59 protein-coding genes, 1 tRNA gene and 5 pseudogenes (2 of these 65 running past the window's edge) are annotated in these 55228 nt (G+C 59.2%); 43 read left to right on the top strand and 22 right to left on the bottom strand.

What is annotated here, in order from left to right; translation table 11 throughout:
* The 6 genes in view from ACYZTL_RS05760 to ACYZTL_RS05735 are tightly spaced (at most 43 nt apart) and all read left to right on the top strand, a layout consistent with a single transcriptional unit that may run on beyond the window.
* Nucleotides 1–179 carry the end of a sugar ABC transporter ATP-binding protein gene (locus ACYZTL_RS05760; RefSeq protein WP_461950967.1) on the top strand. The gene continues 1375 nt to the left of window position 1, outside the view, so only the last 179 of its 1554 coding nucleotides appear in the window; the start codon falls outside the window, past its left edge; its stop codon occupies nt 177–179.
* Nucleotides 176–1153, top strand: a complete 978-nt coding sequence (locus ACYZTL_RS05755) for an ABC transporter permease (RefSeq protein ID WP_008028232.1) — start codon at nt 176–178, stop codon at nt 1151–1153. The genes ACYZTL_RS05760 and ACYZTL_RS05755 overlap by 4 nt, the downstream gene beginning before the upstream one ends.
* Nucleotides 1154–1156: 3 nt before the next feature.
* Nucleotides 1157–2176, top strand: a complete 1020-nt coding sequence (locus ACYZTL_RS05750) for a LacI family DNA-binding transcriptional regulator (protein ID WP_461950966.1) — start codon at nt 1157–1159, stop codon at nt 2174–2176.
* Nucleotides 2177–2200: 24 nt separating this feature from the next.
* Nucleotides 2201–3118, top strand: a complete 918-nt coding sequence (gene rbsK / locus ACYZTL_RS05745; RefSeq protein ID WP_461950965.1) for a ribokinase — start codon at nt 2201–2203, stop codon at nt 3116–3118.
* Nucleotides 3115–3519: a D-ribose pyranase gene (gene rbsD, locus ACYZTL_RS05740; protein ID WP_461950964.1), complete on the top strand. Its 405-nt coding sequence runs from the start codon at nt 3115–3117 to the stop codon at nt 3517–3519. Before rbsK ends, rbsD begins: the two co-directional genes overlap by 4 nt.
* 43 nt (nt 3520–3562) lie before the next feature.
* Entirely contained in the window at nt 3563–4591 is a 1029-nt protein-coding gene (locus ACYZTL_RS05735) for a nucleoside hydrolase (protein WP_461950963.1), read from the top strand.
* 32 nt (nt 4592–4623) lie between these two features.
* Here the strand turns inward: ACYZTL_RS05735 and ACYZTL_RS05730 are convergent, their stop codons facing one another.
* Nucleotides 4624–4836, bottom strand: a complete 213-nt coding sequence (locus ACYZTL_RS05730; RefSeq protein WP_461950962.1) for a hypothetical protein — start codon at nt 4834–4836, stop codon at nt 4624–4626.
* Between the two features lie 134 nt (nt 4837–4970).
* On the opposite strand from ACYZTL_RS05730, the gene ACYZTL_RS05725 reads away from it, so the two are divergent.
* Together ACYZTL_RS05725 and ACYZTL_RS05720 are read left to right on the top strand one after the other, a co-directional pair.
* On the top strand, nt 4971–5276 hold the full coding sequence (locus ACYZTL_RS05725; protein WP_084318055.1) for a hypothetical protein: 306 nt from the start codon (nt 4971–4973) through the stop codon (nt 5274–5276).
* A 165-nt stretch (nt 5277–5441) separates the two neighbouring features.
* Nucleotides 5442–5762: an I78 family peptidase inhibitor gene (locus ACYZTL_RS05720; RefSeq protein WP_461950961.1), complete on the top strand. Its 321-nt coding sequence runs from the start codon at nt 5442–5444 to the stop codon at nt 5760–5762.
* A 72-nt stretch (nt 5763–5834) separates the two neighbouring features.
* Here the strand turns inward: ACYZTL_RS05720 and ACYZTL_RS05715 are convergent, their stop codons facing one another.
* Both ACYZTL_RS05715 and ACYZTL_RS05710 read right to left on the bottom strand, forming a co-directional pair.
* Nucleotides 5835–6047, bottom strand: a complete 213-nt coding sequence (locus ACYZTL_RS05715; protein ID WP_003179963.1) for a cold-shock protein — start codon at nt 6045–6047, stop codon at nt 5835–5837.
* 292 nt (nt 6048–6339) lie between these two features.
* On the bottom strand, nt 6340–6642 hold the full coding sequence (locus tag ACYZTL_RS05710; RefSeq protein ID WP_461950960.1) for a hypothetical protein: 303 nt from the start codon (nt 6640–6642) through the stop codon (nt 6340–6342).
* Nucleotides 6643–7014: 372 nt separating this feature from the next.
* Between ACYZTL_RS05710 and thrS the strand changes: the two genes are divergently transcribed.
* The 10 genes from thrS (at nt 7015) to ACYZTL_RS05660 (ending at nt 15934) form a co-directional block, all read left to right on the top strand.
* A complete protein-coding gene (thrS, locus tag ACYZTL_RS05705) occupies nt 7015–8937 on the top strand; it encodes a threonine--tRNA ligase (protein WP_008023971.1) in 1923 nt (640 codons plus the stop codon).
* Nucleotides 8937–9488 carry a translation initiation factor IF-3 gene (gene infC / locus ACYZTL_RS05700; protein WP_172435341.1) on the top strand — a complete coding sequence of 184 codons (552 nt, stop codon included), beginning with the start codon at nt 8937–8939 and terminating at the stop codon, nt 9486–9488. The genes thrS and infC overlap by 1 nt, the downstream gene beginning before the upstream one ends.
* A 60-nt stretch (nt 9489–9548) precedes the next feature.
* Entirely contained in the window at nt 9549–9743 is a 195-nt protein-coding gene (gene rpmI / locus ACYZTL_RS05695) for a 50S ribosomal protein L35 (RefSeq protein ID WP_002553160.1), read from the top strand.
* Nucleotides 9744–9771: 28 nt separating this feature from the next.
* Complete coding sequence (gene rplT / locus ACYZTL_RS05690) at nt 9772–10128, top strand: 50S ribosomal protein L20 (protein ID WP_007905879.1); 357 nt, start codon at nt 9772–9774, stop codon at nt 10126–10128.
* 109 nt (nt 10129–10237) lie between these two features.
* Complete coding sequence (pheS, locus tag ACYZTL_RS05685; RefSeq protein WP_314532327.1) at nt 10238–11254, top strand: phenylalanine--tRNA ligase subunit alpha; 1017 nt, start codon at nt 10238–10240, stop codon at nt 11252–11254.
* A gap of 26 nt (nt 11255–11280) precedes the next feature.
* A complete protein-coding gene (gene pheT / locus ACYZTL_RS05680; RefSeq protein WP_461950959.1) occupies nt 11281–13662 on the top strand; it encodes a phenylalanine--tRNA ligase subunit beta in 2382 nt (793 codons plus the stop codon).
* Between the two features lie 3 nt (nt 13663–13665).
* Nucleotides 13666–13968, top strand: a complete 303-nt coding sequence (gene ihfA / locus ACYZTL_RS05675; RefSeq protein ID WP_002553164.1) for an integration host factor subunit alpha — start codon at nt 13666–13668, stop codon at nt 13966–13968.
* Nucleotides 13949–14305, top strand: a complete 357-nt coding sequence (locus tag ACYZTL_RS05670) for a MerR family transcriptional regulator (protein ID WP_003179985.1) — start codon at nt 13949–13951, stop codon at nt 14303–14305. Before ihfA ends, ACYZTL_RS05670 begins: the two co-directional genes overlap by 20 nt.
* A gap of 89 nt (nt 14306–14394) precedes the next feature.
* Nucleotides 14395–14471: transfer RNA gene (locus tag ACYZTL_RS05665), tRNA-Pro, on the top strand.
* A gap of 419 nt (nt 14472–14890) precedes the next feature.
* Nucleotides 14891–15934 (top strand): NAD-dependent epimerase/dehydratase family protein, encoded by a 1044-nt coding sequence (locus ACYZTL_RS05660; protein ID WP_461954270.1) that lies wholly within the window; start codon nt 14891–14893, stop codon nt 15932–15934.
* Between the two features lie 13 nt (nt 15935–15947).
* Here ACYZTL_RS05660 and ACYZTL_RS05655 read toward each other — a convergent pair.
* Both ACYZTL_RS05655 and ACYZTL_RS05650 read right to left on the bottom strand, forming a co-directional pair.
* A pseudogene (locus ACYZTL_RS05655) lies at nt 15948–16256 on the bottom strand (MerR family transcriptional regulator); the annotation flags it as partial.
* A 225-nt stretch (nt 16257–16481) separates the two neighbouring features.
* Entirely contained in the window at nt 16482–16688 is a 207-nt protein-coding gene (locus tag ACYZTL_RS05650; RefSeq protein WP_461950958.1) for a hypothetical protein, read from the bottom strand.
* Nucleotides 16689–16924: 236 nt separating this feature from the next.
* Here ACYZTL_RS05650 and ACYZTL_RS05645 point away from each other — a divergent pair, with 236 nt between their 5' ends.
* Nucleotides 16925–17119: a hypothetical protein gene (locus ACYZTL_RS05645; RefSeq protein WP_461950957.1), complete on the top strand. Its 195-nt coding sequence runs from the start codon at nt 16925–16927 to the stop codon at nt 17117–17119.
* A 54-nt stretch (nt 17120–17173) separates the two neighbouring features.
* Here ACYZTL_RS05645 and ACYZTL_RS05640 read toward each other — a convergent pair whose 3' ends face one another.
* From ACYZTL_RS05640 to ACYZTL_RS05615, 6 genes are all read right to left on the bottom strand, one after another.
* Complete coding sequence (locus ACYZTL_RS05640) at nt 17174–17512, bottom strand: DUF6124 family protein (protein ID WP_461950956.1); 339 nt, start codon at nt 17510–17512, stop codon at nt 17174–17176.
* 347 nt (nt 17513–17859) lie between these two features.
* Nucleotides 17860–20043, bottom strand: coding sequence for a lipase family protein (locus tag ACYZTL_RS05635; RefSeq protein ID WP_461950955.1), 2184 nt, complete (start codon nt 20041–20043; stop codon nt 17860–17862).
* 12 nt (nt 20044–20055) lie between these two features.
* Entirely contained in the window at nt 20056–20850 is a 795-nt protein-coding gene (locus tag ACYZTL_RS05630) for a hypothetical protein (RefSeq protein ID WP_461950954.1), read from the bottom strand.
* A gap of 13 nt (nt 20851–20863) precedes the next feature.
* Nucleotides 20864–21637, bottom strand: a complete 774-nt coding sequence (locus tag ACYZTL_RS05625; RefSeq protein WP_461950953.1) for a hypothetical protein — start codon at nt 21635–21637, stop codon at nt 20864–20866.
* On the bottom strand, nt 21634–22488 hold the full coding sequence (locus tag ACYZTL_RS05620; RefSeq protein ID WP_461950952.1) for a DUF4123 domain-containing protein: 855 nt from the start codon (nt 22486–22488) through the stop codon (nt 21634–21636). Before ACYZTL_RS05620 ends, ACYZTL_RS05625 begins: the two co-directional genes overlap by 4 nt.
* A complete protein-coding gene (locus tag ACYZTL_RS05615; RefSeq protein WP_461954269.1) occupies nt 22485–24554 on the bottom strand; it encodes a type VI secretion system Vgr family protein in 2070 nt (689 codons plus the stop codon). The genes ACYZTL_RS05620 and ACYZTL_RS05615 overlap by 4 nt, the downstream gene beginning before the upstream one ends.
* Nucleotides 24555–24982: 428 nt before the next feature.
* Here ACYZTL_RS05615 and ACYZTL_RS05610 point away from each other — a divergent pair, with 428 nt between their 5' ends.
* Nucleotides 24983–25198 carry a TOBE domain-containing protein gene (locus ACYZTL_RS05610; protein ID WP_008032823.1) on the top strand — a complete coding sequence of 72 codons (216 nt, stop codon included), beginning with the start codon at nt 24983–24985 and terminating at the stop codon, nt 25196–25198.
* Nucleotides 25199–25205: 7 nt separating this feature from the next.
* On the opposite strand, the pseudogene ACYZTL_RS05605 reads toward ACYZTL_RS05610, so the two are convergent.
* Nucleotides 25206–25493 (bottom strand): annotated as a pseudogene (locus ACYZTL_RS05605) (type 2 periplasmic-binding domain-containing protein); the annotation flags it as partial.
* A gap of 1 nt (nt 25494) precedes the next feature.
* Here ACYZTL_RS05605 and ACYZTL_RS05600 point away from each other — a divergent pair.
* A pseudogene (locus tag ACYZTL_RS05600) lies at nt 25495–25755 on the top strand (PLP-dependent transferase); the annotation flags it as partial.
* A gap of 66 nt (nt 25756–25821) precedes the next feature.
* Entirely contained in the window at nt 25822–27048 is a 1227-nt protein-coding gene (locus ACYZTL_RS05595) for an RtcB family protein (protein WP_461950951.1), read from the top strand.
* A 94-nt stretch (nt 27049–27142) separates the two neighbouring features.
* Here the strand turns inward: ACYZTL_RS05595 and ACYZTL_RS05590 are convergent, their stop codons facing one another.
* From ACYZTL_RS05590 to ACYZTL_RS05580, 3 genes are all read right to left on the bottom strand, one after another.
* Nucleotides 27143–27556 carry a VOC family protein gene (locus tag ACYZTL_RS05590; protein ID WP_461950950.1) on the bottom strand — a complete coding sequence of 138 codons (414 nt, stop codon included), beginning with the start codon at nt 27554–27556 and terminating at the stop codon, nt 27143–27145.
* A gap of 193 nt (nt 27557–27749) precedes the next feature.
* Nucleotides 27750–28352 (bottom strand): TetR/AcrR family transcriptional regulator, encoded by a 603-nt coding sequence (locus tag ACYZTL_RS05585; protein WP_461950949.1) that lies wholly within the window; start codon nt 28350–28352, stop codon nt 27750–27752.
* Nucleotides 28339–29190, bottom strand: a complete 852-nt coding sequence (locus tag ACYZTL_RS05580; RefSeq protein WP_461950948.1) for a 3-hydroxybutyryl-CoA dehydrogenase — start codon at nt 29188–29190, stop codon at nt 28339–28341. Before ACYZTL_RS05580 ends, ACYZTL_RS05585 begins: the two co-directional genes overlap by 14 nt.
* 167 nt (nt 29191–29357) lie before the next feature.
* On the opposite strand from ACYZTL_RS05580, the gene ACYZTL_RS05575 reads away from it, so the two are divergent.
* The 3 genes from ACYZTL_RS05575 to ACYZTL_RS05565 all read left to right on the top strand — a co-directional run bounded on the left by ACYZTL_RS05575 (nt 29358) and on the right by ACYZTL_RS05565 (nt 33130).
* Nucleotides 29358–30386, top strand: a complete 1029-nt coding sequence (locus ACYZTL_RS05575; protein WP_461950947.1) for an AraC family transcriptional regulator — start codon at nt 29358–29360, stop codon at nt 30384–30386.
* 170 nt (nt 30387–30556) lie between these two features.
* A complete protein-coding gene (locus ACYZTL_RS05570) occupies nt 30557–31153 on the top strand; it encodes a DUF6338 family protein (RefSeq protein WP_461954268.1) in 597 nt (198 codons plus the stop codon).
* Between the two features lie 162 nt (nt 31154–31315).
* Nucleotides 31316–33130 (top strand): ABC transporter ATP-binding protein, encoded by a 1815-nt coding sequence (locus tag ACYZTL_RS05565; protein ID WP_461950946.1) that lies wholly within the window; start codon nt 31316–31318, stop codon nt 33128–33130.
* Between the two features lie 3 nt (nt 33131–33133).
* Here ACYZTL_RS05565 and ACYZTL_RS05560 read toward each other — a convergent pair.
* The 4 genes and pseudogenes from ACYZTL_RS05560 to gspG all read right to left on the bottom strand — a co-directional run.
* Nucleotides 33134–33349: pseudogene (locus tag ACYZTL_RS05560) on the bottom strand (alpha/beta hydrolase); the annotation flags it as partial.
* A gap of 195 nt (nt 33350–33544) precedes the next feature.
* Entirely contained in the window at nt 33545–34117 is a 573-nt protein-coding gene (locus ACYZTL_RS05555; RefSeq protein WP_461950945.1) for a hypothetical protein, read from the bottom strand.
* A gap of 149 nt (nt 34118–34266) precedes the next feature.
* Complete coding sequence (locus ACYZTL_RS05550) at nt 34267–35454, bottom strand: type II secretion system F family protein (protein WP_461950944.1); 1188 nt, start codon at nt 35452–35454, stop codon at nt 34267–34269.
* Nucleotides 35455–35466: 12 nt separating this feature from the next.
* Nucleotides 35467–35916, bottom strand: a complete 450-nt coding sequence (gene gspG / locus ACYZTL_RS05545; protein WP_461950943.1) for a type II secretion system major pseudopilin GspG — start codon at nt 35914–35916, stop codon at nt 35467–35469.
* A 194-nt stretch (nt 35917–36110) separates the two neighbouring features.
* Between gspG and ACYZTL_RS05540 the strand changes: the two genes are divergently transcribed.
* The 18 genes and pseudogenes from ACYZTL_RS05540 (at nt 36111) to ACYZTL_RS05455 (ending at nt 52358) form a co-directional block, all read left to right on the top strand.
* Nucleotides 36111–36719 (top strand): lytic transglycosylase domain-containing protein, encoded by a 609-nt coding sequence (locus ACYZTL_RS05540; protein WP_461950942.1) that lies wholly within the window; start codon nt 36111–36113, stop codon nt 36717–36719.
* Between the two features lie 325 nt (nt 36720–37044).
* Nucleotides 37045–37255: pseudogene (locus ACYZTL_RS05535) on the top strand (hypothetical protein); the annotation flags it as partial.
* Between the two features lie 141 nt (nt 37256–37396).
* A complete protein-coding gene (locus ACYZTL_RS05530) occupies nt 37397–39349 on the top strand; it encodes a YncE family protein (protein WP_461950941.1) in 1953 nt (650 codons plus the stop codon).
* Between the two features lie 13 nt (nt 39350–39362).
* Nucleotides 39363–40019, top strand: coding sequence for an SCO family protein (locus ACYZTL_RS05525; protein WP_461950940.1), 657 nt, complete (start codon nt 39363–39365; stop codon nt 40017–40019).
* Nucleotides 40016–40636: an SCO family protein gene (locus tag ACYZTL_RS05520; RefSeq protein ID WP_461950939.1), complete on the top strand. Its 621-nt coding sequence runs from the start codon at nt 40016–40018 to the stop codon at nt 40634–40636. The genes ACYZTL_RS05525 and ACYZTL_RS05520 overlap by 4 nt, the downstream gene beginning before the upstream one ends.
* Nucleotides 40637–40645: 9 nt before the next feature.
* Nucleotides 40646–42196 (top strand): cytochrome c/ABC transporter substrate-binding protein, encoded by a 1551-nt coding sequence (locus ACYZTL_RS05515; RefSeq protein ID WP_461950938.1) that lies wholly within the window; start codon nt 40646–40648, stop codon nt 42194–42196.
* A gap of 15 nt (nt 42197–42211) precedes the next feature.
* Complete coding sequence (locus tag ACYZTL_RS05510) at nt 42212–42694, top strand: peptidylprolyl isomerase (protein WP_461950937.1); 483 nt, start codon at nt 42212–42214, stop codon at nt 42692–42694.
* Between the two features lie 224 nt (nt 42695–42918).
* Entirely contained in the window at nt 42919–43452 is a 534-nt protein-coding gene (locus ACYZTL_RS05505) for a response regulator (RefSeq protein ID WP_461950936.1), read from the top strand.
* Between the two features lie 84 nt (nt 43453–43536).
* A complete protein-coding gene (locus ACYZTL_RS05500) occupies nt 43537–45243 on the top strand; it encodes a GspE/PulE family protein (RefSeq protein WP_461950935.1) in 1707 nt (568 codons plus the stop codon).
* Nucleotides 45224–46027 carry a hypothetical protein gene (locus ACYZTL_RS05495; RefSeq protein ID WP_461950934.1) on the top strand — a complete coding sequence of 268 codons (804 nt, stop codon included), beginning with the start codon at nt 45224–45226 and terminating at the stop codon, nt 46025–46027. Before ACYZTL_RS05500 ends, ACYZTL_RS05495 begins: the two co-directional genes overlap by 20 nt.
* 1 nt (nt 46028) lies before the next feature.
* The gene (locus ACYZTL_RS05490) at nt 46029–46574 is read left to right on the top strand and encodes a PilN domain-containing protein (protein WP_461950933.1); all 546 of its coding nucleotides are present in this window, start codon (nt 46029–46031) and stop codon (nt 46572–46574) included.
* Complete coding sequence (locus tag ACYZTL_RS05485; protein WP_461950932.1) at nt 46561–47109, top strand: GspMb/PilO family protein; 549 nt, start codon at nt 46561–46563, stop codon at nt 47107–47109. The genes ACYZTL_RS05490 and ACYZTL_RS05485 overlap by 14 nt, the downstream gene beginning before the upstream one ends.
* Nucleotides 47109–47627, top strand: a complete 519-nt coding sequence (locus ACYZTL_RS05480) for a hypothetical protein (protein ID WP_461950931.1) — start codon at nt 47109–47111, stop codon at nt 47625–47627. The genes ACYZTL_RS05485 and ACYZTL_RS05480 overlap by 1 nt, the downstream gene beginning before the upstream one ends.
* Nucleotides 47624–49462, top strand: a complete 1839-nt coding sequence (locus ACYZTL_RS05475; protein ID WP_461950930.1) for a secretin N-terminal domain-containing protein — start codon at nt 47624–47626, stop codon at nt 49460–49462. Before ACYZTL_RS05480 ends, ACYZTL_RS05475 begins: the two co-directional genes overlap by 4 nt.
* Nucleotides 49463–49464: 2 nt before the next feature.
* Nucleotides 49465–49938 carry a type II secretion system protein gene (locus tag ACYZTL_RS05470; protein WP_461950929.1) on the top strand — a complete coding sequence of 158 codons (474 nt, stop codon included), beginning with the start codon at nt 49465–49467 and terminating at the stop codon, nt 49936–49938.
* Nucleotides 49939–49942: 4 nt separating this feature from the next.
* The gene (locus tag ACYZTL_RS05465) at nt 49943–50317 is read left to right on the top strand and encodes a type II secretion system protein (RefSeq protein WP_461950928.1); all 375 of its coding nucleotides are present in this window, start codon (nt 49943–49945) and stop codon (nt 50315–50317) included.
* A gap of 136 nt (nt 50318–50453) precedes the next feature.
* Entirely contained in the window at nt 50454–50972 is a 519-nt protein-coding gene (locus tag ACYZTL_RS05460) for a type II secretion system protein (RefSeq protein WP_461950927.1), read from the top strand.
* Nucleotides 50973–52040: 1068 nt separating this feature from the next.
* Nucleotides 52041–52358 (top strand): DUF6124 family protein, encoded by a 318-nt coding sequence (locus ACYZTL_RS05455; protein ID WP_461950926.1) that lies wholly within the window; start codon nt 52041–52043, stop codon nt 52356–52358.
* 285 nt (nt 52359–52643) lie between these two features.
* Here ACYZTL_RS05455 and ACYZTL_RS05450 read toward each other — a convergent pair whose 3' ends face one another.
* The 3 genes in view from ACYZTL_RS05450 to ACYZTL_RS05440 are tightly spaced (at most 35 nt apart) and all read right to left on the bottom strand, a layout consistent with a single transcriptional unit that may run on beyond the window.
* Nucleotides 52644–52766, bottom strand: coding sequence for a hypothetical protein (locus ACYZTL_RS05450; RefSeq protein WP_461950925.1), 123 nt, complete (start codon nt 52764–52766; stop codon nt 52644–52646).
* Nucleotides 52767–52796: 30 nt separating this feature from the next.
* A complete protein-coding gene (locus ACYZTL_RS05445) occupies nt 52797–55043 on the bottom strand; it encodes an Ig-like domain-containing protein (protein WP_461950924.1) in 2247 nt (748 codons plus the stop codon).
* Between the two features lie 35 nt (nt 55044–55078).
* A protein-coding gene (locus ACYZTL_RS05440; protein WP_461950923.1) for a hypothetical protein crosses the window boundary here: on the bottom strand, nt 55079–55228 show its end. The gene runs 1197 nt beyond the window's last position; the window shows 150 of its 1347 coding nt (coding positions 1198–1347); its start codon lies off the right edge, out of view — the gene reads right to left on this strand; it ends in the stop codon at nt 55079–55081.

The following is a 55228-nucleotide window of genomic DNA, read 5'->3' as shown; positions in this document are numbered from 1 at the left end:
GCGATCTGCGCGAACTGATGCTGATCTGCGACCGCATCGGCGTGCTGTCGGCGGGGCGCCTGATCGAGACATTCGAGCGCGACAGCTGGACCCAGGATGACTTGCTTGCCGCCGCTTTTGCTGGCTACCAAAAACGTGATGCGTTGCTCAATGAAGCAGCGCCTAGGGATCTTCAATGAAAACTGCAACGTCTGCCGGTAAACGTAGTGGCAATTTTTACGGCCTCGGCACCTATCTGGGCCTGGCCGGTGCCTTGCTGGCGATGGTCGCGCTGTTCTCGGTCCTGAGCAGCCATTTCCTGTCTTACGACACCTTCAGCACCCTGGCCAACCAGATTCCGGACTTGATGGTGCTGGCGGTCGGCATGACGTTCGTGTTGATCATCGGCGGCATCGATCTGTCGGTGGGCTCGGTGCTGGCACTCGCCGCGTCGACGGTCAGCGTGGCGATTCTCGGCTGGGGCTGGAGCGTACTGCCGGCAGCATTGCTCGGCATGGCGGCGGCAGCGCTGGCCGGAACCATCACCGGTTCGATCACCGTGGCGTGGCGGATTCCGTCGTTCATCGTGTCCCTCGGCGTGCTGGAAATGGCGCGCGGCGTGGCGTATCAGATGACCGGTTCGCGCACGGCCTACATCGGTGATGCCTTTGCCTGGCTGTCCAACCCGATCGCCTTCGGCATTTCGCCGTCATTCATCATTGCCTTGCTGATCATCTTCATTGCTCAGGCCGTGCTGACCCGCACGGTGTTCGGCCGCTACCTGATCGGCATCGGCACCAACGAAGAAGCCGTGCGTCTGGCAGGGATCAATCCAAAGCCCTACAAGATCCTGGTGTTCAGTCTGATGGGGCTGCTGGCCGGTATCGCCGCGCTGTTCCAGATTTCTCGCCTGGAAGCGGCGGATCCGAATGCCGGTTCCGGTCTGGAGCTGCAAGTGATTGCCGCGGTGGTGATCGGCGGAACCAGCCTGATGGGCGGGCGCGGTTCGGTCATCAGCACCTTTTTCGGGGTCCTGATCATTTCCGTATTGGCGGCCGGTCTGGCGCAGATCGGCGCGACCGAACCGACCAAACGCATCATCACCGGCGCGGTCATCGTGGTGGCGGTGGTGCTTGATACCTATCGCAGTCAGCGCGCAAGCCGGCGGACCTGAATCATGGCAACGATCAAGGATGTGGCAGCGCTCGCGGGGATTTCCTACACCACGGTTTCCCATGTGGTGAACAAGACTCGTCCGGTCAGTGAGGAAGTGCGGATCAAGGTCGAGGCCGCGATCAAAAGTCTCGACTACGTGCCCAGCGCTGTGGCCCGCTCATTGAAGGCCAAGACTACGGCGACCATCGGCCTGCTGGTGCCCAACAGCCTTAACCCGTACTTCGCCGAACTGGCTCGCGGCATCGAGGATTACTGCGAGCGTAATGGCTACTGCGTAATCCTCTGCAACTCCGACGACAACCCGGACAAGCAGCGCAGCTACCTGCGCGTGTTGCTGGAAAAGCGCATCGACGGGTTGATCGTGGCATCGGCTGGTGGTGATGCCGGACTGGCAGAAGGTCTGGCGGGTGTGCGCACGCCGATGGTTATCGTCGACCGCGGACTGGAAGGCGTGAATGCCGATATGGTGCGCATCGATCATGAGTACGGCGCTTATCTGGCGACCCGGCACCTTCTGGAGTTGGGGCATCGGGACATCGCCACCATTGGCGGGCCGGCAAGTACCAGCGTGGCGCAGATGCGTCTGGCGGGTTATTGCCGCGCGCTGAAAGAGGCGGGCGTCGAAGTGCCTCGCGAGCGCATGCTGGAAAGCGATTTCACCAGCACCGGCGGCTACAGCGCCGCCGCAATCCTGTTGGAAAAGAACCCGCCGAGCGCCATTTTTGCCGGCAACGACATGATCGGCATCGGCGTGCTGCGAGCCGCCGCCGAGCGCAATATTCGTGTGCCGAGCGAGCTGTCGGTGATCGGCTTCGACGATATCCAGATGAGCCGTTATGTCTATCCGGCGCTGACCACCGTGGGCCAGTCGATCCTGCAACTCGGCGAGATGGCGGCCAGCGTGCTTTTGCGCAGGATCGCCACACCGGATATGGCCACCGATCAACGGATCGTGACACCCAGTATTGTCTTGCGGGAATCGACTGCGCCGCTGGCCGGTGTGTTCGCCGAATACCGTTGAAATTGCATTTATGAGTAGTGATGTATGCCAGCAAAAGTAGTGGTGATAGGCAGCCTGAACATGGACCTGGTGACTCGCGCGTCGCGGTTGCCCCGTGGCGGTGAAACGCTGATCGGCGAGTCGTTTACCACGGTCTCCGGCGGCAAGGGTGCCAATCAGGCGGTCGCTGCGGCGCGGCTGGGTGCGCAGGTGTCGATGGTTGGTTGCGTGGGTACTGACGCCTATGGCGAGGAATTGCGCGGGGCGCTGTTGGCCGACCGGATCGATTGTCAGGCGGTCAGCACCGTCGACGGTGCCAGCGGCGTGGCGTTGATCGTGGTCGATGACAACAGCCAGAATGCGATCGTCATCGTCGCCGGTGCCAATGGAGCGCTGACGCCGGAAGTGATTGATCGTTTCGACGCGGTGTTGCAGGCGGCGGACGTGATCATCTGTCAGCTGGAAGTGCCGGATGCTACGGTCGGGCATGCACTCAAGCGTGCTCGTGAGCTGGGCAAAACCGTGATTCTCAACCCGGCACCCGCCAGTCGTCCGCTGCCGGCAGACTGGTATGCGGCCATTGATTACCTGATCCCGAATGAGAGCGAAGCCTCGGCACTGAGCGGTTTGCCGGTGGATTCGCTGGCAACTGCTGAAACCGCAGCGACCCGGCTGATTGCGATGGGGGCGGGCAAGGTCATCATCACCCTGGGTGCCCAGGGCTCGCTGTTTGCCAATGGCAAAAGCTTCGAACACTTTCCGGCACCGAAGGTAAAAGCTGTCGATACCACGGCGGCTGGCGACACCTTTGTCGGTGGTTTCGCCGCCGCGCTGGCGGCCGGTAAAAACGAGGACGAAGCGATCCGTTTCGGCCAGGTGGCCGCCGCGCTGTCGGTGACCCGTGCTGGCGCGCAGCCCTCGATTCCTGATTTGTCCGATGTACAGGCCTTTAAAACACCATGAAGAAAACACCTCTGCTCAACGTCGCGTTGTCGCGACTGATCGCTTCCCTGGGCCACGGTGACATGGTCGTGATTGGCGATGCCGGTCTGCCGGTGCCGCCGGGCGTCGAGCTGATCGATCTGGCCCTTACCCACGGCATTCCGGATTTCATCAGCACTTTAAAAGTCGTACTCAGCGAAATGCAGGTCGAAAGCCACGTATTGGCCCAGGAGATCCTGGACAAGCAGCCGTCGTCGCTGGTCACGCTGGACGAACTGAATGCCGAAGGCGCGCTGGGTCAGCGTGAGCTGCTCAGTCATGAGCAATTCAAGGTCTTGAGCCGACAGGCACGGGCGATTGTTCGTACAGGCGAATGTCAGCCGTACTGCAACATCGTGCTGGTGGCCGGGGTAACGTTCTGATTCGCCGCTGTCTCTCTGCTTTCCCACGCACAAGGAGTGCGCCATGCACCGCTATGCTCAGAAACTGCACCAACTGTTCCGGAGTCTGCTGCTTTTGTCTCTGATTACCGCAACAAGCGCCCAGGCGGCGGAAAAGATCGACTTGATCATCGACACCGACCCCGGTGCCGATGACGTGGTGGCCTTGCTGTTTGCCCTGGCATCACCGGAAGAATTGAGCGTCCGGGCGCTGACCACCGTCGCCGGCAACGTGCGTCTGGACAAGACATCGCGTAATGCGCGGCTGGCCCGCGAGTGGGCAGGGCGCGAAGAGGTGCCGGTGTATGCCGGTGCGCCAAAGCCGCTGATGCGCACACCGATCTATGCCGAGAACATTCATGGCAAGGAAGGCCTGTCGGGTGTCACCGTGCATGAGCCGAAGCAAGGCCTGGCCAAGGGCAATGCGGTCAATTACCTGATTGATACCTTGAAAGCCGCCAAGCCTCACAGCATCACCATCGCCATGCTCGGTCCGCAGACCAACCTGGCCCTGGCACTGATTCAGGAGCCTGAAATCGTTCAGGGCATCAAGGAAGTGGTGGTCATGGGCGGTGCGCACTTCAACGGTGGCAACATCACCCCGGTGGCCGAGTTCAATCTGTTCGCTGACCCGCAGGCCGCGGAAGTGGTGTTGAAAAGTGGCGTCAAACTGACCTATCTACCGTTGGACGTGACCCACAAGATCCTCACCAGCGAAGCACGGCTGAAGCAGATCGCTGCACTGAACAACAACGCCAGCAAGCTGGTGGGCGATATTCTCAACGAATACGTCAAAGGCGACATGGAACACTACGGTCTTCCGGGTGGCCCGGTGCACGACGCTACGGTCATTGCCTACCTGCTCAAGCCGGAGCTGTTCACTGGCCGTTCGGTCAACGTGGTGGTTGATAGTCGCGAAGGTCCGACCTTCGGTCAAACCGTCGTCGACTGGTATGACGGCCTGAACGCGCCGAAGAACGCTTTCTGGGTTGAAAGCGGCGACGCCCAAGGCTTCTTCGACCTGCTGACCCAGCGTCTGGCGCGCCTGAAGTAAATTTCACACCCGCAGGTGCCAGCCTGCGGGTTTCACTCCCTTTCGTTGTATTCAGCGCCCTTGTAATCGGGCGGGTACTTCTCGAACACCTGCGCGATGAAGGACTGCGCTGCTTCAGTCCCCAGTTCCTTGACCAATAGATCGATACCAATGATTGCCAACTCTTCCGGGCTGCCCGGGCTGTAGGAGCTATGACCTAGCGGCCATTTGGCTTTGATGTCGGCGTCGATGCTTACGGTGGTCATGATGGCGCTCTTGAATTCGGAAAAGTCTGAGGGTGAGTTAACCATTTTTGCCGGACATTTGGCACTCCGACTTAGGCATGAGAGGAGGGCTATGCGACACTTGGCGTTTGATGAGTTTTTTCAAGGACAGCGCTGTGCAGATCGATTTGAACACTCCTGACGGCTTGACCCTTGAAGCGGTTCGCCAGCTACTGGCCAGCGCCAGCGATGATGAGCACACTCAGTTGCGGGTCACCAAGGGCGGCATCGCTTACATTTCATCGGGCGTCGTGGGCGGCACCGACATAGACGGTCTACTGTTTCGTCTGGAGACGTGGGCCAAGGGCTCCGGGTATGTGGGATTGGTCGCGGCCAGTGACGAGGTCTGGGTCATGCAGATTTTCAATGCGCTGAAAGAGAACTGGCCGACACCACCGTTCGACTACATCGACATTTATTGAGTGCTGTTCATATTCAGTCACGATTAAGGGATGAACGGCTGGGAATGCTCAGGCAAACTCGCCGATTGTCCGGATCGAGGGTAGGGTGAAAGCGCTGCCTGTGAAACCAAGCGCCAGATTGGCGGTCGCACGATCTCAGCTTAACTACTGAAAAAAGGAGGCTTCATGCCTTGGAAGCTCGCGTCATTGGGTACTTTGTTGGTCGCTAGTCTGCTGGCAGGTTGCAGCAGTACGTCCACCGAATCGGCAACAGACCCTGTTACGACGACTGATACCGGTCACAGCCGCTGTGAAGCAAAGGCTGCCGAATTCACCATTGGCAAAAAGGCTTCGCCCGAACTGCTGGAACAGGCGCGCCTTCGCGCCGGCGCGCAAATTGCCCGTATCCTCCAGCCAAACGATATGGTCACCCTGGAGTACCGCTCCGATCGCCTGAACCTGAACACCGATAACAACCTGGTGATCACGCGCATCAACTGCGGCTGATACTGTCGGGCTTTTGCTTCACCCATAAAAAACCCCGTCACATGGACGGGGTTTTTTTAGTGCGCCTGGAAATTACTCTGGGCGAACTTGAGCAGCTTGCATACCCTTTTGGCCTTTCTCAGCCACGAAGGAAACGGTCTGGCCTTCTTTCAGGCTTTTGAAACCGTCGCTTTCGATAGCTTTAAAGTGTACGAACAGGTCGTCACCGCCACCTTGAGGAGTGATGAAGCCGAAGCCTTTTTCATCGTTGAACCATTTAACGGTGCCGGTTTGGCGATTAGACATGGTGTATCTCCAAGAAACATATATTTTCAGTAGTACTGTGCTGCTCAGGCCAACTGGGCACACCGGGGTATCATAGTCGAAATGTTCGCTTTGGGAGCCCCCCGGACGTGCTGTTTGCCCTACAGTTGCACTTTCTTTGTTGCTTGATTTGGCTGAAAGCCCCGTTTTAAAAGGCTTTCGGCCGAAAGTAAAGACGATAAAAAAAGCTGTAAAACCTGCATGAATTGTACGAAAAATAGCTTTTCAGGGGCTTTTCATCGGCCGTTGAGGTCTTCAAAGCGTCCTTTCGGGCTTATTTTTTCGCCTTGTTGTCGGCCTTGCACGACGAAATCTGGGTCAGTGCTTTTTGTTTCAGTGCGTCACTTGCGGTGTTGTCCATTAAGGACTGAATGTCGCTGGCCGGGTACGACTTGATCGCATCGGCGCCGCAAGCGCAATGGGCTTTTGCCGCCGCCGGGCCAATCTGCGGAGTAGCTGCCTGGGTGCACTGAGCCATGTATTTATCGCGCTCGCCCTTCGGCCAATCGGCATGGGCGGCCAGTGGCAGCAGCAGGGCGATGGGTGCGACTACTGCGAACAAACGATTCAGACGCATGCTGGGATGCTCCTTGTGGGTCAATGTCTTGTTATCTGAGGGGTAAAGCAGGGTTCAAGTTCAGCACTCTGGCATAAAAACACCTGATTTGCCCCCGCGGAAAACCCGGCACCGCGATGACCGTTCATCTGTGCTAGCATGCCTCGCTCGGGTATTTGCAAGCTCCGGATGACCTTCAGTCCCGGTGGCGGCAATGTCCGAATAATCCTGATTTGAATCCCAGTCACTCTGGTTCGGTTTTCCGGTTGGCCGCAAGGCTCCTGCCGCTGTAAGGCAGGCGTTCGTCATTGAATGGCCTGGACCGGATCTTGTACTGGCTCATCCCAACCCACGTGACCTTTGGTAGGGGTCACCACTAGGAGAGGAGGCGCCATGCCAACTATTACTCTTCCCGACGGCAGTCAACGTTCATTCGATCACCCGGTTTCCGTAGCCGAGGTCGCCGCATCCATTGGTGCCGGTCTGGCCAAGGCCACCGTGGCCGGCAAGGTCGATGGCAAGCTGGTCGACGCCAGTGACATCATCAGCGCCGACGCTACGCTGCAAATCATTACGCCAAAGGATGAAGAGGGGCTGGAGATCATTCGCCACTCTTGCGCCCACCTGGTCGGCCACGCGGTCAAGCAGCTGTACCCGACCGCCAAAATGGTCATCGGCCCGGTCATCGACGAAGGCTTCTATTACGACATCGCCTTCGAGCGTCCTTTCACTCCGGACGACCTGGCCGCTATCGAACAGCGCATGCAGCAGCTGATCGAAAAAGATTACGACGTGATCAAGAAAGTCACTCCGCGCGCCGAAGTGATCGAAGTGTTCAAGGCTCGCGGCGAAGACTACAAGCTACGCCTGGTCGAAGACATGCCGAACGAGCAGGCCATGGGCCTGTATTATCACGAAGAATACGTCGACATGTGCCGCGGTCCGCACGTGCCGAACACCCGTTTCCTGAAATCCTTCAAGCTGACCAAGTTGTCCGGCGCCTACTGGCGTGGCGATGCCAAGAACGAGCAATTGCAGCGCGTTTACGGCACCGCATGGGCTGACAAAAAGCAGCTGGCGGCTTACATCCAGCGCATCGAAGAAGCTGAAAAGCGCGATCACCGCAAGATCGGCAAGCGCCTTGGTCTGTTCCACACCCAGGAAGAGTCGCCGGGCATGGTGTTCTGGCACCCGAACGGCTGGACTTTGTATCAGGTGCTCGAGCAATACATGCGCAAGGTTCAGCGCGACAACGGCTACCTGGAGATCAAGACTCCACAAGTCGTTGACCGCAGCCTGTGGGAGAAATCCGGGCACTGGGCCAACTACGCCGACAACATGTTCACCACTCAGTCGGAAAACCGCGACTACGCCATCAAGCCAATGAACTGCCCTTGCCACGTGCAAGTGTTCAATCAGGGCCTGAAAAGCTACCGCGAGTTGCCGATGCGTCTGGCCGAATTCGGTGCCTGCCACCGTAACGAGCCATCGGGTGCGCTGCACGGCATCATGCGCGTGCGTGCGTTCACTCAGGATGATGCCCACATCTTCTGTACTGAAGAGCAGATGCAGGCCGAATCCGCCGCGTTTATCAAGCTGACCATGGACGTTTATGCCGACTTCGGTTTCAAAGACGTCGAAATGAAGCTGTCCACTCGTCCGGAAAAACGCGTCGGTTCCGACGAGTTGTGGGATCGCGCCGAAGCTGCATTGGCTGCAGCCCTTGATAGCGCTGGCTTGCCGTACGATCTGCAGCCGGGCGAGGGTGCGTTCTACGGTCCGAAGATCGAGTTCTCGCTGAAAGATTGCCTCGGCCGCGTCTGGCAGTGTGGTACTCTGCAGCTCGATTTTAACCTGCCTGTCCGTCTGGGAGCTGAATACGTCTCCGAAGACAACAGTCGCAAGCACCCGGTGATGTTGCATCGGGCGATCTTGGGTTCGTTCGAGCGTTTCGTCGGAATCCTGATCGAGCACTACGAGGGTGCATTCCCCGCGTGGCTTGCACCGACTCAGGCAGTGATCATGAATATCACTGATAAACAGGCCGATTTTGCCGCTGAGGTTGAAAAAACCCTCAACGAAAGCGGATTTCGTGCCAAGTCTGACTTGAGAAATGAAAAGATCGGCTTTAAAATCCGCGAGCATACTTTGCTCAAGGTTCCCTATCTCTTGGTTATCGGAGATCGGGAAGTCGAGATGCAGACTGTCGCTGTGCGTACTCGTGAAGGTGCTGACCTGGGCTCGATGCCCGTCGCCCAGTTCGCTGAGTTTCTCGCGCAAGCGGTTTCCCGGCGTGGTCGCCCAGATTCGGAGTAATTATTATTAAGCGTGAAATGAGACAAGATAAACGAGCTGCACCGAAAGCCCCGATCAACGAGAATATCTCGGCACGCGAGGTTCGGTTAATTGGGGCTGAAGGTGAACAGCTTGGGATTGTGTCAATTGAAGACGCGCTTCTTAAGGCTGAAGAGGCCAAACTGGATCTGGTGGAGATTTCCGCCGATGCAGTACCCCCTGTTTGCAAACTGATGGACTACGGCAAATCGATCTTCGAGAAGAAGAAGCAGATTGCCGCGGCCAAGAAAAACCAGAAGCAGATTCAGGTTAAAGAAATCAAGTTTCGTCCAGGGACGGAGGAAGGGGATTACCAGGTAAAACTGCGCAACCTGGTACGTTTCCTGAGTGATGGGGACAGGGCCAAGGTATCCTTGCGATTCCGCGGCCGTGAGATGGCCCACCAGGAGCTGGGGATGGAACTCCTCAAGCGAGTTGAAGGTGACTTGCTCGAGTACGGTTCGGTCGAACAGCATCCTAAGATGGAAGGACGCCAGCTGATCATGGTCATCGCCCCGAAAAAGAAGAAGTAATCAACAGGGCACGGCAGGCCTTCTGATTATGTTTATCAACTGAATGCGGAGTATCCGAACATGCCAAAAATGAAAACGAAAAGTGGTGCTGCTAAGCGGTTTCTGAAAACTGCTAACGGTATCAAGCACAAGCACGCTTTCAAGAGCCACATCCTGACTAAAATGTCGACCAAGCGTAAGCGTCAACTGCGCGGTAGCAGCTTGCTGCATCCGTCTGACGTGGCAAAAGTCGAGCGCATGCTGCGCCTTCGTTAATTTTAGTCAAGAATAGAGGAAGTAACTCATGGCTCGTGTAAAGCGTGGCGTCATTGCCCGTAAACGTCACAAAAAAATTCTGAAACTTGCTAAAGGCTACTACGGCGCTCGCTCGCGCGTATTCCGTGTTGCCAAGCAAGCGGTAATCAAGGCAGGCCAATACGCCTACCGTGACCGTCGTCAGAAAAAACGTCAGTTCCGCGCTCTGTGGATCGCTCGTATCAACGCTGGTGCACGTATCAACGGTCTGTCCTACAGCCGTTTCATCGCCGGCCTGAAAAAAGCGTCCATCGAGATCGACCGTAAGGTTCTGGCTGATCTGGCAGTGAACGAAAAAGCGGCGTTTGCTGCGATTGTCGAGAAAGCTAAAGCCACCTTGGCTTAAGTACCCCCGACAGTCACCCGGCCTCACCTCTGTGGGGTCAGGTGTTAAACGTCATAAATAGGGGAAGAGCCTTCAAGCTCTTCCCCTATTTTGTATCTGGAGTCTGTACATGGAAAACCTGGATGCGCTCGTCTCTCAAGCACTAGAGGCTGTGCAAAGCGCTGAAGATATCAATGCCCTGGAGCAAATCCGGGTTCACTACCTTGGCAAAAAAGGTGAATTGACTCAGGTGATGAAGACCCTGGGGAATTTGCCGGCAGAAGAGCGTCCGCAAGTCGGCGCCCTGATCAACATTGCCAAGGAGCGTGTCACAGAGGTTCTCAATGCCCGCAAGGCACTGTTTGAAGAGGCCGACCTGGCCGCCAAACTGTCTGCCGAGTCCATTGACGTGACCCTGCCTGGCCGCGGCCAGACCTCGGGTGGTTTGCATCCGGTTACTCGCACTCTGGAACGTATCGAACAGTTCTTCACCCACATCGGCTACGGCATTGCCGAAGGCCCTGAGGTCGAAGACGATTATCACAACTTCGAAGCGCTCAACATCCCAGGCCATCACCCGGCCCGGTCGATGCATGACACCTTCTATTTCAATGCCAACATGTTGCTGCGCACCCATACCTCGCCGGTACAGGTCCGCACCATGGAATCGAAACAGCCGCCGATCCGCATCGTCTGCCCGGGCCGTGTGTACCGTAGCGACTCCGATATCACTCACTCGCCGATGTTCCACCAGGTCGAAGGCCTGCTGGTCGACCGCGATATCAACTTCGCCGACCTGAAAGGGACCATCGAAGAGTTCCTGCGCGTGTTCTTCGAAAAAGAACTGGCCGTGCGTTTCCGTCCTTCGTACTTTCCGTTCACCGAGCCATCCGCTGAAGTCGATATGGAATGCGTGATGTGCAGCGGTAAAGGCTGCCGTGTCTGCAAGCAGACTGGCTGGCTGGAAGTCATGGGCTGCGGCATGGTTCACCCGAACGTGTTGCGTATGTCCGGGATCGACCCGGAAGAGTTTTCGGGCTTTGCCTTCGGCATGGGCGTTGAGCGTCTGGCCATGCTGCGTTACGGCGTGAACGACTTGCGTCTGTTCTTCGACAACGACTTGCGGTTCCTCGCGCAATTTCGCTAGTCGTAACGAATTCTTAGGAGAGCAGGATGAAATTCAGTGAACAATGGCTGCGTGGCTGGGTAAGCCCGCAGGTAAGTCGCGATGAGCTGGTTGCTCGTCTGTCGATGGCCGGTCTTGAGGTCGATAGCGTTACGCCGGCCGCCGGTGAATTCAGTGGCGTGGTGGTGGGTGAGGTGCTGAGCACCGAGCAGCACCCGGACGCTGACAAGTTGCGTGTTTGCCAGGTCAGCAATGGCTCGGAGACTTTTCAGGTCGTGTGCGGTGCGCCAAACGTGCGTCCGGGCCTGAAGATCCCGTTTGCCATGATCGGTGCCGAACTGCCGGGCGACTTCAAAATCAAGAAAGCCAAGCTGCGTGGCGTTGAGTCCAACGGCATGCTGTGCTCGCAAACCGAGCTGCAAGTCGGCGAAGGCAACGATGGCCTGATGGAATTGCCGGCCGATGCGCCGGTCGGTCAGGACATTCGTGAATACCTGAGCCTGGACGACGCCAGCATCGAGGTCGACCTGACCCCGAACCGCGGCGACTGCCTGTCCCTGGCCGGTCTGGCACGTGAAGTCGGCGCGCTGTACGACGCCAAAGTCACCCGCCCGGTCATCGCCTCCGTTCCAGCCGTGCACGACGAAGTGCGTTCGGTTGAAGTGCTGGCACCAGCCGCTTGCCCACGTTACCTGGGACGTGTGATCCGTAACGTTGACTTGTCCAAGCCTACGCCGCTGTGGATGGTCGAGCGTCTGCGTCGTGCCGATGTGCGCAGCATCGACGCTGCCGTCGACATCACCAACTACGTGATGCTGGAGCTGGGTCAACCGCTGCATGCCTTCGATCTCGCAGAAATCAACGGCGGCATTCGCGTGCGCATGGCCGAAGAAGGCGAGAAGCTGGTGCTGCTCGATGGTCAGGAAGTCAGCCTGCGTAGCGATACCCTGGTGATCGCCGACCACACCCGCGCCCTGGCAATCGCCGGCGTCATGGGTGGCGAGCACAGCGGCGTCAACACCGCGACCACTCGCGACATTTTCCTTGAAAGTGCGTTCTTCGATCAGATTGCCGTTGCTGGCAAGGCTCGTTCCTACGGCCTGCACACCGACGCCTCGCACCGCTACGAGCGTGGCGTGGACTGGCAGCTGGCCCGTGAAGCCATGGAGCGCGCCACCGGCCTGCTGCTGGAAATCACTGGCGGCGAAGCCGGCCCGATCATCGAAACCGTCAGCGAACAGCACCTACCGAAGATCGCGCCGGTCACCTTGCGTGCCCAGCGCATCACCCAGATGCTGGGCATGGAAATGGATTCGGCCGAAGTGGAGCGACTGCTCAGCGGCTTGGGTCTGAAGATTTCTGCCGATGGGGCAGGGCAGTGGCGCGTTGAAGTGCCAAGCCATCGTTTCGATATCAGCCTTGAAGTTGATCTGATCGAAGAGCTGGCCCGTCTGTACGGTTACAACCGTCTGCCGGTTCGCTACCCGCAAGCCCGTCTGGCGCCTCAAGCCAAGGCTGAAGCGCGTAGCGATCTGCCTGAACTGCGTCGCTTGCTGGTGGCTCGTGGCTATCAGGAAGCGATTACCTACAGCTTCATCGACCCGAAACAATTCGAGTTGTTTAATCCGGGTGTCGAGCCGCTGCTGTTGGCCAACCCGATCTCGAACGACATGGCGGCCATGCGCTCGTCCCTGTGGCCAGGTCTGGTCAAGGCGCTTCAGCACAACCTGAATCGTCAACAGGATCGCGTCCGTCTGTTCGAAAGCGGCCTGCGTTTCGTTGGTCAGCTGGATGGCTTGAAGCAAGAGCCGATGCTGGCCGGCGTTGTTTGCGGTAGCCGTTTGCCGGAAGGCTGGGCGCAAGGTCGCGATGTCGTGGATTTCTTCGACGTCAAAGCTGACGTGGAAGCGGTGCTGGGCTTCGCCGGTGCACTGGATTCGTTCACGTTCGTGCCGGGTAAACACCCTGCGCTGCACCCGGGTCAAACCGCACGTATTGAACGTGAAGGTCGTCTGGTAGGTTTCGTTGGTGCGATTCACCCTGAATTGTCGAAAACTCTCGGTCTCGATCGTCCAGTCTTCGTATTCGAGCTGGTTCTGGCCGAAGTGGCGTTGGGTAAAATGCCTAAATTCCAGGAGTTATCGCGCTTTCCTGAAGTGCGTCGTGACCTGGCACTGATAGCCGATACCGGCGTTGCAGCCAGTGCCGTGCTGGACGTAATCCGTGAAAATGCAGGCGAATGGCTCACAGACCTCAGGCTATTTGACGTGTATCAGGGTAAAGGCATTGATCCTGATAGAAAAAGCCTTGCAGTTGGCTTGACCTGGCAGCATCCATCGCGCACTCTTAATGACGATGAGGTGAATACCACGACGCAAAACATCCTCACCTCGCTCGAACAAAGGTTGAACGCCACGTTAAGGAAGTGACGTATGGGGGCTCTGACGAAAGCTGAAATGGCGGAACGTCTGTATGAAGAGCTGGGCCTGAATAAACGGGAAGCCAAGGAATTGGTCGAACTGTTTTTTGAAGAAATCAGGCACGCTCTTGAAGACAACGAACAAGTCAAATTGTCCGGTTTCGGCAATTTCGACCTTCGGGACAAACGCCAGCGGCCTGGCCGCAATCCGAAAACGGGTGAAGAAATCCCGATCACGGCTCGCCGTGTGGTCACCTTTCGTCCAGGGCAGAAGTTGAAGGCCCGAGTTGAGGCTTATGCTGGAACCAAGTCATAACGACGAGCTACCCGTCATCCCAGGCAAACGCTACTTCACCATTGGTGAAGTCAGCGAGCTGTGTGCGGTAAAACCGCACGTGCTGCGCTATTGGGAGCAGGAGTTTCCTCAACTCAACCCCGTCAAACGACGCGGAAACCGCCGGTATTATCAGCGACAAGACGTGCTGATGATCCGGCAGATCCGCGCACTTCTTTACGATCAAGGGTTCACCATCGGCGGCGCTCGCTTGCGTTTGTCCGGCGATGAAGCCAAAGACGACACCACACAATACAAACAGATGATTCGTCAGATGATTGCCGAATTGGAAGATGTGCTGGTGGTGCTCAAGAAATAAATTCATGCGTTTGAATACTTCCAGTTTTCAAAAGCTTGCGATATATTCTTGAGCGTTCTTCGAGATGAAGAACAAGTTTCACGCCTAGTCGGGGCGTAGCGCAGTCCGGTAGCGCACTAGCATGGGGTGCTAGGGGTCGAGTGTTCGAATCACTCCGTCCCGACCATATAATTCAAGGGGTTGCGAGATTTTATCTCGCAACCCCTTTTTATTTTTGGTCGTTTTTACCCCTACAAATCAACTGGCTCTGGGTGGAATCCTCACGGCTTTTTTGTGACCCAACGCCAGCTTAGGCGCTCTATGGCCCGGTCACCGAGGAGCTTGCCTGATGAGCCAGTCCACTACCCAACGCATCGATGCCGGGAAAACGCCGAAGTCTGGTAAGCGGTGTGCGATCAGCAGGACCTGGTCGGCAACTCCGGCGTTGTCTGGCTCGACGACCACAATTCGCGGCCTGATTAGCTCAAAATCCGGCCCCCGCGACTTCTACGTGCCAGGACACGCTTGACTCTGCCCCGCGGGACAGACTTTATGATTCTCTTGATCCTGAACAGAATGGTTTCTCTTCCAGAAAAAGGAGTTTCAGTGAGCACGTTATGTCTGGTCACGGGCGCCAATGGGCACTTGGGCAATACTTTGGTCAGAGCATTGCTCAGTCAGGGCTACAGAGTCCGAGCCGGAGTGCGTGACATCGGTAACACGGCGCCCTTCGCGGGGCTTGATTGCGAACTGGTCTATGCCGAATTGCTGGACGGGCCTGCACTGCTCAAGGCATTGGACGGTGTCGACGTGCTGTTTCAAGTGGCGGCGGTTTTCAAGCATTGGGCCAAAAGCCCGGAAACCGAGATTGTCGAACCCAATGTGCGGGGGACACGTAGCGTGTTGGAGGCCGCTGCACGGGCGGGCGTCAAGCGTGTCGTCTATGTCAGTTCCGTCGCCGCGATTGGTCATGACGGCAGTGCTCTGGATGAAGCGCATTGGAATGACGAGGCTGAAAATGCCTACTACAAATCCAAGATTCTCTCCGAGCAAATGGCCTGGCGGACCGCTAACGACCTGGGGCTCTGGATGGTGTCGGTACTGCCCTCTGCGATGGTGGGGCCAAACGCGACCCAATTGACCGATACCATGGGGTTTCTGGAGTCAGTCAAACAGCGTCAGGTCCCGCTGGACCCAGGGTTTCATTTCAATTTCGTGGATGTGCGCGACGTGGCAGAGGGTTTGATTCTGGCCGCTGAAAAGGGCCGGGCAGGGCAGCGCTATATTCTTGCGAATGAGCGCTCATCGTCGCTCACCAACCTGGTCGAGGTCATCAATGCGCTTTCGCCGGGTTATCGCCAGCCACCGCGAGCCCCGCATTGGCTATTGGTCTGCCTTGCCTGGATGCAGGAACGGGCCGCGCAACTGACGGGCAAGCCTGCCCGGTTACTGCTCAGCCAGGTGCGCCTGTTCCATAACGTTCGGCAGGAGTACAGCATCGTCAAGGCGAAGACTGAACTGGGGTTCAACCCGCGACCGCCCGAAGAGGCGCTGATGTCAGCTTTTGTTTATCTGGGCAGGCAATCGACTCAGCCTTATGAAGAACTGACGTTGGTGCAGGACCGAACAATGAGTTCATCTCGCCTTTGAGCTCGATCAAATGAAGGTCCAGCGCCTGTAGCTCAGCGATTTTTTCTTTGACTTGCTGGCGCTTGGCATTGACGGCTTCGATTGCCAGCGCCAAAGGAAAGGCTTTGAGCTTGTTTTTGGCGCTGATCAGGGGACTCATCTCTGCCAGTTTGAAACCGGCAATTTGTGCCCTGCGAATGAGGTGGACGATTTCCAGATGGTGAGCGTTGTAGGTCCGGTATCGACCGTCGCGTTCCGGCTCGTTTATCAAGCCCATCTGTTCATACAGTCGAATGGCTTTTGGTGTGCAGCCGGTCAATTCGGCGAGTCGTCCAATGAACATGCTTAAATTCCTTTTTTTTAACGCGTCAAATGCCTCGTACGTTTGATCGCCTGTAAGCCCGTATCCGTCACAACAGCCAGCAACAAAAGTTTGGCGTGAATCCGCGCCCGTTGTACCTGCTACAGCTCATCCGCCACCGTGTCTGATCGGCACGGCGGGGATGTTGAACTGTTTACGTTGCCAATCAGCGCTCATCACCGCAGCGACTGGCGTTGGCCATTTCAGTCAGAGCGCGTAGCCAGCAGCCTGCCCAGGATGATTGTCCTGCACGCCCGCGATCAGATGCAGTGGCATGTGCGGTTGCTCATCCACGGATGAAACCTCAAAACCACCCACTACCAGCGGCTGTCGCTCACACATTTCGGTCGACTCTCCCGCCAGTTTTTTCGCCATTTTCGCGTGGTTCGCTGCGATTTCATTGAGAGTTGACACGTTACATCTCCGGGTGACGGACCCAGCGTATCGCTGGCGTCCGTAAGTATTGATTGATTGGCCGCCACGTCAGAATTCCGTCGTTCCGGGCTGCTACGGCCAGCGTTTGCAAAGCCTGAGCCAGACGTTGTCACAATTTCTTGACGGGGTGTTTTCAGGCGACGAATGGCGGTCGGTTGCGGGTTATGAATCGGGCGTAAACTGGGGGAGCTACTTCATCCAAAGGAGCCGCAAATATGATTGCCGACCGAACGACCGCACTGACGTCCGCGGACAAAACTGTCTGGGATCAATATTTCTGCGCTGCGCTGATTGCGGAAAGCAATCTGACGGCGCCGGTTGTAGGAGGGGCCACTCATGAAGACAGGCAGAATCTGTTGATTGAAAGAGCCAAGGCGCTCGCTGACAAGATGATGGATAACCGCCCATAAATGAAAAAGCCCGACCTTTTCAGGTTGGGCTTTTTCATGGGCGTCCAGGCGCGGCTATTTCGGGCTGTCGAGTCGATCCAGCGCCCGGTTTACGTCGAGTTCAGCCAGCATGATGATCTGAGCAATGCCCAACAGGGTATTGAGACTCGGCCCGTGCGCCAGGTCCATGGTCATGACATGCGCTGATGCCAGTGATACGCAAGCGTGTCCCAAAAGGTCTTCGGTGTTGATGTGCGGATCGAGGATGTACATCGTGCTCGGCGTGCGCGGGGTGGCTCGGATGTCGGCATGGGAAGGGATGCGGTCGGGGTCTGCGTGAAGTTTTTCTGAATCGGAATTTTTGAAGGGGGAGGCGGGGTCTGTTTCTGGCGGATTGGGTGTTGGCTTGATCATTGATGAAACTCCTAATTGAAATTAAGGAGCCTTCTCCCCTCGCTACCAAACGAGGGGTGGCGGCCATGCGCGGGTTGGTAGACCGGTAATTAGGAACCCGGCGCTCCCGAAGGAGCCCTGCGCATGGCCACCATAAAATAGAGACTTGATAGGTCTGCAAACGGTGCGCTACACGCCTAACTAATCCGGGCTACCAAACCCGATCGCTGATTTTCAGCGACCGACAAACGATAGAGCCCAGGCCCAAGGCGCACAAGCCGGCGGATTCTGGCGTAACCGTAGGCAATGACGCAAGGCGCCGTAGCTTTCGTGAAGTAACCGGTGAGGGTTTTTAAACACGCAGGTGTTTAACTGTACGAATCGATATCCAGCGTGTGCGGCGCCCCGATGGTGTGCCCGTAGATCGAACTCATCAGCGCGTCCCCATCAGGGTCCTCCGGCGCCATGGCCAACGGGTCCTTGATTTTGTTCTCAGGATGCGCCAGCCAGCGCGCCACGTTAGCCTCCAGTTGCTCAGGCTGTTCTGACAGCGACCCGTAAAGCGCGTGTGCCGTAACCCTCTCTTCACGCACGCGTTTCAAGCGATCGACTGTGATTGCAATTCTGCTTTTTTCCAGGCCGAGTGCTCGGATGTTGTTCTCCTGGGTGCGCGCGTAAGCCTCCGAACGCGCCGGTAGCTCACGTTCTATCTCACGCAACTGTGTGGTGATGCGTGCCAGCGAACCCGCGACCCAATCAAACTCAAGCTCCGTCACCCGCGAACGCTTCTTCTCGTGCGCTGCCTGCCACCGCAGCAGAACCGCCCAACACGCCGGAACATACCCGCCGGTCATCAAATGATCCAGGACGTGGAAAATCTGCAGCAATGGCGGCCGATGCGGCAACCCGTTTTTCTGTTGATGCGCCAAACTGCACGCCGCATGTTGGGTGATGGTGTCGCAGCCGGGTTCCCACAGGATCGCGGACTTTTTCCCATCACTAAATTCCACCGGCATGAAGTGCTGCAACTTGCCATGGTGATCGTAAGGCTCGCCCGTCCAGTTAGTGATGCCCGCAAAAAACAACGACAATCCGGCGGGCACGTTTACAAACGTCAAGGCCAAACCCGTCGCGAAGACACCATTCTTGGTGTCCGTCCACCTGCCCGGCACGCTCGGCACCGGGTCGTTGTGGTTGACGACGCGGTGATGCACAAGGTCCTTCGCGCCGGCGACGAAGTTGACATCGCCGGCGCGGGGAGCGCCGTAGGTGTAGAGTTGGATGGCGTAGCCCTCAGGATTGCGACGCAGCATCTCCGAGAGTAGCAATGCAACGGCGCCCCCCAAGCTGTGGCCGCAGATCAGCAATTTTTGCCCTGAATAGAACTTATCCAAGTAATTCACAATGAAGTCGTGAGCTGTTTTTGCGGACTCGTAGAAACCGCGGTGCACCTTGCTTTCAGTATCTTCAAATGGCACTTGGAAGGCATCGGCATCGCGCAGGGCATCCGCTCTAAGTTCGGAAGTGCCACGCACAGAAATCAGGATAAGTTCGTCATTGTGGGTAATGAACGCTTGGGTATCAGTCGATTTCGCCCCCTGTTTTCTGTCATCGAGAAAGTGAACTTTCGCAGGATTTTCCTGATTGTCTTTCAGACCAGGTTTGTTGACGGCATACAGGTCTGGATCGAATGGCACGATTTCCAGACGCTTGGAGTACGGCACATCCTCATACAGAGGGTGGAAAGCTTTGGTCTGCGCCGCATCGACACGCCACAGTTCATCAGACTTTGCCAATGCATCGCCGAACCAGTTTCCTACGCTGGGTTGTATCGGGAAGGTGACGGTCTGCGATTCCACAGGGTGTTTTTCGGGCTGCTGGCCAAATGGGCAATAACTTAAGGTTGCCATCAACGCCAATTGGTAAAGGTTCAATGCGCAGAATTCGGGGCTGGTAGATAGCATCGGCCGCAGTGCCCGCATAGGGCGCACTTCCAATACGTTGTGTTTTTGCGGTACCAGAGCGACGCCAAATTCGCCATATTTGCCCATGAGCTTCGCCGTGCCCTTACGGTGGGGATAATGGCGATAAACCTCCGGGGGCAAATGCGCGACATCTATGACTAGATGCCGCACTTCCACTTGGAAGAATGCGTCGGCGCATTTTTGTGCAGGGTTCGCTTTGGTGCGGGTTGAATTTTGATTTCGATAACGGGTTCCTTCGGCTCGTACCTGAAGTTCGGTTATCTCGAGCGGGTAGTGTGGTCGTTTTCTGAGATCTTTATAGGGTTGATTAGCACCTTGGTATTTCTCATCAAATATCAGTGAAACAGGCCCTCCAAAGTGGTCATCGACCTTAGCGGCACCGGTAGCGTCAAGAGATCCCGTGTATTTCTTTCCCTCTGAGTCAGTGACAACGTAGGTCAACCCTGCGTAAGGCTCGCCCGAGCCGCTCTCATCGACCAACTGAAAACTACTCCACTTACCTTGAGCCGGGCAGGCAAGCACGCGATTGCTTAACCGTGACTCCATCTCTTTTTCCAATGATGTCATGCCAAAATCTCCTTATTCCGTGCAATCGGGGTAAACAGTGCAGACGCGCCCGTCCACCATTTTGAAAGTGCTGAAATCGGTGTAATTACCGTCGCAATAAGCGCGTTCGTCTTCGAAGCCTTTCCCTAGGCAACGCTTCCAGCCACCGGGCACTTCGACCCAGGTGTCGCCCCAGCCCGGCTTTTCTTCCTTGGTCAACGTGATCTTCATTTTGACGGTCTTGCCCGGAAGCTGATCCAGAGTAAAAGCCGAAAACGGATGACCCCGGTCCAACGTTCCATGTGCATCAGCTGCTTTGCAGTCGAGGATTTTTCTGAGGATGCGAGGCTTGCCTAATGTCCGAAATAGCCACTGACATTGACCGTAAAAGGTACTTTCTCCCGCTTCATTGAAGGTGGTTCTGTACTGTTCCTCCACTTCGTCCCGAATGACTACGGTGGCGCCGTCTCCGCTGAAATCCCGTCGTGTTTTGCCATAAGAAGAATTGATTGCCAGATCAATTTTCCAGATCACCAACGGGCAGCCACTGACCATCCGATAGATGGCAATTTCAGAATTCGGCGTGTAACTTTCACGCCACTTCATGTTGTACCCGACGGCCGTATTCCTTCCCCCCGGCACGGTGCAGGTTTCACCTTTGGCGGGCACATACTCGGCGATGGCCTTGTAGGCAAAGTTGGGCGGTAAATCTGCGGTGAAGGTAAATGTGTCCGGCTGACTCTTGATACAGCCGGTGATTAATGTGATGCAGAAACTTAATGTGGAAAAATTCAGCAGAAACTTCTGCGGCGAAGAAAAGATTGGCATGTCATTAATGTCCTTATTCCGTACAGCCGGGATAAATGGTGCAGATGCGGCCATCCGGCCAAGTGAAGGTGCTGAAGTCGGTGTGGTTGCCGTTGCAATAGGCTCGTTGATCTTCAAAGCCTGTCCCCATGCAACGCTTCCATCCACGGGGCACTTCGACCCATGTGTCACCCCAACCAGGCCTTTCCTCTGCGGCCAATGTGATCTTCATTTTTACGGTTTTGCCTTTCAGTTGATCGAGGCTGTATCCCGAAACTGGGTGGCCACGTTGCAGCTCGCCTCGGGCGTTAGCTGCTTTGCAATCGAGAATTTTGACAATGCGTCGCTGCGCACCTGAAGTGCGAAACAGCCACTGACAATGACCGTAAAAAGTGCTTTCACCCGATTCGCTGAACGTGCCTTTGTATTGTTCCTCCAGATCATCGCGGACGATGACCATTGCGCTGTCCCCACCGAAATCCCCCCGATGTGTCCAATACGAAGAGTTGATATCCAGCTTGATGCGCCTGATGACCAGCGGACAGCCGCTGACTGTCCGATACATGGCAATTTCAGAATTCGGCGTGTAACTTTCACGCCACTTCATGTTGTACCCGACTGCAGTATTTCTTCCCCCCGGCACGGTGCAGGTTTCACCTTTGGCGGGCACATACTCGGCGATGGCCTTATAAGCAAAGTTGGGTGGTAAATCGGCGGTGAAGGTGAATGTGTCCGGTTGCCCAGTAGAGCAACCCGAGACCAATGCAATGCAACAACCCACAACTGCAATACCTGCTATCCGCTTCATAACGGCGTATCCCCCTGCCAAAACCCCACCAACTGCCGCACCCGTTCAAAGTGCTCCTTCGGGCTCTCATCCCCCCGCACCTCCCACTGCGGCGACAACGCAAACCCCGGCGCCTGCAAACTCTGAATCAACAAAAATTCCAACTGCTCCGGCTCTACCCAACCCCACGCATCCGCCAGGGCCAAACGCTCGCGCAACCACACATCAGGGTCATGCACTTCGGCGAGGTTGGCGTACGCCTCAACATGCTCGGCCAACAAGTAACGATGGGCGTTGAGTCGGCGAATTTCCGAGGCCTGCGGTTGGGGCAGGGGAGTGCGCAACCAGAGTGGGTTGTCCGGCACGGGATGCTTGCCGGGGGCAGGGTTGTGAGCTGTTTTCCAGGCTGTGCCGTCCCAGTAGCAGACGCTGATCGCCGGCCCGAGGAAGGCCGGATACTCTTCAGGCGGTAGATGTGTAAGCGCGCGGCTCAACACTCGATTGTCGTGAAAGCGATACAGCGCCTGATAGGGTCGCTTCCCGACAATCAACCGCTGTTGCCAGTGATTGACCAACCCGCGCAAGTCACCTTGTTTCACGCTCGCGAGCCAGCCCCAGTTGCGTTCGGGATGATCCAGCAGGTCGTCGAGGCGTCTGTCGCCGGACTGTTCCAGCGTGAAAATAAACGGGCCGGCATCGGCCAGGTTCGCGAGGGTTGTGGCGTTGTAGACGCTCAGGTACTGGTCATGTCCGCTGGACTTCAGCAGCAGTTGACGGGTTTCGCGTTCGTTCTGCGAGTCCAGCACCAGGCACAGTTCATGGCCGGAGCGGCGCTGTTCGTTCATCCATTGGCGGGGGAGTGTGTTGATCATGCGGCGGCTCCTTCCGTTGGGCAGACGCCATCTCGGCAGGCTTCGCAGATCGGGCAGAAGTCCGCCGCCAACGCGTTGCTTGCCGCCATCAGTGCGGGCTGGGAAGACGCGAGCATGGGCGGCAGTTCAGGTGGCACAGACAAGCCATCAACTGACCGAGGCGCAGCGACCGAGGCGGCTGGGACGTGCATCGGAGCTCCACCGATCTGGAAGGCGCTGCTGCCGAATATTCCGCCGCCGCCTACCTGTAAATGCTCGCCTCCGGCTTCGATCGAGAACTTGGTCACGGCCTTCAGAATGATCAGATCGGCTTCAATAACAATGGCCCGGCGAGCACTAAAGGCCAGTGTTTGATCAACATGGGTGTGACTGTTGCCCGCAACTTGCAGGTAATCGTTCGCCTTGAGTTGTATGTACCGGTCACCGCTGGTGGTTCGATGTTCCGTGGCTTGCAGCACGGTAACGCTGTCTCCCTTGACGGTGGTGCGCTGCTCGTTGCCGACCTCCAGACGGCTGTCGTTTTCTATCCGCTGTTCCATGTCCCGCTGGGCGCGCAGGTAAATCAATTCCTGACCGGCACGGTCTTCAACGTGCAGTTCGCTGAACCCCGTGCTGTCCGGCGAACTGCGGGAGCGGAATACGCTACGGGTTTTGTTTGCAGGTAATTCGTAGGGCACCGGGTTGGCGCTATTAGGGAGGCAGCCGATGATTTCGGGGTGATCGGGGTCGCCGTCCTGAAAACTGACTTGTACCTCCATGCCGACTCTCGCCAAGGAGACGCCGCCAAAGGCATTGCCGGCCAGGAGGGAGGAGACCCGCAGCCAGCAACTGCTGTTATCGTCGTTGCGACCTTCGCGATCCCAGAAGAACTGCACCTTGACCCGACCGTACTCATCGCAGTGGATTTCCTCGCCTTTCGGGCCGGTGACCACAGCACTCTGAACGCCGGCGATGCGTGGTTTGTCATGGGTCAGCGGCGAGTGGTAGATCACATCCCAAGGCGTGGCGAGGAACTGGTTGCGATAACCCTGAAAGCCGTTTTCAACGCCGGTGCCGGTGTAGGCCGCGTACTGTTGCAGGACTTGCGGCTGCTCGCCGTCATGCTTGATTTCGGTCAGTAACCACAGGTCGTTCCATTCTTCGTCCGGATGTTCGGACAGTGGCAGGAAGTGCCCGGAGAGCAGCATCGGTTGATCGCTTTTACCCCGCGCCACACGGCACTCGGCGCCGTGACGTTCCTGTGCGCGTCGGCTCAACAACTTGCCGCGATCGCGCTGGGTAAAGCGACCGGGGTACTGGTAATCCTCCAGATCCGGCTGAGTCCTGGAAACGTCGGACCTGCTTTCGGCCTCCAGCAAAATCCGCGCTTTTTTGAAGTCGTAATCGCGGCGAGTCGTGCGGCTGGTGCCGGCTTTCACTTGCACGTCAAAGTGGTTGATCACCGGCGTTTCGGCGACCATGCCATTGTCGTGTTTATAGCGTGTCGGACGGTCGAGCCTGGGAAACACAGTCTGGTCGTCACCAAACACCATCACATGTTTTTCGCGGCTGTGCTGGAAGTGGAAGTGCAGCCCTTCCTCCTGGCAGAGGCGTTCTATGAACGCTCTATCGGACTCGTCGTACTGAACGCAGTACTCACGATCCGGATAAACGATGCCGAGCTGAAACTGGTGGAGTTCACGATGGATGCCGTGGCTTTCCAGCACCTGCGCAATGATTTGCGGGACGGTCATTTGCTGAAAAATGCGGCAATTGATGCGGTGGTCCAGGTACGCCAGTCGAGGCACCAGCGTTACGCTGTAGCGGGTCAGGCCATTGCCGAGACTGCCTTTGCTCGCGCAATGAATTTGCCCGTGAATGCCGTCGCTAGCGTCGTTGAAGGCGAGAAAGGCCAGTTTGTTCAACAGGTCGTGCTGGTTCAGGTCCAGCCTGTCGCTGACCAGCTCGATCTCAAAGGCGTAAGGCTGGCTGATGAGTTCCTTGCCGGTGAACCTGAGTACCTGAAGGTCATGTGGAAAGTCGTCGATCGTGAGGCTGAAACGGGCGTGGGGATTTGCGTTGAGCATCCAGGGTTCCTTTTCCTGTGGCGTGGCACAGGCTTCGGGACGTTGATGCAACGCTTGCATATGACCTTCCATGGTCAACACAACAAAACGCCCCGGAGCCGGGTCAGTGCAACTTATCAGGGGTTAACAGGAATTGACGTGAGACGCCTTCGAAATTGAGTATTTCAGAGTTTTCCGACTCCGATTCCGACTTAATCCGTAGGAACCCGGCTTGTCGGATCGTCGCGATAGCGCCCGCAAAATCGCCATCGCCGGCAAGCCGGGCTCCTACAGGGTTTGCGTGAGTCGTCCGGCGGGTGCGAGGTCTTATATTTCTAAAAGGAATAAATAGATAATTATATATTCCTTTTAATGTCGTTCTTTGAGGTGCACTTTGAACGCCTGCCCATCCGTTCGGATGCGTTCGACCTCACACAGGAAGCTTCAACATGACCATCAAAGCGATCAACGTCCGCAACCAGTTCAAGGGCGTCATCAAGGAAATTGTCGAAGGCGAAGTGGTCTCGGAAATCGATGTACAAACCGCTTCCGGAATCGTCACCTCGGTGATCACCACCCGTTCGGTGCGTGATCTTGAGTTAAGGGTGGGGAGCGAGGTGATCGCTTTCGTCAAATCAACCGAAGTGTCGATCGCGAAGCTCTGAAAGGCCTTCAGGAAAAGGACAGCCCCTGGCTCGCGCGAATCAGGTCATAGGCTTTGCGCGCAATCAGGTTGGCGGTGTTGGGCCGGATCCACAGGTAGTAGGTGACGTCCGGCAGTCGCGGCAACCCGTTGTTTTCACCCAATACGCGCATGTCCGGGCCGAGCATTTCCATGCTTCGGGGGGCGACCCCCAGCCCTGCGCGCGTCGCGGCTTTGATGCCGATCAGGTTCGACGCAAGGTAGGCCTGACGCCATGGAATGTTCGTGCGTTCCAGGGCTTCCAGCGCATAGCGGCGCTCCGGCAGCAATGGCTTGCTGTCCTTTGAGCTGAACGAGGTGGATGCCGCTTATGTCGAGCGCTTCATCGATGCGTTGCGGTTGTTCGGGCTTGGTGCTTCCTGGGGCGGTTACGAAAGTCTGATCACCGTGGCCGACACCAAGGATCGCCAGAGTGCGGCGGATCGTTCATTGAATCCGGTGTTGCGCTTGCATATCGGGCTGGAGGATGTTGAGGCGTTGATTGAGGATCTGCAGCGTGGTTTCACTGCGATACTATGAAGACTCAACGGACGGCTCAGTCTTCAGAACAGCGCCGAATCATCGGCCACTGGAAAGAACCGAATCATGCAAGACCGTACCTATCAACTGCTGGAAGTCGCCAACGGCAAACCGATCAAGCTCTGGACCGAAGGCGTTCCGGTAGAAAACGAAGCCAGGCAGCAATTGATCAACACCGCGAAGATGCCGTTCATCTTCAAACACCTGGCGGTGATGCCCGACGTGCACCTGGGCAAGGGCTCGACCATCGGCAGTGTGATTCCTACCGTGGGCGCGATCATCCCGGCCGCAGTCGGGGTGGATATTGGCTGCGGCATGATCGCCGCGCGCACGTCGCTGACCGCCGCTGACTTGCCGGACAACCTGCATGGTTTACGCTGTGCGATCGAGAAAGCGGTGCCCCATGGACGCACCGTTGGTCGTGGCGTCCGGGATAAAGGTGCCTGGGACAGCGCTCCCAAACAGGTCGATCATGCCTGGGCTGCATTGAACCCACGGTTCAAGGCGATCACCGACAAGTACCCTAAACTCGCCAACACCAACAATCGCGGGCACTTGGGCACGTTGGGGAGCGGTAACCACTTCATTGAGGTGTGCCTGGATCAAGCCAACCGGGTCTGGTTCATGTTGCACAGCGGTTCACGCGGGGTTGGCAACGCCATTGGCAACCTGTTCATTCAACTGGCTCAGGCCGACATGCGCCAGCACATCGCCAATTTGCCCGACCGTGACCTGGCCTACTTCGAAGAAGGCAGCCGGCATTTTGATGATTACGTTGAAGCCGTCGGTTGGGCCCAGGATTTCGCCAGGCAGAACCGTGCGTTGATGATGCAGTCGGTGATTCAGGCGACACGCAAAGTGATCGGCAAGCCGTTCGAAGTCGCCCTGGAGGCGGTGAACTGCCACCACAACTACGTGCAGAAAGAGCGGCATTTTGGTCAGGATATTCTGGTCACCCGCAAAGGCGCGGTGTCGGCGCAGAAGGGTGAGTTGGGGATCATTCCAGGATCGATGGGCGCGAAAAGCTTTATCGTTCGCGGGCTCGGCAACGAGCAATCGTTCTGCTCCTGTAGTCACGGCGCTGGCCGCACCATGAGCCGTACCAAAGCGAAAAGCCTGTTCACCGTCGAAGATCAGATCCGCGCCACCGCCCACGTCGAGTGCCGTAAAGATGCGGCGGTGATCGATGAGATACCGATGGCCTACAAAGACATCGACCACGTGATGCACGCCCAGCGCGAGCTGGTAGAAGTGCTGCATACCTTGCGTCAGGTGGTGTGCGTGAAGGGTTAGGCGCAGCCGCTACCGGTATTTGATCGCGATCCTCGGTCCGGGAGTTTCCAGAGCGCCCAACCTTTTCAGGTTGGGCGTTTGCTTGCCTGAAAAGTCACTGATCCTTTTCGCAATTGACCATCCACGACACACCAAACCGATCCACCAGCATCCCGAAACGTGCGGCCCAGAAGGTCGCTTCCAGCGGCATTTGTACGCTGCCGTCTTCCGCCAATGCGTTGAAAACCCGCTCCGCCTCGGCAATGCTGTCGACATTTAGCGAGACCGAACAACCGGCCATGTCATCCGTGGGGCGATCAGGTGTGGTGTCCGAGCCCATGAGTACCTGATCGCCCACCGACAGGCGGGTATGAATGATCAGGTTGTGCAAGTCTGCTGGAAAGTGCTCGCGCGCCGGGCTTTCACCGAAGGTCATCATGACGTCAAGCGAGCCTTGCAGGGCTTGGGCATAGAAGGTGAACGCGGCTTTGCAGTCGCCGTTGAAGATGAGGTAGGGATTGATTTTCATGTTCTACTCCCGGTGATAAAGGAGGCAGAGGGAGGCGGGATCAAGCTCTGGCTCTGCGGCAATTGGACTCCATTAGCAAAGCGTTAGAGAGGGCGATTGGCAAAACTCGTTTAGATGTTTTTTCTATTGATATGGCGTGGCTTATGGCTTCGCGAAAACGGCGCAGCACTGGGCGCTCTGCACCCGGTTGGGTTCAGGCCATTGCGCGTGGCACCGAAGGATGCAGTAGACGCTCGATGGCCCCGCTGACGAGGTTTTCCAGCAGTTCATCACGCTCTCCTTCCTCCATCGCATGCTGTGCCAGCCAGCAGGGCGCGCTGTTGAAAAGGTTGGCGATGGCGTGTGCGGCGGCGAGTTGTGCCGGTTGGCTGAGGCGCAATTTGGTTCCGAGCATCAGCAGTAATGTGCGTTCGTACTGCTCGCGCAGTTGCCGAACCCGCGCCTGCTGCTCGTCATTCAGACAACTGCTGTCGCGCTCCACCAGACGAAAATGCCAGGGCATTTCCTGATGCAGATTCAGATGCGCGCGGATCAGGCTGTTGAGCCTGTCGCGTGTTGCCGGAGCCTTTTGTTCGATGCGACCCAGTGTTGCTAGCAGTTCTTCGTAAAACTCCTCGATCAGGTCGAACAGCAAGTGCTGCTTGCTGGGGTAATGGTGATACAACGAGCCCGGGGCGACCCCCAGGCACGTCGCGAGCTCACGTATGCCGACCTGACCGAAACCCTTGCTGGCAAACAACTCCAGCACCTTGTCCCGGTACTCGGCAAAACGTGAGCAACGCTCAGGCATAGGCATGGAAGCCGCGCCCCGTTTTGCGTCCCCGGTAACCGGCGGCGACCATTTCCTTGAGCAGTGGCGCGGGGCGATATTTGCTGTCGTTGAAGCCGTCGTAGAAGGCTTCGAGAATCGCCAGCACGGTGTCCAGACCAATCAGGTCCGCCAGCGCCAACGGGCCGATTGGCTGGTTGCAACCCAGGCGCATGCCAGCATCGATGTCCTCGGCACTGGCCAGGCCTTCCTGAAACACCAGAATCGCTTCGTTGATCATCGGCACCAGAATCCGGTTGACCACAAAACCCGGGCGGTTGCCGGCGGTGATCGCGGTTTTGCCGAGGGTGGTGGCCATGTCCAGCGCCAGCGCGTGGGTTGCGTCGCTGGTTTGCAGGCCGCGAATCACTTCGATCAGGCCCATCACCGGCACCGGGTTGAAGAAGTGCAGGCCGATGAACCGCTCAGGCTGGCTGACGCTGGCGGCGAGCTGGGTGATGGACAGCGACGACGTGTTGGAGGCAATCACACACTCGGTGCTGACCTGCGCGGCGATCTGTTGCAGCAGGCGCAGTTTCAGGTCGAGGTTTTCGGTGGCGGCTTCGATCACCAGTTGCACGTTTTGCAAGCTGCTGTAATCGGTGCTGGTGCGGATCTTGTCGAGGGCGGCGAGCTTTTGCTCCTGGGTCAGCGTGTCCTTGGTGACCTGCCTGTCGAGGTTTTTACCAACGGTCGCGATCGCCTTTTGCAAAGCGCTCTCGGAGATGTCGATCAAGGTCACATTGAAGCCGGCCAGGGCACAGACTTGCGCGATGCCGTTGCCCATGGTGCCAGCGCCGATCACGCCAATGTTTTGCAGATTCATGTACACGTCCTTCCAATCAAACCCTGCGATTCCTTGGCCGTCGTAGCGGCCGAAGGCGTACTATTGGCCGCGAGTCTAGAACCGGCGGGACGGTTGTCCTATGCCGAAACTGTTCAACGGAGCTGGTGTTTTTTGCCATTCGGGTGATTGGGGAGCGAAACGTTCAGATGCGGGAAAACGACTCGGTGGCCGCCTACTTTGTGCAGGCAATGATCCATGGGCTGGCGGACAATCCGCAGCAGCGGCGGGCAACGCTGGAACAGGCGGGTATCGATCCTGCGTGGATCGAGCAACCGGTGGCGCGAGTGCCGGCCAGCGCGTTTGCCGCGCTGTGGCTGATCCAGATCCGTGAGCTCAACGACGAGTTTTTCCGGCTCGATTCCCATGGCATGCCGCCGGGCAGCTTCGCCCTGATCTGCCGCGCCTTGATTCAGGAGCCCGACTTGCACAAAGCCCTGCGCCAGTGCCTGAGCAACTTTTCGCTGTTCCTTCGCGACTTTCGCGGCACGCTGACGGTACGCGGCAAACGTGCGGTCATCAGCCTGGATACCTGCGCGCAAAACGATGATGTTGCGCGTTTGGGCGAAGAGACTTTTCTGGTGCTGATGATCAGCCTGTTGTGCTGGCTGGGCGGGCGGCGCATCCCCATTGATCGAGCGGATTTTCGTCATGAGCGCGTGGCCCTCAGCGATGACCGTTTGCTCTGGGGCCCCAACCTGACCTTTGGCGCCGAACGCACCGAAATCGAATTCGCCAGCCACTACCTGCGCCTGCCGGTGGTTCAGGACCTGGCCTCGCTGAAAGTGTTTCTGCGCACTGCACCGCAATGGCTGGTAATCCGTTTCCGCAATCAGCATGGCCTCGCGTCGCAGGTCCACCAGCGCTTGCGCAGCAGTCATTACGGCCAATGGCCGACCTTGCAGGCCTTTGCCCTGGAACAACACCTCAGTCCCAGCACCTTTCGCCGCAAGCTGGAGCGGGAAGGGTGTTCGTATCAGGAGATCAAGGACGAAGTGCGACGCGGGGTTGCGTTTGAACAGTTGCGTCAGAGCAAGGCCAGCATCGGTGACATTGCCGAGCAACTGGGTTTTCAGGAACCGAGTGCGTTTCATCGGGCATTCAAGAAGTGGACGGGGGAGAGTCCGGGGCGGTATCGGGCGCGGTTTTTGGATCACGTGACGTCGGATCTGGACTGAGTTTTTGTCCAGTTTTTCTTTGTTAAATGTAGGAGGATTTTTCGCTTGTAGTCCCGCTTGTAGTCCCGAAATCTCTTGTGACTACCGCACTTAAGCAGTGGATGACACAGGCCGTAGAGGTGCTGTATTCATTTGCTCCGGGTCGATTTTTTCAATGGATTGGAAATGGCATGGATAGCTTGGTCAAGGAAGTCATTCCGTTACTGCAGTATTTGCTCCCCGGCTTTTTAGCAGCCTGGATTTTTTACTCGCTCACGGCGTTCAAGCGTCCGGACACATTCGGGCAGATAGTCCAGGCGTTGATTTTCACGTTTGTGATTCAGTCGCTGGTTGTCGGTTTGGAGGGGTTGTTGCTTTTGACGGGAGAGCGGTTTTTCTCAGTCGGCGCGTGGGACAAGAAATCTGAGGCTTTATGGTCAGCAGTGATTGCGGTGGTGATGGGATTTCTTTCGTGCCACGTCGCGAACGGCGACAAGCTTCATGCGTTACTGAGGAAACTGGAAGTTACCACCCAAAAATCGTTCCCTTGCCAGTGGTACAGTGCTTTTTCATCGAGACAGGAATTTGTGATATTGCATTTGATCGGTGGAAAGCGTCTGTTTGGCTGGCCATGCGAATGGCCATCGGAGCCTGCAAACGGGCAGTTTGTTCTCGAGTTTCCTCGCTGGATCGATAACGACGACAATCCATTACCTGGTAGGGCCAAGGCCCTTGTTATTGATGCATCAAAAGTACAGTGGGTCGAATTCGCAAAAACGATAGGGTGATCAAATGACATGCAAAATGCCGACTGAAATGCCGCCTGAGCTGAGGCGGTTAATGGAGGAATGGGAAAATGGTGGTCCTCCTCCCCCCGGATTGGTGATTCCAATCGGCCCCCCACCTTCAAGAAGAGAATTCGAGAGACCGCGCAAGCGCAACAGATAAACATGCCAGCGGCTATTTCTCGCGTCACCTCATTGCTCGACCAGGCCAGACGCGCCTTGCTCCTTGTTTGGGGAACCTCTCGGGGGTTGTTTCTAGGCTTGGTATTGGCAACCCTGATCGCAGGCATACTCCCGGCGCTGGCCGCCTGGCTGGGTCAGCGCATCGTCGATGCGGTGGTCTTCGCTATGCAGTTGCACGCGCAGCAGGGCAGCGCACCGTTGTGGCCGGTCGTGCGTTACGTACTGTTTGAAGCCGGTGTACTCGCATTGCTGTCCGGTACCCAGCGGGCGTTGTCGGTCCAGCAGTCGCTGTTGCGGGTGCAGTTGGGACAGAAGGTCAACACGATGATTCTGGAGAAGGCCCAGACGTTGTCGTTGGTGCAGTTCGAAAATTCGGAGTTTTACGACAAGCTGGTTCGGGTGCGGCGCGAGGCTTCGACCCGGCCGTTGGCACTGGTGATGAAGTCGCTGGGGCTGATCCAGAACCTGATCGTGCTGATAAGTTTCGGTGTGTTGCTGGTGCATTTTTCACCGTGGGCGTTGGTGTTGTTGGTGGTCGGCGCCTTGCCGGTTTTTTTTGCCGAAGCGCATTTCTCCGGTGACGCTTTCAGGCTGTTCACCCGCCGGGCGCCGGAGAGTCGGCAGCAGAACTACATCGAGACGCTGCTCTCCCACGAGGCCTACATCAAAGAGGTCAAGCTGTTCGGTTTCGCGCCGCTGCTGTTGAAGCGGTATCGCGATACATTCGCGCGACTCTACGCCGAGGACCGCCGGTTGACCTTGCGCCGGGATGGTTGGGGATTTGTGCTGGGATTGCTGGGTACGGGGGCGTTCTACCTGGCCTACGCGTGGGTGGTGGTCGACACCGTCCACGGCAGCATCACCCTCGGCCAGATGACCATGTACCTGGTGCTGTTCAAGCAGGGTCAGACCGCGGTGAGCAGCAGCTTGAGTGCCATCAGCGGCCTTTACGAGGATGGTCTGTACCTGTCCAGTCTTTATGAATACCTGGCTGAACCCGTCGTCGCGGATACCGGGCACCTCACGGAGGGTGCGGTGCCCGGCGATGGTTTGCGTTTCGAGAAGGTCGGTTTCCGCTATCCGGGCGCGAGCCGCGCGGCGCTGGACGATATCGACCTGCACCTCGTCCCGGGGCACAGCGTAGCGCTGGTGGGCGAGAACGGTTCGGGCAAGACCACGCTGATCAAGTTGCTGACTCGCCTGTACCGTCCCGATCAGGGCCGCATCTTGCTGGACGGCAGCGATTTGCAGGCGTGGGAAGAGGGCGCGCTGCGGCGGCGCATTGGTGTGATTTTTCAGGATTACATCCGTTACCAGTTCTCCGTGGGCGAGAACATTGGCGTCGGTGACACCCTGGCGTTCAACGATGAACAACGTTGGCAGGCGGCCGCAGCCGAGGGCATGGCCGCGCCTTTCATCGAGCGTCTGGACCGTGGCTATGCCACGCAATTGGGCCGCTGGTTTGCCGGCGGGCAGGAACTGTCCGGCGGGCAATGGCAGAAGATCGCCTTGTCCCGCGCTTACATGCGCCGTGATTCCGACATACTGATTCTGGATGAGCCGACCTCAGCCCTCGACCCGGCGGCGGAAGCGGCGGTGTTCGAGCATTTCAGCGAGCACACCGAAGGTCGCATGACGATGCTGATTTCCCACCGGTTTTCCAGTGTGCGCAATGCCGACCACATCATCGTGCTGGATCAGGGTGCGATCCTTGAGCGCGGCGACCACGACAGCCTGGTGGCGGCGGGTGGGCGTTACGCGCAGTTGTTCAACCTTCAGGCGCAAGGTTATCGATAGCCGTCAGGAGTCCTGAGTACCACGTGTCAACGTCGGCCCGGCCATCTGCGGCGGTTTTGCCTTCATCAAGCCTTCAAGTGCTTGGCGATACTGGCTCATGCTGTTGTTGTGTGTATCACCCGGCACCAGCAGCAGGCGTTTGGGTTCGCTGGCGACATTGAACAGCTGCTGGCTGAATCGCGAGGGCAAGAACGAGTCGTCCAGGCCATGCACAGCAATGGCAGCCAGCGTCGGCGCAGACGTGTGAGCAGGGAGGAGGGCATCGGGTGGTCTACCGGTAAAAAACCAAGCTCGGGTTTTAACAGAAGCGAACCGGGGGGCGGGAATAATTTCGACAGTCGTGCACGGCCTCCTGTGGGAGCGGGCAAGCCCGGCTCCCACAGGGATTTGTGGTGTCCCTTTGCTCAGTGGTCGTCAGGACCTTTTGTCATCACCCGGCTCACCACCGACATGCACGCCGTGGTCGTCACCCGGTTCACCGCCGACATGCACCCCGTGATCGTCGCCGATTTCGCCGGCACGATGAACGCCGTGGTCATCGCCAGTTTCACCGGCGCGATGTACGCCGTGGTTATCGCCAATTTCACCGGCGTGATGAACGCCGCGGTTATGGCCGATTTCGCCGGCATGATGAACCCCATGGTCGTCCCCCGGCTCGGCGTGGTCGCTGTGTCGCCCGGAGTTGGCCGAATGCCCGGAATGCCCCGAGCCATGGTCGTTGCCGCCGTGACCGCTGGCGTTGCCGCCATGACCATTGCCATCGCCGCCATGACCACTGCCGCTGCCACCGTGACCACCGCCATTACCTCCACTGCCTCCGCCACCGCTACCACCGCCACCGCTACCACCGCCGCCACCCCCACTCCCACTCCCACCATCCTTGGCCTGAGCGCTTGATATACCGGACAGGCTGTCCGGTACGAGTACGGTAGAGGCCGAAAGAATTGCGCCAATAGCCACTGCCAGCAAAAGTTTTTTCATGTGCATATCGTTCTCCGTCTTCTTATTCAGAATGGAACGTTGATGAACAATGCAACGTGCTGCTCGATTCAGTGGGAGAACACCGCAACGTACGGGTTTATTCAGTTGCAACGTCGATGAACGATGAACGGTACAACTCGACCCTGTTTCAGGGGTTAGTGAATGCTCGAGGCCAGCTCGAATATCGGGATGTACATCAGGATCACGATGACCCCGATCAACAGGCCGATGAAGGTCATGAGCAAGGGTTCAAACAGCCGCACGAACCATTCGATCCAGCGGCTGATTTCTTCGTCGTAGAAATCGGCGCTGCGTTCCATCATCTGCCCGAGGTTGCCGGACTGTTCGCCCGCACGCAGCAAGCGCAGGGATACCGGGGTGACGAGGTGATTGAGCTCCAGCGCAGTTGACAGCGATTGCCCTTCGCGCACCCGTTCGCAGGCCTGGTCCAGGCGCACGCGAGAAGCGGCGGTGAGCAGGCCGCGGACCATGCCCATGGCGGTGACGAGGGGGATGCCGCCCTGCAGCAGAATCCCCAGCGAGCGGTAGAAGCGCGTCAGTTCATACATGAAGATGCGTTGATGGATCGCCGGGAGTTTTTCGATCACCCGGTTCACGCCCCGGCGAAAGGCCGGTTGGCGTTGCAGGAAGGCGAAGGCGACGATAATCGCCGCCAAGGCGCCGAAGAATTCGCCCTGGTGGGCATGCAGGAACATTCCGCTGCTCATCAGGATCTGTGACAGCCACGGCAGGTTCGAGCCCAGGCCTTCGAACACCAGGCTGAAGCGCGGCACCACGTAGCCCATCAAAAACAACACCACGCCGCCGCCCACCACCAACAACAGCATGGGGTAGATCGAAGCGCTGACGATCTTCTGTCGAACCTCGTCCATGCGCTGGCGATAGCTGACATAACGGCTCAGGGCATCGCCCACGGCGCCGGTCTTCTCGCTGGACTGTACCAGCGCAACGTAGAGAGGCGGGAACACCGCCGACAACTGGCTCAACGCCTGGGAGAACGATTTGCCCTCGTAGAGCAGGCGCACCAGCTCACTCAAGGTTTTGCGGGCCTGTGGCGCGGTTTCTTTTTCCGCCAGGCTTTCCAGCGCATCAATCAACGGCAGGCCGGCGTTGAGCAGGGTGGTCAGTTCCTGGCTGAACAACACCAGGTTGAACGTCTCGCGCTTTTGCCATTGCAACACCCGCCAATGCCGCTCGGCGTGCAGGCTGACCACACGCAGGCCCTGGTCTTCGACGATGCGCCGGGCTTCGCTGTCCCCTTGGGCCTCGACGGTCATCGCGACCACGCCGGCCTTGCCGACCGCCTTGAGATGAAAGCGCATGGTCGCCTCCCGTCATTGCCAACTGGTGACTTCGGCGTTTTCGCCTTCGCCGCCGGGCTGGCCGTCCTTGCCCATGGACAGCAGATCGTATTCGCCGTTTTCGCCGGGGTAGCGGTAGGTGTAGTTGTGGCCCCACGGATCCTGCGGCAGTTTTTTCTGCAGGTACGGGCCGGTCCAGCGGGTCTCGTCGCTGGGCGCGGTGACCAGCGCCTGCAAACCCTGTTCGGTCGACGGGTAATGGCCGACCTCCAGACGGTACAGATCCAGTGCCTTGCCCAGGCCTTCGATTTGCGCCTTGGCCACCTTCACTTCGGAGCGGCCCAGTTGGGCGAAATACTTCGGCGCGACGATGCCGGCCAACAACCCGAGCACCACCAGCACCACCAACAGTTCGAGCAGGGTAAACCCGCGCTGAGCTCGCGGTGAACAGTTACGCGGGGCACAACACAGACGCTGATACATGATGACCTCACACAGTCGGCAGAAGGGTCGCCATAGCGGCTCATGCAATTGCCATGCTCACCGTCGGGCATCCTTCTGCAACCCCTGAATTACGGGCCTTTGCGCATCCGGCACAGTGCTTGCGTATTGCTGATTCACTACCGGCCATTGGGGCATTACCCCCATTTTTCGGGGCCGGTCAGGGGAGACAAAAAATGAAAACACTCACCACAGGACTGCTCGGCTGTGTACTGCTGGCCGGCGTCGCTCAGGCCGATGTATTCGTTTCCGTGGACATCAATGGCAGCTACGTTTTGTCCAATGTCCACCGTCCCGGTCGCACCTATGAACGGGTGATTCATGAGCCCGAATCGTCGCTGGTCAGCCTCGATCAACAGCCGCAGATGATTGCACGGCAACCCTATGCCGAGCTGGTTTCAGCGGCCGCCACGGCCAATGAATTACCGGCGGCGCTGTTGCATGCGGTGATCCGGGCCGAGTCCGCCTACGACTCTCGCGCACTGTCGGTCAAAGGGGCGGGAGGGTTGATGCAACTGATGCCCGACACCGCCCGGGAGATGGGCGTGACCGACGTCTATGACCCCAAGGCCAACATCCAGGGCGGGGCCAAATACCTTAAGCGTCTGATGACCCTGTTCGGCAACGACATCGCCCTCGCCGTGGCGGCCTACAACGCCGGGCCGCAAGCGGTGCTCAGCCGTGGCGGTGTGATCCCGCCGTTCGCCGAAACCCAGCGCTATGTACCGAACGTGCTGCGTCAATACCGCCGCTTGCAAGGCCTGGCGGTGGATGCGCCGCTGTGATGGGTGATGGCCCCACATGTGGGGCAATGCGGCCCCCTGTAGGAGCGAGCTTGCTCGCGATGGTGGGTCAGCTGCGTAGGTGCCGACTGACACTCCATCGCGAGCAAGCTCGCTCCTACAGGATTTGCGTTTTGGCTGGATTGGTTAACAGCCCGGAAACCGGGGAAATGGGCGGGGAATATCCCCCGACTTATCAAGTCATTTGCGTAACTTGCTGAAAAATAATAAAAATATTTATGGCATGCGGATTGCTCAAGGGGATTTGTCGAGAAGTATTCCCTGTGAGCACCCACAGCGAGGCCCGATCATGACCGGCATACCCCACACCAACTTCCAGCTAGACGGTCACGTCTGGTCGGTCAATCCGTTCCAGTCGGAGAAGAGCGACGCCGGGGGTTACCCGATGAGTACGCCGGGGCAGCAACGCGATTCCGGGCGACTACCTGTTCCGCGATTACGCCGCCTACGGCAACACAGCCGGGTTGTGGGGATTGCAGCGGGTGACCAATGAGCCAGAACCGGCCCCGGCACCGTAGACGCGCGACATAGTGTGGCGAGGGAGCTTGCTCCCGCTGGGTCGCGAAGCGGCCCTATAAAAGGGACTGCTGCGCAGTCCAGCGGGAGCAAGCTCCCTCGCCACAGGATTGGTGTGACGCGTAACTGAGGGGAGATGCGTTATGAATAGAACAATAAAAATCGCTGGGTGTGCGTGGGTTGTCGGGCTGGCATTGCTGTTGCTCGGCGTCTGGCGCGCGACAACACCGACCCTGCTCAGTGACGTAGCGCTGCCGGACACCTGGAGCAGCCAGACGCTGCAACGCGATGGTGTGTCGGTGGCGCTGGAAGTGCGGCCATTGGCCAAGGACGGTGTGCTGCGTGAACGCGGGTTTGCCGACGTGCTCTTCCGGGTCAGTGACAGCACTTCGGGCCAACCCCTTTCAGGCGTCAATCCCGTTGCCTGGCTGGACCCGGAAACCGTCGCCGCCGACCAGGCCCAAGGCCGGGAACAGAGCTGCAAATCACGGGTCGGGGTATTCCTCAAATCCAGCATCGGCGCGCGGCCGCTGCTCGACCTCAACAGCTATTTCCTGCTGGTGATGAACCGCGATGCCAGCGTCTCCGTGGTCAACCCGGCGGTCTCGGTGGGCGGCATCACCAGCACCATGGCCCGCATCGACCTCAAGCAACCGCCAATGGATTGGGTCACCACCCGAGACAACAAACAGGTGTTCATTTCCATGCCCACCGCCGGCGAGGTGGCGGTGATCGACAGCGAGCAATTCAAATTGATCGACTCGGTTGCCGCCGGCAGCCACCCGGTGCGCGTGGCGTTGCAGCCGGACGAGCGCCTGTTGTGGGTCGGCAACAATGCCTCAAAGGCTGAAGAGTCTGGCGTCACGGTGATCGACACCCAAAGCCTGAAGCGCCTCAAACACCTGGTCACCGGGCGCGGACATCACGAGATCGCGTTCAGCAAGGACAGCCGTTTTGCCTTCGTCAGCAACCGCGACGACGGCACGCTGAGCATCATCGACATCGCCAGCCTGACGATCAGCAAGCACCTCAAGACTGGCTCGAACCCGTTGTCGCTGATGTATTCGCCGCTGTCTCAGGCGGTGTATGTCGCCGATGGCAAGGACGGCACCGTGACCGTGGTCGATGGCGTCAGCCTCGACGTGCGCCGGGTGATCAGGATGAAACAGGGCCTGGGCCCGATGAGCTTCAGCGCGGACGGGCGTTTCGGCATCGTCCTCAATACCCTGGAAAACCAGGCGGGTGTGATCGACGCCGCCACCGATGCACTGATCCACGAACTGGACGTGTCCGCCGAGCCCTACCAAGTGGTGTTCACCAAGGCTTACGCCTACGTGCGCGGACTGGCCTCGGCCAACGTCACGATGATCAATCTGTCGTCGCTGGGTGAAGGTCGCACGCCGATCAGCCAGGGCTTCGAAGCCGGGCCGCAGGCGCCCCGGCTGGCCGGCGATTTGCCGCTGGCGTCGAGCCTCGCGGTGTCGCGGGATGACAATGCGGTGTTCGTGGTCAACCCGGTGGACAACACCACCTACTTCTACGCCGAAGGCATGAACGCGCCGATGTCCGGTTATCCCAATCGCGGGCAAGTTGCGCGGGCGGCGATGGTCATCGACCGCAGCCTGCGCGAAGTCGAACCGGGGCTGTACAGCGCGCGGATCAAGCTGCCAGACGCCGGGCGCTTCGACGTGGCGTTTCTGCTCAATCAGCCAAACATCATCCATTGCTTCACCGCGTTGGTTGAGCCGGACAAGAGCCTTGCCAAGCCCCCCGGCGTGCCGAAAGTCGAGTTCATGCTCGACAAAACCACCACCGCCCTCGGCAGCCCTTACACCGTGCGTTTCCGCATCGTTCAGGGTCATCAAAAGGTGCAGCGCAGCGGCGTGAAGGATGTTCAGGTGCGCTACTTCCGCGCCCCGACTTCGCGGGCTCGGGAAGTCGTCGCGATTGAAGTGGGCAACGGGATCTACGAAGCGCCGGTGACCCTCGACCAGAACGGCGCCTGGTACCTGCACGTACATGCGGCGTCCCTTGGCGCGAATTTCGATGACAAGACTTTTGCCAGCGTTCGGGTCTTGCCCGGCGATGCCCACTGAAGAGGAAATCGACATGAACCGATTCGCACACCGTGGACTGCTGACCTTGTGCCTGTTGGCCGCCGGTATCGGGCAAGCCCTGGCGCACTCGGTGGATGAACACGCCGGCCACGACATGCCGGCCAAAAGTACCCGCCCGGAAAGTGCCCAGGTCAAATTCGCCGACGTGGCGCTGGTGGACCAGAACGGCCAACCGGTGCGTCTGGAAAAAGACCTGGTGACCGACAAAATCGTGGTCATGAGTTTCATCTACACCCACTGCACCACGGTGTGCCCGGTGGTGTCGGCGATCATGGGCAAAGTGCAGAAACGGCTGGGCGCGCGGGTGGGCACCGAGGTGCAGTTGGTGTCGATCAGCATCGACCCGCAGCGCGATGATGCCAAACGTCTGAACGACTACGCACGCAACTTCCAGAACGGTCCGGGCTGGAGCTGGCTGACTGGCAGCGCGCAATCGATCAACGCCACCCTCAAAGGCCTCGGCACCCTCAGCGGTGACTTCAAAAACCATCAGCCGCTGATCCTTGTCGGTGACGGCAACAGCCGCCATTGGACGCGCTATTACGGTTTCACCGACCCGGCCGTACTGGCCCGTGAAGTGGAAAAACTCAGCGGCGAGCGCAACACCCACGCCAAACACACCGCCATCGCCATGGAGCAGCAGCCATGAGAGCGGTTGACTGGATTGCCCTGAGTCTGTGCTTCTGGATTTTCAGCTCGATGGCCTTCGCTCACGAAGGGCACCAAGAACCCGCTCCCGCTGTGGCCGCCGCACACCCGGCGAGTGGCACGCACGACGCGAAAACCTGGTTCACCGACACACCGTTGCAGGACCAGAACGGCGAAACCCTGCGTTTCTACAGCGATGCCTTGCAAAACCGCGTCGTGCTGCTGAACGTCATCTTCACCCGCTACACGGATGCCTGCCCGCTGATCACCCGTAAGCTCAAGGAAGTGCGTGAGTTGCGGGGCGACGAGGCGGACGGCATCACCTTTATTTCCCTTACCAGTGATCCGCTGCGGGACACCCCGGCGGTGCTCAAGGCTTACACCTTGAAACAGGGCGTCAATGGGCCCCACTGGCTTTTTCTTACCGGCGACAAGGCGCAAATGGATCTGGTACTGGGCCGCATCGGCCAGATCGGGCCGATGCCCGAACAACATTCGACGCAACTGATCGTGGGTGATGTAGCGAACAAGCGCGGGAGCAAAATCCGTCCCGATGCCCCGGCCGTCGCCATTGCCCAGCGCTTGCAGTTGCTGACAATGCCCGTGGCCGGCCGCTGAGCTCGCGCCATGAAAGTCTCCCTTATCCTCGGCCTGCTCCTGATCGGCAGTCTTCCTTGCGCCGCCGATACGTTGCCCTTGAGCCCTGACGAAAGTGCCGGCAAACGGCTGTACCGCGAGGGTGTGTCGGGCAGCGGTGAACCGATCATGGCGCGGGTCGGGGCGGCGGGCATGTTGCTGCCGGCCACCAGCCTGCCGTGCGCCAACTGTCACGGCGCCGATGGCCTCGGCCGGCCCGAGGGCGGGGTGCGACCGCCGGACCTGAGCTGGTCGCGGCTGACCAGCACCTACGGCCAGCAGCACATCAATGGCCGCAACTATCCGGCGTACACCGAAGGTACGTTGGCGCGGGCGGTCCAGGAAGGACGCGATCCCGGCAACAATCGTCTCGACCCGGCGATGCCGCGGTTCGTGCTGTCGATGAACGATCAGCGCAACCTCACGGCCTACCTCAAACGCCTGGCCGATGAGCGCGATCCCGGCCTGACGCCAGACAGCCTGCACCTGGGCACGTTGTTGCCGAGCCAGGGACCGTTGGCCGAGGAGGGCGCGACGGTGGCGGCGGTGCTCAACGGCAGCGTGGCGCGAATCAACAAGGCGGGCGGGATTCATGGTCGGCAGTTGCGCCTGACCGTCCTCGATCCGGGGCCTGACCGTGCCAGTGCCGAGCAGGCGCTGGACCGGTTGATCGAGCAGGAACAAGTGTTCGCCCTGATCGCACCCCTGGCACCGGCACTCGACACGCAATTGGTCGAGCGTCTGGAGCGGGCGGGGATTGCGCTGATCGGCCCGCTCTCATTGCAGGGCACGGCCCAAAGCAGTCGGCAAATTTTCGAACCGCTGCCGGGCTTGCGTGAACAACTGATCGCCCTGGCCGATTACGCCACCGACAGTTTGCGCGTGCTTCAGGGACCGACGCTGATCGCCTATCCGGACGAGCCCGGCCAGCGACTGGCGGCGCAAAACCTCAGCCAGTATCTGCAAGAACACGCCTGGCAAAATGTCAGTCTGACAACCTACGACCCGACGCAGGACGAACTGCCGCTGGGCTCGCGCTCGGTGTTTTACCTGGGCAGTGGCGGCGGTTTCAGTCGGCTCGCCGAACGTTTGCAGATGGCGGGGCAGGTGCCCTACCTGTTCGCTACATCGAATCAGGTGGCGGGTGACCTGTTGCAGGTGCCCAGCGGTTTTTCCCGGCGAGTGTTCCTGTCCTATCCGTTCGTGCCCAGTGACTGGACGCTGGCCGGGCGCCAGGCCCTGACCCAAGTACGCGAACAGCAGGGGCTTGGCGGCCAGCACGCGGTGCTGCAAGTCGGCGCATTCAGTTCGATGCTGCTGTTCAGCGAAGGCATGAAGCAGGCCGGGCGCGACGCCAGCCGCGAAAAGCTGATCAATGCGCTGGAAGGCCTGCATGACTTCGATACCGGGCTGACCCCGCGGATCAGCTTCGGGCCGGGCCGGCGCCAGGGCTTGAGTGGCGCGCACATCGTTACCGTGGACCTGCCCGGCCAGCGCTTCTATCTGGTCGCCCCTTACAAACCGATTGCCGCGACGCCCTGAGCGGAGGCCTCGATCATGAAGCTCAAGACGCTGCTGATTGTGTTGACCCTGTGGATGCCCGTGGTGCTCGGCAGCAACGGCCCGGCCGCCGCGCGAGTCAATGGCGAGGAGATTTCCGAGTTTCGCCTCGAGCGTTACTTCGCCGAGTACCTGGAAGATCAGGGCCGGGCGCTGGGCAGTATTCGTAATCCCAAGGCGTACAAGCAACTGCGCCAAGGCGGAAATCTGGGCTATTTTCCTCGTGGACGCATGCTGTCCGAATTCGAAACGGCAGCCTTTGCCCTGGCGCCCGGTGAGGTCAGTGAACCTGTTCGCACACCGCAGGGCTGGCACTTGATTGGCGTACAGAACCACATGGAGGCGGCCGATGTCTCAGAGCAACAGGGACTTGACAGCGTTCGGGCGTACCTTGCCCGACAGCAACAGGCCCAGTTTTGTCTTCAGGTTCTGGCGCAGCTGCGATCGCGCAATCGAATCGAACGGATTGACGATGACTGAAGGTTCCCCCCCCAATAGTGGGGAAAAGCTTCAGCGCAAATCCGTGTGCTTCCCCGCCTTTGGGGGACGAGGTGCCTGGGCTAAAAGGTTTTTATATGGAAATCAATTACATGCAGCGGTAAAACCTCCGGCGCTCAGCCTGGCATGAAGTGTGCGTAAGCCTCAGTAAGGCGCGCATTCCAACCAGGCTCGGAAATCGGACCTGCGGTTTCAAGGAGTCCACCTTGTTAAACAAAGTACTGGTTGTCGAAGACGAACAGGTTCTTGCACAAAACCTCAAGGATTACCTTCAGGCGCAAGAACTGGACGTCCGGATTGCACATGACGGTGCGGCGGGTATCGGTGAAGCCGAACAGTTTGCACCCGATGTGATGGTGTTCGATTACCGCTTGCCCGATATGGAAGGCTTTGAGGTGCTCGATGCCGTCCGCCATAACAGGAACTGTCATTTTGTGCTGATTACCGGGCACCCAACCGCTGAAGTCTGTGAGCGGGCCCGGCAACTGGGAGTCAGCCATATCCTGTTAAAACCGTTTCCGTTGGCGGAACTGGCCCGTGCAGTCTGTGACCTTCTGGGGATGGAGCGCGAACTCAAGGCAGGCATGAGCCGATCCGAAGGTTTTGTCGAACGACGCCAGAGCAGGACCGAGAGTTTCCCGTTGCAGTTGTACGATGGCAGTTGGGTGCTGGCGGATCGTCGACGAAGTTTATCGACCTCCAAGGCACCGGACGACGAACAATTGCTCACCGGGGAGTAGTGGCGCGACAAGCCGTTCCGGTAACCGCCGTAATTGCTCGCCGCGTCGACAGGGCTCAAAGCCCCCGGCGTTGGAGAGCAAGCCATGGACCGTCTATCCCTTGCCGTCGAGCCGGCGCAGTCGGAATGTGAACCGTCCCGCTTTACCAGCGAGCACTTGGCCCAGGCACGATCGCTGGCCGCCAGTTCCGGCGAACGTATTCTTGAAGCCCTTGGGGATCTGTGCGAACTGGCCCCCATGCCCTTCATCCAGCGCCTCGGCGCCACCCTGCATTACCCGGTGCTCGACACCGACAGCCTGTTCAACGCCACCCCGGTGTTCGACCGGGTCACCCTGGCCCAATGCCTCAAGCGCGAATTCATCCTGCTGCGCCACAACGATGCAATCATTGGCGTGTTTGCCGACCCCTTCGATACCTCGCGCCTGGCCTGGATCGACGACTGTCTGCACGGCGCGCCGCTGTACCTGGTGCATGCCGACGACCTGAAGGCTTATCTGGCGCGCCACGAAGAGAGCTTCCACGCCGTGGAGTCGCTCAACGCCCAGGCTGACGCCAACATCGAAATCGATACCCTGCAGAGCCTGTCCCTGACCAGCATCAGCGAAGACGCCAGCGTCGTCGTCAAACTGGTCAACTCGACCCTTTACGACGCGCTGAAAATGCACGCCAGCGATATCCATTTGGGCACCACCGGCAGCGGTCTGGTGATCAAGTACCGCATCGACGGCGTGCTCAATAACATCAGCAAGATCCAGGGCAGCGAGTTCGCTGAACAGGTGATCTCCCGGGTCAAGGTCATGGCCGAACTGGACATCGGCGAGAAACGCGTGCCCCAGGACGGTCGCTTCAAGATCGGCATCAGTGGTCGGCAGATCGACTTCCGGGTGTCGATCATGCCAAGCATTTTCGGCGAAGACGCGGTGCTGCGGGTGCTCGACAAACAGGACCTGGCGGACAAGGTCTGCGGCGTGCAGTTACAAGCCCTGGGCTTCGAAGACGAAACCCTGCGTCAACTGCGCAGGCTGGCCGCCGAACCCTACGGCATGGTGCTGGTGACCGGCCCCACCGGCAGCGGCAAGACCACCACGCTGTACGCGATGATCACCGAGATCAACCACGGCGTGGACAAGATCATCACCATCGAAGACCCGGTGGAATATCAGTTGCCGGGCGTGCTGCAAATCCCGGTCAACGAGAAGAAAGGCCTGACCTTCGCCCGTGGTCTGCGCTCGATCCTGCGCCATGACCCGGACAAGATCATGGTCGGTGAAATCCGCGACCCCGACACCGCGCAGATCGCCGTGCAGTCGGCGCTCACCGGGCACCTGGTGTTCACCACCATTCACGCCAACAACGTGTTCGATGTGATTGGCCGTTTCACCCAGATGGAAATCGATCCCTACAGCCTCGTCTCCGCGCTCAATGCCGTGCTGGCCCAACGCTTGATCCGCCTGGTTTGCACCACGTGCAGCGCGCCGAGCCACCCGACAGACGACGAACTGCGCGCCTCGGGGCTCGACCCGAACGACGTCGATCACTATCGCTTCGTTCACGGCAAGGGTTGCGGCCATTGCCGGGGCACCGGCTATCGCGGGCGCACGGCGATTGCCGAACTGCTGCACCTGGACGACGAGCTGCGGCAGATGATCGTCGAGCGCCAACCGATTTCGAAAATCAAGGCCCATGCGTGCAAACGTGGCTTGCGCCTGCTGCGCGAGTCGGCACTGGAACTGGTTGCGGATGGGCGGACCACGCTCGAGGAGATCAATCGTGTCACTTTTGTCTCGTGATCGTTTTGTCGCCGTCATCGGCGCCAGTGGTGTCGGCCTCGGCCGGCGCCGTGGCAGCGAATCGGTGTGGCTGGGAAGTGTCGGTTTTATCGACGAAGGCTTCCAGGCCTGGGCGGTGGCGCTGGACACCCTCGACCATCTGCTGGCTGAACGCACCCGTGTCGGTGCCGAGTTGAGCGTGGTGATTTCCGGGCACTTCAGCCGCTTCTGCCTGGTGCCCTGGAGCGAACAGATCAGCAGCCCTGACGAGTTGCTCGGCTTTGCCCGGCTGTGCTTCGAAGACCTTTACGGTGCGCCGACTCAACCCTGGAGCCTGGTGCTCTCGGCCGAACCGGCGGGTTACGACCGGATCGCCAGCGCGCTGCCCCAGGACTTGCTGACGCGTCTGCGCACACTGGTCAGCGCCCGTGGCTTACGCTTGCGCTCGGTGCAGCCGTACCTGATGGCGGCGTTCAATCATTTCGATAAAAGCTTCGATACCGGCGACTTCCTGTTCGTGGTCGCTGAACCGGTGCGCAGCGTGTTGCTGCTGGCACGGGAAGGCCGCTGGACCTCCGTGCGTTCGGTGGGCAGCAGCGACAGCGACGCCGCACTGACTGCACTGATCGGCCGCGAAAGCCAATTGCAGGCCTCCACCAGCGAACGGCCATTGAACGTCTACCTGCATGCCCCCGCGCGTATCGACGTGCAGCCCGACGTACCCGACGTGCACTTGCGCACCCTTGAAGAAGGCCGGACACCCGTACGCGATTGCCTGCACGTCATGTCCCGGGCGGTGGCCTGAGATGCGCGCCCTTAACCTCGACTTTCAGCCGCGCCGCCGCTCCGGCCCGATGGGCTGGAGCCTGCTGGCCGTGGGCGTGGCACTGACCCTGAGTTGCGTCCTGGTTCAGCAGCACCTCAGTGTTGAAACCGCGCAACAACAGGGGCATCTGCAAACCACCCAGCGCGTCCTCACCGGCGACACCGATGGCAAAGTCAGCCTGACCCCGGCGCAAATCCGCGAGCAGGCGCAGAACCTCGCCGAAATGCGCAAGGTATCCCAGCAACTGCGCCGGCCCTGGGAAAACCTGTTCGCCATGCTCGAAGCCATGCCTCGCGACAACATCGCCTTGCTGACCCTGACGCCCGACGCCCGCAAAGGCCAGGTGCGCATCAGCGCCGAGGCGAAAGACCTGGATGCCATGCTCGAATTCCACCGCAACCTCGAAGCCAGCGACGAGCTGTCCGATGTGTCGCTGCTCAGCCACGAAATCGTGGCCAACGTGCCGGAGCACCCGGTGCAATTCAACCTGTCGGCTACCTGGGAAATTGGCGATGCGAATCCCTAGATTGATCGTCCACGAATACCTGCAAGGCCTGGGCATTCCCGGTCTGGCGGGGCTGGCGATGCTGGTGCTGGCGTTGGTCTATGGCCTGGCGGGTCTGATACCGGACTGGCAGTCGCTGCAACAGCTCAGCCAGCAGACCCGCGAAGCCAGCGAATACCTCGCCAAGGTTGAAGACGGTAGCGTTGCCGCTCCGGTGGTGCCGCAACGTCAGCTCGACGACTTCCGCAGCAAGCTGCCTTCGCAACCTCAGGCCACCGTGGCCATCGACAAGATCTACGCGTTGGCGGCTAAGGAACACATCACCCTGGCGCGTGGTGAATATGCCTTGGGCATCGACCCCAAGACCCATCTGGCCCGCTATCAGATTCTGCTGCCGGTGCGCGGCAGTTACCCGCAACTGCGGCGTTTCCTGCATGCCTTGCTCGGCCAGTTGCCGGCGGTGGTGGTGGAGGACGTGGAGTTCCAGCGCAAGAAAATCGCCGACACCGACCTGACCGGGCGGATCCGCATGACCCTTTACCTGTCGAGGTCATGATGAATACCAAGCGCGTAGCGGGGTGGGTGGGGTTCTTCGGCGTCGCGGCGGCGCTGGCCTGGTTGCCGGATTACTTCATGCCGGCCGACGAGGGCGATGCAAGCGTGCCCGTCGTCGCCACCCCGACCAACAGCAAAACCCGTGGTGTCCTGCCAGCCGCGCCAGCCTCTGGCAAACCGGCGTTGGTCAAGGACTTGAGCCCGGCGGGCGACCTGTTCGCCGCCCGTAGCTGGATAGCGGCGCCGACCCTCGCCAGCGTCATCGAACAACCCGTCAACGAGACCCCGGTGGTGCAAGTCCCCAGCGCTCCGCCGATGCCTTTCCAGTTTATCGGGAGGCTGGATGACCGTTCCGACCTGCAAGTATTTTTGCAGAACGGCGAAAAAATATACGTCGTACGCAAAGGGGATGTGATCGACGAAACCTGGCGGATCGAGAGCATTTCCGATGTGGAACTGAGCTTCGTCTACCTGCCTTTGCATGTGTTCCAGACCTTGTCTGTGGGGAACGCGCCATGAACAGATCCCGTTTGATGATGAGCCTTGCCTGCCTCTGCGCAGGGCTGGCCGCGTGCAGTTCCGCACGGGTCGCCAACAAGGAAGCGTCCGAGCTGATCGAGCAGGGACAATACGAAGCTGGCCTGGCGCGTATCGAAGAAGGGTTGCGGGAAAACCCTCGCGACACCGACCTGCATCTGGCCCTGAATACCGCACACGCCAAAGCCATTACGGCATTGCTGACCGCGGGCGATACCGATCGCGCACACCGGGACTTCGCCTCGGCACGGGTGTACTACAGCCGGGTGCTGACCATCGAGCCGAACAATCGGCGCGCCCAGGATGCGATGCGCCAACTCGAGTACCTGCGCAGCATGGACGAAAAACTCGAATTGGCCCGCGGCGACCTGCGTCGTGGCGACATCTACGCGGCTGATCGCCAGGTCAAACAGATCCTCGAACTGGACCCGAAAAATGAAGGCGCTCTGGAGCTGCAAGGCAGCATCCGTCTGGTCCAGAGCCGCAACGTAATCTCGTACCCACAACTGCGCACCCGCCTGGAACGGCCGGTGACCCTGGAGTTTCGCGACGCCAACCTGAAGACCATTTTCGAAGTGCTGTCCCAGGTCGCCGGTCTGAATTTCATCTTCGACAAGGACCTGCGTCCGGACATGAAAGCCACGATCTTTGTGCGTGACGTGCGCATCGAAGACGCCGTGGAGCTGCTGCTGCAACAGAACCAGCTGCATCAGAAAGTGGTGAACGAAAACACCTTGCTGATCTACCCGGACTCACCGCAGAAGCTCAAGGATTACCAGGAACTGGTGATGCGCACGTTCTACCTGACCAGCATCGATGCCAACACCGCGCTGAACATGATCAAGACCATGCTCAAGACCCGCGACGTGTTTGTCGACGAACGCCTCAATACCCTGACCATGCGCGATACCGAAGACGCGGTCCGCATGGCGGAAAAACTCCTGCAATCGCAAGACCAGTCAAACCCGGAAGTGGTGCTGGAAGTGGAGGTGATGGAAGTCGCGACCCAGCGGATTCTCGACCTTGGCCTGCAATGGCCGAACACCTTCGGCGTGGTCAACAGCGACGGTTCGGCGGTGTCGATCCTCGATCAATTGAAAGGCATCGACTCCAGCCGGATCACCATCTCGCCATCGCCCCAGCTCAAGATCAACGCCCAGGACAACGACATCAACACCCTGGCCAGCCCGGTGATTCGCGTCAGTAACCGCGAGCAGGCGCGCATCCACATTGGCCAGCGTGTGCCGATCATCAGCGCCACCTCGGTGCCGTCGACACAGGGGCCGGTGATCACTGAAAGCGTCACCTACCTGGACGTAGGTCTGAAGCTGGAAGTGCAGCCGACCGTGCACCTGAACAACGAAGTGGCGATCAAGATCGCCCTGGAAGTCAGTAACGCCACGCCGCTGGAACCGACCCGTCAGGGCACGATTCCGGTGCAGGTCGACACCCGCAACGCCCAGACCACCCTGCGCCTGCATGACGGCGAAACACAGATCCTGGCCGGCCTGATGCGTAATGACCATGGCGCCACCGGCAACAAAATTCCCGGTCTTGGCGACATCCCTGGCCTGGGCCGGTTGTTCGGCAGCAACAAGGACAACGTCAGCAAATCGGAACTGGTGCTGTCGATCACCCCACGGATCGTGCGCAACCTGCCGTACCAGAGCCCGTCGGACATGGAGTTCCCGACCGGCACTGAAACCAGCATGCACATTCAGGCACCGGACCGCCGGATGGAAACATCGATTCAGAACGAGCACATCGACCGCCCGGTGGCGGCCACCACAACCCAGGTCGTGATCGAGAAGCCGTGATCATGAACGCCTCGCAACGCGGTTTTACCTTGATCGAAGTCGTGGTGACGCTGGCCCTGATCGGCTTGCTCGCCGGCATGGCCGCGCCACTGACCGAGACCGTGGTGCGCCGGGGCAAGGAGCAGGATTTGCGCACGGCGCTGTACCAGATCCGTGATGCCATCGACGCCTACAAACGCGCCTTCGACGCCGGTTACATCGAGAAGTCGCTGAACAGCAGTGGCTATCCGCCGAATCTCAAAGTGCTGGTGGACGGTGTGCGCGATGTGCGCAGCGCCAAGGGCGCCAAGTTCTATTTTCTGCGCCGCGTACCCCATGATCCGCTGGCCCCGGTCAAGCGCGACGACGAAGGCGGCTGGGGCCTGCGCGCCTATGACACTACGGCTCAAAACCCGCGCGAAGGCCAAGACGTCTTTGACGTTTATTCAAAGGCGCGTGGCAAGGGTCTCAATGGCATCGCGTACCGGGAGTGGTGAGTTTATGCGTCGGGAAAAGGGTTTTACCCTGGTGGAACTGATGGTGGTCTTGGCAATTATCGCGACCCTGATGACCATCGCCATGCCACGCTATTTCAACAGCCTCGAGACCTCGAAAGAGACCACGCTGCGCCAGAGCCTGTCGGCAATGCGCGAAGCGCTGGATCACTATTACGGCGACACCGGGCGTTATCCCGATTCGATCGATCAATTGGTGGAACAGCGTTACCTGCGCAGTCCGCCAATAGACCCGATTGCCGAGCGCAAGGACCTCTGGGTCATGGTCGCGCCGCCGGAGGGCGTACCGGGCGGGGTTGCCGATATCAAAAGCGGCGCCACAGGGAGGGCGCGAGATGGCAGCCTTTATTCCGAGTGGTAAAAACCTGTGGCGAGGGAGCTTGCTCCCGCTGGGTCGCGAAGCGGCCCCAAAAGAGGGACTGCTACGCAGCCCAGCGGGACGGTGCGGCGATCCGACAAGCTCCCTCGCCACAAGTCCGCTATCAAGCTTAAGTGAGATGCGCCGGACCAGCGAGGACGGTTTCACCTACCTGGGCGTGCTGTTCCTGATCCTGGTGATGGGCATGGGTCTGGCCAGTGCCGGCGAGTTGTGGGCCACTGCGGCGCGCCGTGACCGGGAACGCCAGTTGCTCTGGGTCGGCACGCAATACGCACAGGCATTGCGCAGCTATTACCGCAGTTCGCCGGGGCTGGCCCAGTATCCGATAGCTCTTGAAGACCTGTTGCAGGACGAGCGTTTTCCCAAGCCCAAACACCATCTCCGGCAGCTGTACCCGGACCCGATTGGCGGCGGCGAATGGACGCTGATGCGCGGCTTCGATGGGCGCATCACCGGCCTCAACAGCGCCTCCACGGACAAGCCGCTGAAGCAGGCGGATTTCCCCTCCCAGTGGTCGGACTTCGCCGGCATGGCCAGTTACTCGGACTGGCAGTTCGTGGCCGAAAAAGCCTCTCTCGATGGCACATCAGGACCTGCCAAAGGCCAGTCGGAATTGCCCCAGGCGTTGCAGCCATGAACCGATTCTGTTAGGTCGTAATCCTGATCCTGATCCTGATCCTGATCCTGATCCTGATCCTGATCTTGATGCTGGCGTCCGCTGCCGCCGTGGCCTGCGAAGGCGACCTGACAGCTGACCTGTTCTTGCGGATGTCCCCGGAACCATTGTGGGAGCTGGCTTGCCTGCGAAGGCGGCCTGATAGTCGACCTATATTTTGTTGACTGAGTACATATCCATTCCTGCGGTAACGGCCTCTTATGGTTTCGCCCTTACGGCGAGGCACTTTTTTCAAACGCCAAAAAAGTACCCAAAAAGGCTCGCCCCAGCGTCCGGCCCCTCGCTTAGGCTCGGTGTACCCTCGCTCCGGTCCTGCTCCGTGGGCCCGCCGCCATCGGCCATCCATGGCCGGGGGCGGCTAGCCCGGCATCCATGCCGGGCTGCCCACTGCGCAGAACCTCCACTCGGCCTCCCGAAGGGGCGGGCAGATCTAAATCAAAAGCTTGCGAGGCGAGCTAACGCTCGACCTCGTGGTTTGGTTGGTGTACGCCGATCCATTGTGGGAGCGAGCCTGCTCGCGAAGGCGGCCTGACAGCCGACCTGTTCTCGCGGATGTACCCGGAATCAATGTGGGAGCTGGCTTGCCAGCGATGGCGGCCTCATTACCGATGAAAATCTGAAGACCTCTTCGCTGGCAAGCCAGCTCTACAGGGGATCCAGGCTGATCTGAAGTCTTTGTTTAATGGTGTTTAGATTTACTTCCTGAAAGCTACAGTTTCTTGCGTCGTTGCCTACACCTACGCCAGAATCCGCCGGCTTGTGTGCTTTGGTCCTGGTCTCTATTGTTTCCGTGTCGCTGCCAATTCAGCGATCGGGTTTAGCGATCCGTACCACACATAGGCGCCACAACGCCCCAACCCAAGTGCAGACTTCTGTGTCTGCAGTTCTGTGTCATGGCGGCTGTGCGTGGGGGACCTTCGGGTCTACCCGGGCTTCCTATGTCCCGGATCGCTAACCTGCGTACAGCTGCCACCCTTACTTGTTTAGCGATAGGTCATGGTGGTTCAAGTTTTTCATAGGAGACTTTCCATGCCAAAACCAACCCCCAATCCCCCCGAAAGCGATCCCACCGATCCCGCTCCCGACCAGGGTTTCGATCCCTCCATCCGAAAAAACTCACATCCCTACACGCCCAATACAATGTTTTTAATCGCCCCGGACATCGACACCGAAACCCTGTTGTCGAGCGCCTGCGAATCGCTGGCTTCGGCCGGTGTCATGGCCTGTGATTTCGCGGTGTTTGTGGACGGCCCGCAGCGCAGCATGCTGTTGGGTATCCAGCAGGTGATCATGCTGGCGGACCTGGCGGTGAATCGGGCGCTGGATAACATTGATCCGCAGGAATAGGCAGTGAACCACCGTGGCGAGGGAGCTTGTCGGATCGCCGCACCGTCCCGTTCGGCGGCGCAGCCGTCGTTAAACCAACTCGGCAAATTTGCCTGACACTGCCTACGCAGCTTTTGGGGCCGCTTCGCAGCCCAGCGGGAGCAAGCTCCCTCGCCACAGGTTGATGCAGCGGAACTGCGTTATCGTTCTTCGCCGGCAAGCCGGTCTCCCACAGGGTAACTGCGCTCAGCACGTAAAAAAACCGCGATCCATCCATCAATGATCGCGGTTTTTTATACCCTGCAATTATTGCTGCAACACCGTCGCCCGGTTATCCATACCCATCTGCTGAGCAGTCGCCGTCTGCGTCACACCGCTCTGTTCAACATTGGCAATGTTCCCGGTGCGTTTGCACGAGACCAGCCCCATCGACCACCCTGTGGCCGATGGGGCGAGGGCTCAGTTCGAGGTCACCGAGACCGAGCGCACGGTGCCTTGGGACGAGGTGATGGTGGCGGTCGGGTTCGCCGATGGAATCACTGTGGTGGTGTTGTTCACCGTCAACCGCCAGCGACCGTTCGCCGATACCGTGGCGGTGCCCAGGGTCGCCAATCCGGTCGGGGTGCTGACCCGGACGGTGATGGTGTTGCCGGTGGTCACCGATGAAGTACCCGCAAATTCCCAGGTGAAGCGGTTATTGGAGCGCGCCGACACCGTAGCCGTGGTCACCGTGAAGGTTTCTGCCGGTGGTCGAGGCGAGACTTGTACGGTGACCGTCGCCGGTGTCACCGACAGGGCGCCGAGGCTGTCCCGGGCGATGTAGGTGAAGGTCGTAGTGAACGCCGTCGCAACGGTGGCCGGCGGGGTGTAAGTGATCACCGTGCCGTTGCGGCTGACGGTGCCGCGACCGACCGGTGGTTGGGTGAAGCTGGCGACGGCCAGCGGCACGTTGCCTTCCGGATCGGTGTCGTTGAGCAGCACATTGATCGGCACCGCCACGCCCAGCGTTGCGATGCTGTCCGCGACTGCCACCGGTGGCCGGTTAGGCGCCACGGTGATGGTCACGGTCGCCGGGTTTGCCGAGACCAGGCCTTTGACGTCTTGAGCCTTGTAGGTGAAGGTCGTGGTCAGCGGCACAGTGACCACGGCTGGCGGCGTGTAGACCACGGCGGCCGAGCCGCTCAACGCCACGGTGCCTTGCCCGGTGGCCGGTTGGGTCAGCGCGGTGATGCTCAGCGGCGTGTTGCCGTCCGGGTCGCTGTCGTTGGCCAGCAGGTTGAGGGTGAGCGGCACCCCGAAGCTGGTGCTGCCGGTGTCGGCAACGGCCAGCGGCGGCTGGTTTTCACCGCTGTCCGGTGCTGTTCCGGTGACCACCACAGGCTCGGTGTCGCTGCCGCCCGCGGCGGATTTGACTGTGACGGTGGCCGGTGGTTGCGGCAGGTCGGCGACGGTAAGGCGTTGCAGGATGCCGGTCTTCGACAGACGTCCGTAGCCTTGAGCGACCATGTCTGGCACTGCCACTTCATCCGTGGAAGTGGCCTCGATCAGCAGGCTGTGGTTGTTGAAGTTGTAGCGAGCGGTCTGGATTTTCACCAGGTCAGTGAGCTTGCTGGACACCGCCGTCGGCCGGGTGGTGCCGGTCGGATTGGTGGCGGTGAGCACCACAACCGAAGGCACGGCGCCAGTGACCAGATGCTGACCGAAGAACAACCCGTTGTTGTCGCCCACCAGGTGGGTCTGGCACGGCGAACGGGGTGGTCCGGGAACCAGCGCGACGGTTTCACGCAAGCACAGCGTCGAGCTGTTGTCCGCTTTGCCAAAGACTTCGACCCGGGTGCTGCTGCCGGTGGCGGAGGGGATGCGCCGGTAGGTGGCACGGCCCATTTCCACATGGGTTTGCGCACGGTTGTCGAGGACTTTGCCGGCGAGGGTGAAGAGGCTGGTCTGGATGGTCCCCGCCGGCCCGGTGATGCGCACGAAGTTGGTGTTGTTGGGGCTGCCGGTGACGGCTTCGGTGAGGTTCGGGTCGCCGACGAAGGTTTCGACGGTGCCGGTGTCCGGGTTCACCTCGGTGTAAGGGCCGTTGACGCTACGCAGGAACGGCCCGATGGCACCGTTCACGGCGCCGCTGAAATTGCCCGGCGCACCGATGCCGACATCTTTGGTGATGTTGATCGCACGCCGGCCCGGCGCGGTGACCTTGATCGTTTCCACACCGTAAGGGTGGGTGACGGTGTAGGTCCCGGCGGTGGGCACATTCACCCGGATGCGAATCCGCGCGAAGCTTTGCTGATCGCCATCGACCGGGTTTTCCGAGGCGAATGCCGCTTCGATCCCGGCCACGTAGGCGTCCATGCCATAGCCGGCGGCGTTGTTGGCGATGGAGGTTTCGGCGAGGAACCAGAAGGATTCCGGCGGCCAGTTATCCGGGAACACCATCGGTTGGCTGTCGTCGTAGACGCCGGGTTCCGGGAGCAGGGTGCACATGTAGGACAGCGGCACCGTGGCCGGCACCCGCGAGCTCGCGGCCCGGGACTGGCACAGCTCCATCGACAGCAGATTTTTGTCCTGATACCACATGGGGAATTTCCCCGTGGCGAAGGTGTAAGGGCCGGGGTCGACGGCGGCGAGTTGCGCGAACGCGCTACCGGACAGCGATAGAGTCAGTCCCAAGGCGTTGAGCGCCAGGCGTGGCCAATTGTTCATGATGCCTCCTGATGAATATCTGGGCATGTGAGCGTTCATTGCACGATGACCACTTCTTCGGTATCGCTACCGCCATTGGATGACGTCACCCGAACCTTGGCCGGTGGAATCGGCGAGATCCCGGTAGCCAGGCTTTTCACCGCGCCGTCGCCACTGAGGGCGCCGATGGCGGTGCCGGTGCCCGA

The sequence above is a fragment of the Pseudomonas sp. LB3P81 genome (genome assembly GCF_054897965.1).
The sequence above is the reverse complement of the archived record's forward strand: the minus strand, read 5'-3'. Positions and strand labels throughout refer to the sequence as shown.

Coding starts and splice junctions, on each gene's coding strand:
- ACYZTL_RS05755 (WP_008028232.1), top strand. CDS start 176: ATGAAAACTGCAACGTCTGCCGGTAAACGTAGTGGCAATTTTTACGGC.
- ACYZTL_RS05750 (WP_461950966.1), top strand. CDS start 1,157: ATGGCAACGATCAAGGATGTGGCAGCGCTCGCGGGGATTTCCTACACC.
- rbsK (WP_461950965.1), top strand. CDS start 2,201: ATGCCAGCAAAAGTAGTGGTGATAGGCAGCCTGAACATGGACCTGGTG.
- rbsD (WP_461950964.1), top strand. CDS start 3,115: ATGAAGAAAACACCTCTGCTCAACGTCGCGTTGTCGCGACTGATCGCT.
- ACYZTL_RS05735 (WP_461950963.1), top strand. CDS start 3,563: ATGCACCGCTATGCTCAGAAACTGCACCAACTGTTCCGGAGTCTGCTG.
- ACYZTL_RS05730 (WP_461950962.1), bottom strand. CDS start 4,836: ATGACCACCGTAAGCATCGACGCCGACATCAAAGCCAAATGGCCGCTA.
- ACYZTL_RS05720 (WP_461950961.1), top strand. CDS start 5,442: ATGCCTTGGAAGCTCGCGTCATTGGGTACTTTGTTGGTCGCTAGTCTG.
- ACYZTL_RS05715 (WP_003179963.1), bottom strand. CDS start 6,047: ATGTCTAATCGCCAAACCGGCACCGTTAAATGGTTCAACGATGAAAAA.
- ACYZTL_RS05710 (WP_461950960.1), bottom strand. CDS start 6,642: ATGCGTCTGAATCGTTTGTTCGCAGTAGTCGCACCCATCGCCCTGCTG.
- thrS (WP_008023971.1), top strand. CDS start 7,015: ATGCCAACTATTACTCTTCCCGACGGCAGTCAACGTTCATTCGATCAC.
- rpmI (WP_002553160.1), top strand. CDS start 9,549: ATGCCAAAAATGAAAACGAAAAGTGGTGCTGCTAAGCGGTTTCTGAAA.
- rplT (WP_007905879.1), top strand. CDS start 9,772: ATGGCTCGTGTAAAGCGTGGCGTCATTGCCCGTAAACGTCACAAAAAA.
- pheS (WP_314532327.1), top strand. CDS start 10,238: ATGGAAAACCTGGATGCGCTCGTCTCTCAAGCACTAGAGGCTGTGCAA.
- pheT (WP_461950959.1), top strand. CDS start 11,281: ATGAAATTCAGTGAACAATGGCTGCGTGGCTGGGTAAGCCCGCAGGTA.
- ihfA (WP_002553164.1), top strand. CDS start 13,666: ATGGGGGCTCTGACGAAAGCTGAAATGGCGGAACGTCTGTATGAAGAG.
- ACYZTL_RS05670 (WP_003179985.1), top strand. CDS start 13,949: ATGCTGGAACCAAGTCATAACGACGAGCTACCCGTCATCCCAGGCAAA.
- ACYZTL_RS05645 (WP_461950957.1), top strand. CDS start 16,925: ATGATTGCCGACCGAACGACCGCACTGACGTCCGCGGACAAAACTGTC.
- ACYZTL_RS05640 (WP_461950956.1), bottom strand. CDS start 17,512: ATGATCAAGCCAACACCCAATCCGCCAGAAACAGACCCCGCCTCCCCC.
- ACYZTL_RS05635 (WP_461950955.1), bottom strand. CDS start 20,043: ATGACATCATTGGAAAAAGAGATGGAGTCACGGTTAAGCAATCGCGTG.
- ACYZTL_RS05630 (WP_461950954.1), bottom strand. CDS start 20,850: ATGCCAATCTTTTCTTCGCCGCAGAAGTTTCTGCTGAATTTTTCCACA.
- ACYZTL_RS05625 (WP_461950953.1), bottom strand. CDS start 21,637: ATGAAGCGGATAGCAGGTATTGCAGTTGTGGGTTGTTGCATTGCATTG.
- ACYZTL_RS05620 (WP_461950952.1), bottom strand. CDS start 22,488: ATGATCAACACACTCCCCCGCCAATGGATGAACGAACAGCGCCGCTCC.
- ACYZTL_RS05615 (WP_461954269.1), bottom strand. CDS start 24,554: ATGCTCAACGCAAATCCCCACGCCCGTTTCAGCCTCACGATCGACGAC.
- ACYZTL_RS05610 (WP_008032823.1), top strand. CDS start 24,983: ATGACCATCAAAGCGATCAACGTCCGCAACCAGTTCAAGGGCGTCATC.
- ACYZTL_RS05595 (WP_461950951.1), top strand. CDS start 25,822: ATGCAAGACCGTACCTATCAACTGCTGGAAGTCGCCAACGGCAAACCG.
- ACYZTL_RS05590 (WP_461950950.1), bottom strand. CDS start 27,556: ATGAAAATCAATCCCTACCTCATCTTCAACGGCGACTGCAAAGCCGCG.
- ACYZTL_RS05585 (WP_461950949.1), bottom strand. CDS start 28,352: ATGCCTATGCCTGAGCGTTGCTCACGTTTTGCCGAGTACCGGGACAAG.
- ACYZTL_RS05580 (WP_461950948.1), bottom strand. CDS start 29,190: ATGAATCTGCAAAACATTGGCGTGATCGGCGCTGGCACCATGGGCAAC.
- ACYZTL_RS05575 (WP_461950947.1), top strand. CDS start 29,358: ATGCGGGAAAACGACTCGGTGGCCGCCTACTTTGTGCAGGCAATGATC.
- ACYZTL_RS05570 (WP_461954268.1), top strand. CDS start 30,557: ATGGATAGCTTGGTCAAGGAAGTCATTCCGTTACTGCAGTATTTGCTC.
- ACYZTL_RS05565 (WP_461950946.1), top strand. CDS start 31,316: ATGCCAGCGGCTATTTCTCGCGTCACCTCATTGCTCGACCAGGCCAGA.
- ACYZTL_RS05555 (WP_461950945.1), bottom strand. CDS start 34,117: ATGCACATGAAAAAACTTTTGCTGGCAGTGGCTATTGGCGCAATTCTT.
- ACYZTL_RS05550 (WP_461950944.1), bottom strand. CDS start 35,454: ATGCGCTTTCATCTCAAGGCGGTCGGCAAGGCCGGCGTGGTCGCGATG.
- gspG (WP_461950943.1), bottom strand. CDS start 35,916: ATGTATCAGCGTCTGTGTTGTGCCCCGCGTAACTGTTCACCGCGAGCT.
- ACYZTL_RS05540 (WP_461950942.1), top strand. CDS start 36,111: ATGAAAACACTCACCACAGGACTGCTCGGCTGTGTACTGCTGGCCGGC.
- ACYZTL_RS05530 (WP_461950941.1), top strand. CDS start 37,397: ATGAATAGAACAATAAAAATCGCTGGGTGTGCGTGGGTTGTCGGGCTG.
- ACYZTL_RS05525 (WP_461950940.1), top strand. CDS start 39,363: ATGAACCGATTCGCACACCGTGGACTGCTGACCTTGTGCCTGTTGGCC.
- ACYZTL_RS05520 (WP_461950939.1), top strand. CDS start 40,016: ATGAGAGCGGTTGACTGGATTGCCCTGAGTCTGTGCTTCTGGATTTTC.
- ACYZTL_RS05515 (WP_461950938.1), top strand. CDS start 40,646: ATGAAAGTCTCCCTTATCCTCGGCCTGCTCCTGATCGGCAGTCTTCCT.
- ACYZTL_RS05510 (WP_461950937.1), top strand. CDS start 42,212: ATGAAGCTCAAGACGCTGCTGATTGTGTTGACCCTGTGGATGCCCGTG.
- ACYZTL_RS05500 (WP_461950935.1), top strand. CDS start 43,537: ATGGACCGTCTATCCCTTGCCGTCGAGCCGGCGCAGTCGGAATGTGAA.
- ACYZTL_RS05490 (WP_461950933.1), top strand. CDS start 46,029: ATGCGCGCCCTTAACCTCGACTTTCAGCCGCGCCGCCGCTCCGGCCCG.
- ACYZTL_RS05485 (WP_461950932.1), top strand. CDS start 46,561: ATGCGAATCCCTAGATTGATCGTCCACGAATACCTGCAAGGCCTGGGC.
- ACYZTL_RS05480 (WP_461950931.1), top strand. CDS start 47,109: ATGAATACCAAGCGCGTAGCGGGGTGGGTGGGGTTCTTCGGCGTCGCG.
- ACYZTL_RS05475 (WP_461950930.1), top strand. CDS start 47,624: ATGAACAGATCCCGTTTGATGATGAGCCTTGCCTGCCTCTGCGCAGGG.
- ACYZTL_RS05470 (WP_461950929.1), top strand. CDS start 49,465: ATGAACGCCTCGCAACGCGGTTTTACCTTGATCGAAGTCGTGGTGACG.
- ACYZTL_RS05465 (WP_461950928.1), top strand. CDS start 49,943: ATGCGTCGGGAAAAGGGTTTTACCCTGGTGGAACTGATGGTGGTCTTG.
- ACYZTL_RS05460 (WP_461950927.1), top strand. CDS start 50,454: ATGCGCCGGACCAGCGAGGACGGTTTCACCTACCTGGGCGTGCTGTTC.
- ACYZTL_RS05455 (WP_461950926.1), top strand. CDS start 52,041: ATGCCAAAACCAACCCCCAATCCCCCCGAAAGCGATCCCACCGATCCC.
- ACYZTL_RS05450 (WP_461950925.1), bottom strand. CDS start 52,766: ATGGGGCTGGTCTCGTGCAAACGCACCGGGAACATTGCCAATGTTGAA.
- ACYZTL_RS05445 (WP_461950924.1), bottom strand. CDS start 55,043: ATGAACAATTGGCCACGCCTGGCGCTCAACGCCTTGGGACTGACTCTA.